Source organism: Desulfonispora thiosulfatigenes DSM 11270, from assembly GCF_900176035.1.
In the GTDB taxonomy this organism is placed as follows: Bacteria; Bacillota; Peptococcia; order Peptococcales; family Desulfonisporaceae; genus Desulfonispora; species Desulfonispora thiosulfatigenes.
In genome coordinates this window covers 1-57,671 of sequence record NZ_FWWT01000021.1, presented here as the reverse complement: position 1 = coordinate 57,671, position 57,671 = coordinate 1, and the positions used below count along the sequence as shown (strand labels likewise).

Sequence of the window (57,671 nt, the reverse complement as noted above, 5' to 3'; positions counted from 1 at the left end):
TTTTAAAAGAGAAATTTCTCTTTTATTTTTACAATATAATAGGGCAACCTTTTGTAGGGCTATCGGATTTACAGAATAAAAATCACCTTTAATTTTTTTACTTTGCTCTGCTAGTCCACCATCTGGAAAATGAAATCTATGATAATCCGTAGGAGCTAATCTTATTACTATACAAATTCCATTATCATACTTTCGCGCTAATTTTTCGTCATCTAGTAGTTCTACTAATGAATATGTTATTCCTTTTATTTGCAGTATCTTTTGGATATCAATATTTTTATAGGCTAATAGTTTTCCATCTGCTGGTGAAATCAGCCTATTTATATCCTTTTCAACTGGTCTAGCTCCCTCATTTATTTCTCTAATAAAAAAATCATTAAAAGTTCTATAATCTCCTGAGTTTAATTTATAATCTTTCATATCTATATCAAAGTTTTTTATAAAGTTATTAATTTTTCTTTTACTATATTTTGTATCCTGTACTTTTCCATAGATAAAACTAAAAAATTTCTTCTTAAAAAACATTTCTAATAGACCCATACCCATAGGATGTTCATATAGCCATCTAAGAGATTTGTCTCCTAATACTTTTTCTTCTTCAATCTTTTTGCTATTTCTATCTATATATTTAATTTTCATAAAAAACTCCTCCTATTATGTACCTTTACTCTCCAAATATAATATGCTAATAATATATGTTATATATGAGGTGATATTTTGAGAAAAGAGATTATGGCACAAAAGTTTGATTTTTCTAATGTTGAAGGGATTTCACAAAAGCAATTGTTGGAACATTATAAATTATATCAAGGTTATGTAAATAAGATAAATGAAATTTGGTCTATCTTAAACCAAAAAATAGATTTTGAAAACCCTAATTCGACATATAGCTCTATTAGGTCTTTAAAGTTAGGCGAAACATACGCTTTAGATGGAGTAAAACTCCATCAACTATATTTTGAAAACTTAGGGGGAAATGAAGGCAATTGCAGTGGCAAAATTCTCAAATTAATCCAAAGGGATTATTTTTCTTGTGAATATTTTTATGAACGTCTAAGAGATATAGGTTTATCCATGCGTGGCTGGGCAGTTTTAGCTATTGATCCTATAGATGATAGACTGCATATTTATGGATTAGATGCTCATGATGTTGGACCTGTCTGGAATGCCTATCCTTTATTAGTACTAGATGTCTATGAACATGCTTATTTTCTCGACTTTGCTACAAACCGCAAAGCATATATTAACACATTTATTAGAAATATAAATTGGAGAATAGTAAATAGACGACTAAATGAATATTTTGCCTTTAAAAACAATCTTAATGAATAATATAATAAAAAGCTAGGTTATTAACCTAGCTTTTTTATTATTTATGCATATTTTGTTCTGCATATTGGATCATTTTTCTAACCATGTAGCCACCTACATAGCCATTTTCTCTTGCGGTTAATGATCCTTTATCCATATTTTGATAATTACCCATTCCTAATTCATTAGCAACTTCATATTTAAATTGGTTTAAGAAAGGACTAGCACCTTGGTTAGCTGGTTTATTTGTACTTCTTGACATAATAACAACCTCCTAAAGTTTTGTTTGTATTTAATTTCAATAATATTGTGTGCTTTTTAGAAAATAATATACAAGTGAACAGGTTGTAAATTTTGTCAATCTATTGATTATTAATAACTTCTCTTTCTTGTTCTTGCTCAGTTTTTACCGTTTCTTTATATTCTGTTTTCTGAAGGAGCGCTTTGATAATATAATATTCATCCACAAAAGTACGTTGCTTGATTAAAGCTAAATCACTTTTCGCAACTTTAAAACAATGCTGAATAATACTACCCATAAATAGTACAGTTATTAATGTACCAATCCCGACTAAACCACCTAATAAATAACCAATTAAAAGAACTAATCCTTCCATACTCATTCTGATAATCCATACAGGTTTATTTGTTTTTTTAACCAGCCCAACCATTAAAGCATCTCTTGGCCCAGATCCTAAACCTATACTCAAGTAAAAGTAAACTCCCCATCCCATAATATACATACCCGAAAACAACATCAGATATTGGATTAAAGGATTTGTAGCTATAGGAATAAGGTTATATTCAATTATTTTATCTATGTAAAAACCGATTAAATACATATTTACAATAGTACCTACACCTGGAATCTCACCGATAAAAAAACCAACAAGGATAACAGTTAAGCTAACTACCTGTGAAACTTGCCCTAACGTTAAACCGGTGTGCTTAACTAAGCCTAAATGAAAAACATCCCAAGGTGAAGCGCCTAAATGTGAATGAATAGTTAAAACAATTGCAATTGAGATTATAAAAAATATGACGGTAAGTTTTAGTAGCCTTTTTAGATATATCATGATAAATCTCCTCTTTAAGACCGAATAATAATATATTATCACATATTAAAAAAACAGTCAGAAAAAATCCCTCCATTTAGGAGGGAGCAAATTATTACATACTTGCTTAAGTTTTATCTACTTTAAATTGACCTTACTAGATTTGCCATTTCAATTGCTGACATAGCTGCTTCAAATCCTTTATTTCCTGATTTTGTTCCTGCTCTTTCAATAGCTTGTTCTATTGTATCTGTTGTAAGTACTCCAAAGATTATTGGTTTACCTGATTGTAATCCTACTTGAGCAATTCCTTTTGATACTTCTGCGCATACATAGTCATAATGACTAGTAGCTCCTCTAATTACTGCACCTAAACAAACTATTGCATCAAAATCCTTAGCCGCCATTTTTTGAGCAATTAAAGGTATTTCATAAGCACCTGGTACCCAGGCAACTGTAATATTTTCTTCCTCTACTCCATGTCTTTTAAAACCATCAACAGCTCCACTTAATAGTTTACTTGAAATAAACTCATTAAAACGTGCTACTACTATACCAACTTTTAATCCTTCTGCTAATAAATTTCCTTCAACAATTTTAAACATTATTTTTCCCCCTAAATTTTATTTGCAAATTAAATGACCAAGTTTATCTTTTTTTGTATTTAGATATCTTTTATTATATATAACAGGTTTAATTTCAATTGGTACCCTTTTTACAATTTTTAAGCCATGACCTTCTAGTCCTCTAATTTTTCTAGGATTATTAGTCATTAGTTTTATATTCTTTATTCCTAAATCGACTAGAATTTGCGCACCTGTTCCATAGTCTCTTAAATCAGCCGGGAAACCTAACATCTCATTAGCTTCAACAGTATCAATACCTTGATCTTGTAATATATAGGCTCTTATTTTATTAGCAAGGCCTATACCTCTACCTTCTTGACTCATATATAAAAATACGCCTCTATTTTCACTTATAATGTTTTTTAAAGCTTGTTCTAATTGATTACCACAATCACATCTTAAAGATCCTAGCACATCACCCGTTAGGCACTGAGAATGTACTCTGACTAATACTGGATCCTCCGTATTAACATCTCCTCTAACTAAGGCTACATGAGTAACTCCAGTTAATGTTTCTTCGTATGCATGTAATTCAAAATCACCATATTTGGTTGGCATATTTGTTTTTCCAACCTTTTTAATTAATTTTTCCGTATTTCTTCTGTACTTTATTAAATCTGCAATGGTAATAATTTTGATTCCGTGCTTTTTAGAAAATTCCATTAATTCTGGAACTCTTGCCATAGTTCCATCCTCTGACATGATTTCACAAATAACACCCGCAGGATAGCAATCTGCTAAACGAGCTAAATCTACGGCTGCTTCAGTGTGTCCCGTCCTTTTTAATACTCCTCCTTCTTGATATCTTAAAGGGAATATATGACCAGGACGTTTAAAGTCCTCAGGCTTAACCCCTTCTTCTAAAACTTTTTGAATCGTTAAAGACCTTTCAAAAGCAGAAATTCCTGTCGTAGTTTCCTTGGCATCTATAGACACAGTAAAAGCTGTTCCTAAATTATCTGTATTTTTATTTACCATAGGCGAAATTTCTAATTCGTCTAATCTTTCTCCTATGATTGGTAAACAAACTAATCCTTTTCCATAACTTGCCATGAAATTTATAGCTTCTGGTGTTACTTTATCTGCTGCAATTACTAAATCTCCTTCATTTTCACGATCTTCATCATCCACTACAATTAACATTTTTCCTTGACGTATATCCTCAATTGCCTCTTCTATTAAATCAAATTTCATATCATAGCCTTCTTTCTATTAAATTTAAATAAAGCCGTTTTCACTTAAAAAATTTAAAGAAATATCTTTTGTGTTTTTTTTCATATTATTAATAAATTTTTCTACATATTTACCCATCATATCTACTTCTAAATTAACTTGGCTTCCTTTTCTTTTACTTCCTAAAATAGTAACATCTACAGTATGGGGGATTAATGATACGGTAAAATAATTATCCTTTACATCCACAATGGTTAAACTCGTACCATCAATTGCTATTGATGCTTTAGGAATTAAATACTTACCAATTTCTTCTTTGACCTCTATGCTAAAAATTTTAGCGATTTCACTTGTTTTAATATCTATAACTTTTCCCAGACCATCAACATGTCCACTTACCATGTGACCACCTAGTCTCCCCCCAACTTTTAAAGCTCTTTCTAAATTTACCTTTTCGCCAATTTTAAGCTCTTTTAAGTTAGTTTTATGAAAAGTTTCTGGCATAACCTGAGCTACAAATTCACTATTGGTAAAGCTAATAACGGTTAGACAAACTCCATTTACAGCGATACTATCTCCTAACTTTGTGTCTATTAAAATCTCACTAGCAGTGATAGCTACTTTTAGGGATTCATTCCCAGCTGTAATAGATTTTAAAACACCTATTTCTTCAATTAATCCTGTAAACAAGTTTTTCACCCTTTCACATAGGCGCTTATTAATAAATCATTTCCAAAAGGTTCAACTTTTAAATCTTTTAACTTAATTGCCTTATCTAAATGCTTAAACCCTTCTCCACCTATTAATCCTTTGGCCTTATCTCCCCCTATAATTAAAGGAGCTTTATAAAAATACACCTTATCTACTAAGTTACTACTAAATAAACTACCGGTTAAAGTAGCTCCACCTTCAACTAAAATACTAGTAATCCCTTTAGATGCTAAAATTTCTAATAACTTTTTTAAATTTACTTGATCTCCTTCATTTACCACTATTACTTCAGCTTTTATGGCTAATTCCTTTTGTTTTGTAATCTCAGAACTAGTTGTGGTTGCAATAATTGTTTTAGCCTCTGAATTTAAATTTAAAATATTAGCATCGCTTGAAATGGAAAGTTTACTATCAACCACTATTCTTACAGGATCTCTACCACCTGAAATGCGACAATTTAAGCTTGGATTATCACTTAAAACTGTATTTTTACCGACCATAATAGCGTCATAAATATTTCTTAATGAATGACCATGATTTCTTGCCTTTTCCCCTGTTATCCATTTTGATTCCCCTAAAGAAGTAGCTATTTTTCCATCTAATGAGCTTGCTCCTTTAATAGCTACAAAAGGTAGACCTGTCTGTATATATTTAAAGAAAAATTCATTAAGTCTTTTTGCTTCTTCTTCTTTTAATCCCACTTCTACATTAATCCCATTTTCTTTTAATTTTTCTATGCCCTTACCACTTACCTTTGGATTAGGGTCTAAAGTTGAAACATAAACATTTTTTATTCCTGCTTCAATTATGGCTTGGGTACATGGGGGAGTTTTACCATAATGATTACAAGGCTCTAAGGTAACATATAAATCTGCTCCCTTAGCTTTATCTTTAGCATCATTTAAGGCGATTCTTTCAGCATGAAAGGAACCTGCTTTTTGATGATAACCTATTCCCACTATTTCTCCTTTATTGACAACCACAGCACCTACTACAGGATTAGGTGCTGTTCTACCTAAGGCTTTTTCGGCAAGATGTAAAGCTTTTTCCATATAAGTGTTTTTCATTGTAACCTCCTAATATAAAAAGCCCTCGAAATTTCTTCGAGGGCTTTACATACATAGCAAAAAATAGGCAATACTAAATAAACATGAAATAGCATTAGACCTTTTTTCTTCTCTCATCCAGACTTTACTGTCGGCACTGGAATTTCACCAGTTCCTGCCATAAGGCTCGCGGGCTATAACCGCCGGTTAGGAATTGAAAGTTTAAACTTTCTCACCTTACCCCGAAGAAATTAAATTATTTAGTTAAATAGAATTATAGCACTTATATTTAAAAAATCAAATGATAATTATTTATACTTAAGTTACTACATTGGCTTCCTACCAAAATAGGATATATAGTAACAAAATTGTCCAATAAATTGCTCAATATATATAATTACCGTATAATCTATAATGAAATATAGTTTTGTACTGTTTTAAACTGAAAGGAGTTTTATAAATGTCTGATTTACCAAGAGGTGCAGTGTTACAAAAGGATGGTGAAACTTATGCTATAATTCTTAAAATACCAAGTGGAATAATCACACCGGAAATACTTGAGAGAATTTCTATGGTTGTGAAAAAATATAATATCCCTATTATGAAAATTAGTTCAGCGCAAAGAATAGTTTTAGTAGGAGTCAAAGGTGAAGATGTTGAAAGTATTTGGCAAGAAGTTGGTTTAGATAATGGAAGACCCGAAGGTCCCTGCCTGCATTATATTCAATCCTGTCCAGGTTCTACAGTGTGTAGATTAGGACAACTTGATTCTTTAGGTCTTGCTAATAAAATAGATAGTTTGTTTTCAAAGGTTGTTATTCCAGCTAAAACTAAAGTAGGAGTTTCAGGATGTCCTTTATCTTGTGGAGAAAATTATGTACGAGATATCGGTTTTTTTGGTATCAAGGATAAAGGCTGGACTATTTTAATAGGTGGTAACTCTGGCATAAATACTCGTAAGGGGGATATTTTAGCGAAAAACCTTACTGAAGAAGATACTTTAAAAGTTTTAGAAAAGTTTTTTAACTATTATATTGAAAATGCTAAAAAGAAAGAACGTCTTTATCGTTTTGTTCCACGTGTTGGAATTGAAAAAATTCAAGAAGATTTAGGTCTTTAATAAAGCCTGACTCCAGTAAGATTTCTGAGATAATTTAGTTTTTCAGAAATCCATAGAGTCAGGTTTTTCATTTAGATTATTCAGTAAACTCATAATATTTATAATTATATTTATATTTAAAAAAACCAATGATAATTATTTGTTTATTTTCTATTCTTTGCAATTAAATAATAAAATTTTTTAAACTGTTCTAAAGGATTAATTGTTTCCTTGATAGATGGCTTTAAAGTAACAAGATCTTCACATTTACATTTAGGACAAGAATTAAAATTATTTAAAAACATTGAAATCATGCCCCCATTTCTTCTTAAAATTACATACCACGAACAGTTTTGACACACTAATTTAAAAGAACGTTGATACATAGACTTCCCACCTAAAATAGTATAGTAATTAAATTGTACAATAAAATTCTGCAAAAATATATCTTTATTGGAAATTCTATTATAATATAAGTTATGTAACTATGAAAACCGAAAGGAGTTTTAAATATGTCTGATTTACCTAAAGGTGCAATTTTACAAAAAGACGGAGAAACTTATGCTATTGTTCCAAAAATTCCAAGTGGAATTATCACCCCAGAAATACTAGAAACATTTTCTAGGGTTGTGAAAAAATATAATATTCCAATTATGAAAATAAGTTCGGCACAAAGAATAGTTTTAGTAGGAATAAAGAAAGATGACGTAGATAAGGTATGGGAAGAAATTGGTTTAGATGATGGCAGACCTGTAGGTCCTTGCCTTCATTACATACAATCATGTCCCGGTAGCGCTGTTTGCAAATTAGGTCAAAAAGATTCTTTAGGACTTGCTAGTAAAATAGATGAATTATTTTCTCATATTGATATTCCAGCTAAAACTAAAATTGGGGTTTCAGGATGTCCTTTATCTTGTGGAGAAAACTATGTGCGAGACATCGGTTTATTTGGTAAAAAGGATAAAGGCTGGACTATTTTAATAGGTGGTAACTCTGGCATGAATACACGCAAAGGTGATGTTTTAGTACAAGATCTTTCTGATGAAGATACTTTAAATGTTTTGGAAAAGTTTTTCAACTATTATATCGAAAATGCTAAAACACGCGAAAGACTTTATCGTTTTGTGCCAAGGGTTGGAATAGAAAAAATTAAAGCCGATTTAATTATTTAAAAAGTCTCTATAATATTTGGTATCGGTGGATAAAACGAGCACTATTTTTTTAACAAAAATATAATAAAAAGCAATTCTGTGAAAAATTTCTTTATTTCAAATAATGCTAACTGTCCATTGATCCTAATGTTAAAGATAAAATTTCTAAAAAATGTATTTCTAAAAACTATAATGTTTCTCACTCAATAATAAATAAATTAAAAATGGCTTAGGGGAATCCCCTAAGCCCATACATTGTATTTTAGTGGTTAAATTTGCCCCCAGGTTCTAGGGTTACTTTATCTTTTAATTTCGCAATCCCAATACCTGTAAATCCATAAATAATTGCTATAAATATACATAAATAACAAGAAACTGCCCATATCCCATATTGACCCACATTGACTCCAAGCACCTCTATATAAAAGATACCTGATGCTCCCCAAGGTACAAATGGCAATAACATTGTTCCTGAGTCTTCAAGTGTTCTTGAAAGATTTTCGGTCTTAAGGCCCATTTTAGTATAAGTATCTTTTAATAAAGCACCAACCATAATAATAGATACAGAAGCAACTCCAGCAGTAAATACTAACACTGCACTAGCTAAAATTGTAGCTGCAATTAATAGCCATACTTTAGTTATTTTATGCCTGAATTTTTCCATAATTACATCTAAACATCCTATTTTCTCAATAATTCCTGCAAAAGCATAACCACAGAAAATCGTCACAACTATCATCATCATTGACATAATTCCACCACGATTAGCAAGTTTGGATACAGGTTCAATAATTGTAGCTACATCAATTCCTTTTACTGCAACCATTTCAACATTAAAACCTGTTACCATTGCCTTGATTCCATCTGTAAAATCAAGCCCATGAATAAAGGAACCTAATATTACAGCAACAACAGAAGAAAGTAACATTAATGGTACAGTTGGTTTCTTCATCATAGAACCAACAAGTATAATTAGAATTGGTAATAATACTAATATGTTCCAATTAAATATGGTATCTAAATTTCCTAAGAGTAAATTGATACTTTCTATATTGCCTACTTCTATTCCAGAAAATTGGTTACCAACTATAAAATAGACAATTAAACCTATTAATGCTGCCGGTATTGTTGTAAAAAGCATATGCTTAATGTGTGTAAATAAGTCTACATTAGCAACCAATGCTGCTAAATTAGTTGTATCTGATAATGGTGACAACTTATCTCCAAATACGCCTCCTGCAATTATTGCTCCAGCTGCCATACCTAAAGGAATTCCCATTTCACCTGCTACTCCAATCAATGCAACTCCAGCCGTTGCAACTGAACCCCAAGCGGTACCAGTAGCTGTTGAAACAATAGCAGTTATTATAAATGCTGTAACTAAAAACATAGATGGATTAATAAGTTTTAATCCTCCATAAATCATTAATGGAACAGTACCAGAAAACATCCATGTTCCAACTACTATACCAACTGTCATAATAATGTACATAGTAGGCATACTTTCTTTTAGCTTTTCAGATATACCTTCTTCCATTTCTCGAAAACTATAACCTAATGTCATTCCTACAATACCAGCATATACCGCAGATAAAATAAGCAATTGTTGAACACCAATTTTAAAAATTCCATTACCCACTAATATTGCAATAAACATAAATAATATACATGACAAAGCTAGACTAAACGAGGGTTTTTTCTTCATTGCTATCACCTCTCTGTACATAAGATTTATAAGTTTATTAATATATTTCTGATGTGCATTATGTTAATTATTGTTAATATAGTAATTTTATTTTACTAAATTAACCAGTTCGTTTAAACCTTTCCCACCTAATCCTATTGTTTCTAGAGTTTCACCTTCTTCCCAGAAGTTATGTTGTAATAAGGTTGAACCAATAGTAATTATGGCATCGATTACTGGAGTTTTTACACCAATAGCTCTACCTATACTTGACCAAATAGTGAGTCCATTTGAAATATCTTCTACAAAATAACGTCCTGTTACACTTGTTGGTCCTTTTATATTGCAATATATTGGACTACTATTATATTGTCTTTGAAGATCTCCTCTGTATTCTGGGGCATAACCCAAATCTGCAATTCTATCTTCTTTTGTTTTAGCTTCAAAACCAAATGCTTCACATAAAGCTCTACACTCACTATTAACCGCCTTTATCATATGAACAGTAGATTTAGTAATACCTTCTTTATATAAATAAAATTCTCCTTTGGAATATTCTATTCTTCCCGCATTACATATACCAGGTCCGGTATGAGATTCTGGGTTACCATTATTTAATGTTGTTTCAAAAATATTTTTAGCAGCTACACTAGTTGGGTATATTTGTTTCCAAGCATCATAAACCTTATCTATATCAGAAGAGGGTAAAGCAGATACTAAAACGCCTTTTGCTCTTAAACCTAATTCTACTTCAGCTTTATCGGCAAAGAATCTAGTTCCATATTGCAAAGTATTTGTTTCACCTAGCTTAAATTGTGTTGTAATCCCCATTTCTTTAGCTAAATTCATAAATCTATAACTTCCCAATGAAGCCGCACTATGAATTACAACTACTTGATCTTTTTCTAATAATGGAATACACTCTTTTGCAATTATTTTTATAACAGTTGTAGGTACAGTAATCATAACAACTTGAGCACCTGAAATAGCTTCCTTAAGATTAGTAGTAACTAATGCTGGTTTAACGAATTGTTCACCATTATCATCCTTTAATAAAATTCCACCTTTTCTTTTAGTTTCTTCTAAATTTTCAGAAAACTCTGGAGACTCATAAAGACGCACTTCAAAACCTCTACTTGTAAGATCAGCTGCAGCTGTACCTCCACCATTACCAGCACCCAAAATTGCTACACTTTTAACTTTCATATAAATTCCTCCTCTTTTTTATAATCTTATTAAAATTACCTAATACGTTATTCAATTCCTAACTCATACATTAGATCATGTATTTATTAATAAGCTAACCCCCTCCCATTTGTTATACTTTACCATTTTGTTTTCTTGATTACATTGGTATATATGCACATTACTGATATCGATTTTCGTTCAATTTATACATGCTATTAATTGTCATGCATATGTTTTATAAAATAAATTGATGAATACAAAAAAGCAATCCAAGTATTGGATTGCCACAATAATTCTAATGTATAGATTATATTATTCTTTATCTTCATTCATGACTTCTTCGATTAAAACAGCTAGATAAAGAACATGAGCATTTCTAATGTTTTTTAAGTCTCTTTCTGTTAATTCAGATATTTTATTTAACCTATGAATAAAAGTGTTTCTATGTATATATAGAATTTTTGCTGCCTCGCTCTGTGAAAAGCCTGATTCAAACCATGCAAGTATAGTTTTAGATAGTTCAAAATAATCATTTTGTTTTTTTAATTCTTTTAATAGTTTAGAAGTAAAATATTTACATTCTTCCTTATTCATATCAGATATTAAATGTTCTAAATAAAACTCTTCTATATTATAAATATTAACATTATTCTTAACCTTCTCCCCTAATCCCATTGATTTCCAAGCCCATTTATATGAACTCTTTATATCAGTTAAATTTTCTGCTACGGATCCTATTCCAATTTTTGACACAGTACCCTTTAATTTAAAAGAATTTATAACTTGCATACTTTTATCTTCAATTTCTTGAAAAAAATTTTTTTCTTTATATTTATAATTTAAAGAATAAAGAACAACATACTTTTCCCTACTTAAAGGGATTATAACATCATTAATATTAGAAAATATATTTTTAATTATTTTTAGTTCCTTTTGTTTTACTGATTGTAAACATAATTCATTTGATTTATCTAAATTTATTTCACTATCTTTTTTTAATAACTTAATTGCAATTACAATATAAGGATTATTAAAATTATAGCCAAGTTGAATCGCACGAGCTTTTAGTATAATATTATTACTTTTGTTATGATCGAAAATTAAAACATCTTGTATGAATTGGGTTAAGGCTTGTTCTCTTAATAAAGAGGTTTCTAGATAAATACTTTCCTTTAGCATTAATTCAGATTGCCTTTTTACCAACACAGCAATTTTTTCAACCTCACTTCTTTCACCCGTTATCCCAACTGAGCCAATTGTTTTTCCACTGAATTCCAAAGGTAGGGTTATTCCAGGTTTACTTCCTTTATGATTAAGAAAATAATAACTTTCATTTGGTTTACCTGTTTCAATCACTCTCAGGGAAGCTTCGTGCATTGTTCCTATTCTAGAAATATCACTAGCACCAATTATAAGTGCCTTTTCATCTGTAAATATTACATCATGACTAATTACATCACTAACTGATTCGGCAATCTTTTGTGCTAAATCATTTAACATTTATATCCCCCCTTTTAAGTTATGCTAATATAATAATTAAATGAATTAAATTCATAAATTGAACTCTATTAGCCTTAAATATTATGAGAGATAAAAAAGGAGTACCTCGAATAGTCTTAAAGTTAGTTACCATAACAACCTCTAAGACTACAGAAATCCTCCCTATGACTATTCTATGACAAGCTGCATAAAATCAAACAAATTAAAGAATCTTAATTCTATAAATTTGTATTTTCTAATGTAATTATGAAATTGATTTGAACCTTAAATTAATTAATTTTTTTAATTAATTTAACAACATTACTAGCAAATTTCTTTACAGTTTCAATTCCTTCTTCATCTTTTAATGCATCTCCAGGAGCTTTACCAAAAACTATATTCCAGTAGTTTGAACCTGGTACTATCATCTCGTTAATAAAGTAAAACATTAACATTTCCTGATAACTTGCAGATACTCCTCCTCTACGAGCAACTGCAATAGGACCTCCTACTTTCCAAGATAAAAAGTTATCTAATCCTCTTGACATCATACCTATTCTTTGTAATGCATTCATAACATCACCACGAGCTGTTCCAAAATAAACTGGTGCACCTACGATAAAACCTTCTGCATCACGTATACTGTCTGCAATTTCAGTTAAATCATCATCAATAGCACATTTACCTGTACCCTTACACTTATAACAGGCTACACAACCCTTTATATCTTTTCCACTTAAAGATATAATCTCTGCCTCTAATCCTTCTTGTTCTATAACCATTTTACACTGATCTAAAACCTGTTTAGTATTACCCTCTGCTTTAGGGCTTCCTGATAATAAAACTACCTTTGCCATAATACTCACTCCCCTTTTAAACACTTCTTTCTAATTTTATTAAATAATATAAATTAAAACAATAAAACTATTTACTTTTAAGTTTATAGAAATTAGAAACTAAAACTATTACTTCTGCCCTCTGAGGTTTTTTAGATTCTTCTGCAAAATAAGAACTGATATCATCAGTAATGATATCCTTTTCTTTTAATATATTTTTCATCTCCTCAAAATTAGAACCTTTTTCTTTAGTTAAAGCAAAATAAACAGCTTCTATTATATCTTTAGTGGTTGGTTCTAAGGGTATTTCAATAGTTCCGTGCTCTTTTAATTCTACCTTTTTCATCATATTATTAAGTAAGTTTTCTATAAACCACTTATCAACTGAACCCTCTAAGTTATACTCATTTAAATATCCACCATCTAACAAACCTAAACTTCTAAGTGTTTTTACTCCTTCATAAGCCCAGTGTTTTGTTAGAGGATTTTCGATAGAAAAAGGTTCTAAATATGCACCTTGTTCTTTTAACTTATTTTGAATTTCAGTAATAGCATTTTGTGACTTAGTCATTTTTCTAAATGAAAGATCATGCTTTATTGAATAAGCTGATGCTACTCCTGCTGCTTGACCCTCACACATTCCTACTGGTATTACTCTTGCACTTCCAGCAGCTAATGAAGAATAGGAAGCACTTCTACCTACTACTAACAAATTTTCCACATTTAAAGGCACAAGTGACCTAAAGGGGATACTATATTGCTCTGGATTACCTACAACTGTTCCCCATCTTTGATTTACAGTAGGTTGTACATCAACTGGATAACTCCCTAGGGTGATTCTATCTTCTTTATCTCTATTTTCAAGTACATCATCTATGTTTAGTACATATTCCCCAATAATATGTCTACTTTCTCTAACATAAAGTTCCTCTGCAGTACCCACTAATTTTGCCTTTTTAAAACCGACAAAATTTTCTTGAACATAAGGTAATATGTATTTTAATTCTTCTTTTGCTCTCTCTATTCCATTTTCTTTACTCTTCTCGTCAAGTACATCTACACCAAAAATAACAAGTGCATTTATTAAAACGTTTCCATTTTCTTGCTTCGCTATATTAAATCCTCTTAAACGCATTAAAGGATCCCTAGGTTCATAACTATAACCTTCTTCTGTATAACCCCAAGCCGAGTTTAATTTCGCCCCTACATGTTGTCTTTCATCTTTATATATTTTACCCATAACCCTACTATAGTTTAAATAACTAAATACTTTAGACCAGCTTACATCTTCTAATTCAAAAACAAGAGTTACTCCCATCATACGGTCCTTTTCTCCTATATCCTCACCAGCAAAGGTATATGGTACTCCTGAAGAAGCAGCTAAATCAGCATCTGTAGTAGCATCAATAAATCTTTTTGCAAAATACTCGTTAATATCTTCATTTTCTTTTACTTTAATTCCAACTAATTTATTTTCTTGCTTAATTGGTTCTACTAACGAAGTGTTTAATTTAACTACTATGCTTTTTTCATGAGAAATCATTTCATTAAATACACTTTTAGCTTTTTCTATGTCAAATGCATTACCACCCACTTTATCATAAAACTCCTCGAATATTCCCTGGGTAAGTAAGGTACCATCTTTAGCATGATTCATATCCAGAAAATTAAGTTTACCTAAAGTCATAAGCCCCCCTAAGGCCTCATCATCTTCGATTAATAATACACTTAATCCATTTCTAGCAGCAGAGACAGCTGCAGCAATCCCTTCTGGTTCACCACCTAAAACAATTAAATCATACTTATTAGTTGTACTTTTTTGGGGCAGGTTTACAATTTCCTTTTCTGGTACGGATGAACAACCTATTAAATTAATCATTAAAACAATCATTACAAGCAAAATCACTTTTTTACTTTTCATTTATTCCTCCTGAAATTATAAAAATTATTATTTTTAGTTAAAAAATTCTGGTCTATATAGACCAGAATTAGTTCTTAATATAGTATACTCTAATTTTTAAATTAATAAAGACGGATTAAAAATTCTGGACAGGCAGCATAACAATATCCACATAAAATACACAAATCGTGATTTACTTCTGCCCCCTTTTCGCTCATACTAAGTGCCTTATTAGGACAAGTATTTATACAAATCCCACACTTTTTACATCCTGCTTGCCAGATAAATAACTTTTTGCTATTTGCAGCTTTAGGTATCATTTCTTCGGTAATTTTCTCATTATTAAAAATTTTAATATTTAAATCTAATTCTTTCTTTTTAACCATACCTATGGCAATTGAGCTTATGCCATCTATATTACGACCAAATTTAATTGAATCAAGTAAATCATCAATTAAATTTCCTCCTGCTAATACTTTCATAGCATAAAGACCCTTACCTGCATCTTGACATTTTTTTATAGCTGCTAGCATCTCTTCCCTAGTTCCACCTACAATACCCCTAGCTATTTTATTCACAAGTGGAAAAACTATATCCAATTCAGGAATTTCACTAGCCCTATCTACTACAGCAACATTATGAGTAGCTATCCCAACCGCTCTAATATATCCTTTTTCTTTATAATCAAGAAGACATCTAAATGCTCCTTCTCTTTGTTCAAAAACATCTCTTTCAGCTCTTGCAGCATGTAAATGAAAAATATCAATATAATCTCTATTTAGACTTTTTAAAGCTTCTTGAATGTCCTTTTCTACACTTTCATAATCTGGGTGAACTGATTTTGAAGCAATTATTGCTTCTCCTTGATAATCTTTCAAAGCATATGCTATTTGAGGATAATTTCCATAAAGAGCAGCTGTATCTACAAAATTAATACCAGATTCTAGAGCTTGCCTTAATAAAGTACCACCTTCTTCTGGAGATAAATTTGCTTGAAGTGGACCCATTGGGAGGGCTCCAAAGCACATTTCTGATACCTTTAAATCCGTACTACCTAATTTTCTATATTCCATATTTACACCTCCTGATCAATATTATTTTTCTAAATAATATTATTCTTCTCTTAATATTATTTAATCTTCTTTTAATTTTAGATAATAACTCACAAAAAAACAACTAAACAATTAATTTAGTTAAAAATCATTAGTTGTAATTAAATTTCACCACTTAAAAAGCAAGTAAAGACTAAATAAAAGAAACCTATAAAGTTAGACGTTTTTAGCGTCTATCTCATAGGTTTCATTTTAAAAGCCCTAGCTCACTTTTTATAAGGAAGATTTAAAAGTTTATCTACGGTTACAAATTCATATCCTTGCTTTTTAAGGGTAGTAATAATTTCAGATAATGCTGTTACCGTTCCAGATAAATCTTCGCCTTTTCCACCTGCTGAATGCTGCAAAACTATAGATCCTTCTATGGTATTTGATAATATATTATTTTTTACTTCGCTAGCTGACAAACCTTGCCAGTCCAAAGAATCTACATTCCAAGCAATTATCTTATATCCTTGGCTTGCAACTAATTTTAATTTGTCCGCATCCAAAGACCCGTAAGGAGATCTAAAAAAGGCGGGTTTATAACCTGCTAAATTATTGATTTTTTCATCTGTACCATTTAATTCTTTAATAATCTTTTCTGGTGTTAATTTTAAAAAATTTGGGTGGCTAAAACTATGATTACCAAGTATATGTCCTTCATCATGGATTCTTTTTACTACTTCAGGATTATCATTACATCTTTGACCGATCACAAAAAAGGTGGCAGGGATATTTTCTCTTTTTAGGACATCTAATATTTGTACTGTGTAATAATTATCAGGACCGTCATCAAAAGTAAGAGCTATCTTTTTTTCTTTAGTAGCCATTTGCCTAAAAAATGTGTCTGGAAAAAGAGATACTAAGTCGACAATTTGTCTTTGTGGAAACTCTCTATTTACCTGCTCAGAACCACCTGCTAAGTCAAAATTATTTAATTTAGAAAAACTTTTACCATAGACAAAGGACGTAATTAAAAGTAATCCTAAAGCGATTATTAAGTATTTTTTTCTCACGTAAACTCACCTCTTTAATATCTTGTCCTAAAAAACTCTTTTTATTTATAAAACATAGTATAAGAGAATATTTAAGCTGCACAAGAATTAGAAAATACTGTATAATTAGTTTAAATGATGATAAATGGAGGATAAATATGAAATTTTTATTTTTTATTTTAATTTTAGTAATTAGTTATTATATTTGGCGATACTATAATCGTAACTGGATACAATTATTAACCACTCAAGATGTAGATAAATATATGAAAATTGTTGGTTTATTACAAAATAGCCATTTAAAATATAAAACAACTTCTGGTGGCGAAGAATTTAATTTTCATAAAGGAGCAATTGATTCTAAAACTCCACCAATCTCTTATACCATTTGGGTAGATAAAGCTAATCTTTATAATGCAGAACAGATAATAAATCAAAAATAAACGTCCTTAATGGCCGTTTATTTTTTTACTTGCAAAGTATTTTTTTATCTCATCTAAAGACCAGCTATTAAATACATCTTTCTTTTCTAGCCATCCTTTGCGCGCAACCTTCACACCTAAATATGTTTGATCTAGATCTTCTTTGCGATGAGCATCAGGATTTATACTAATTAAAACATTTTTACTTTTAGCATTTTTTAAATGTCTCCAATCTAAATCTAAACGATGTGGATTTGCATTTAATTCGATAATTATTTTCTTTTCTTTTGCCTTTTGAAATATCTTTTCTAGATCTAATTCATATCCTGGCCGTCCTAAAAGAATTCTTCCAGTAGGATGACCTAACATAGTAAAATAAGGATTGTCCATAGCCTTTAGAATACGCTCCGTGGCTTTTTCTTGTGTCATATTTAAACCTGAATGAATAGATCCAATCACAAAATCGAATATCCTTAAAATCTCATCTGGATAATCTAAACTACCATCTGGTAATATATCAGATTCTATTCCATGAAAGATAAAAAAGTCCGTAAACTTTTCATTTAGCTTTTGAATTTCCTCATGCTGCTTGTATATTTCATCTACTTTTAAACCATTCGCATAAACTGCAGTTTGGCTATGATCAGAAATACCTAAATATTTATATCCACTGTTTTTAGCAGCCTCTGCTAAATCGTAAAGAGAATCATTACCATCGCTATATTTACTATGTACATGAAAGATTCCTTGAATATCTGTATTCGTAACCAATTTAGGAAGGTTATCTTCCCTGGCCTTTTCTATCTCACCAGTATTTTCTCTGAGTTCAGGAGGGATATATTCAAGACCCAAATAAGAAAAAAACTCTTCTTCTGTTTTTATTTCTACCTTAGTTTCAGCTGTAAAAAATCCATATTCATTAATTTTTATGTCAGATTTCTTAGCAAGATGTCTAAGAGCAGTATTATGTTCCTTACTTCCTGTAAAATGATGTAAAGCAAAAATATATTCTTCATCTTTTACTACTCGTAAATCAACGTTTATTCCTGATTTTAAGGTTATTGAGGTTTTTGTTACACCTTTAGCAATTATATTATCTACTTGAGGTAGAGATGTAAAATAATCCATCACACTAGTTGGATTATCAGAAGAAGCTACTATATCAATGTCTTTTATAATTTCTTTACCTCTTCTAAGACTTCCAGCTATACTTATTTGTTTAATATCTGGGGCAATTTTTAATTCATCTACTATTTTCTGGGCTTCTACTATTGCTTCAATATAGTGAAACTTTCCACGATGTTTTTTTAACTGCTCTATTCCTTGTAAAATATTCTTTTGTGATTTTTCGCCAAAACCTTTCACCACAGTCAATCTATTTTCTAAGCAAGCATATTCTAATTCTGCTAAATTTTCAATTCCTAAACTTTGATGTAATCGATAAGCTTTTTTAGGCCCAAGTCCAGGTATTTTAATTATTTCTAATAAACCACTTGGAATATCCTTTTTGATTTCATGATATTCGGCTAAATCTCCGGTTGTTATTAATTCTATTATATTTCCAGTCAATGTTTTGCCTATACCCGGTATCTTAGTTATTTCTCCAGACTCAACCAATTTCCTTAAGTCTTTTTCTAAATTGTCGATAATTCTAGCACCATTTTGATATGCTCTAACTTTAAATTGATTTTCACCTTTTAATTCTAAATAAGTAGCCATTTCCGTGAAAATTGTTATAATCATCCTCTTATCCATTTAACCACCTCTTAATCTGTTAACTCTTTATATATTTCTGGTCTTCTAGATTTAAGATAAAAACTATTACGCATTGTTTTTCTTTCATTTTGTCGTAAAATATTAATTTTCTCTTTAGGTAAGTCTACTATTAACATTGCTTCTTCTCCATTAAAATCTTCACCAATTATATTTCCTTTCGGGTCAATTACTAATGTTCCCCCGATAAAGTCAGAGCCATCACCATTTTGTCCAATTAAATTACAAGCTGCTACATAAACACCATTATCGTAAGCCCTCGCTCTTAGGTATTTTAGCCAAATTTCTTTACGGTCTTTCACCATAGTTGGAGAAGCATGGGGAGCAAATATTATTTCTGCTCCTTTTATGGCCTGTACTGTCGACACCTCAGGAAAATGACAATCAAAACAAATCTGTACTCCAATTGTAGCAAGAGTTGAAGCAAAAACTGGCAATTCATTTCCTGGGGTAAAATATAATTCTTCACTTTCTCCAATATGTGTTTTACGATATTTATTTATCTTTCCCTGATCAATAATTAACTGAGTTATATATGGTTTATCATTTTCTGATTTTTCAATCAAACCTGCAATTATTTGAATATCATATTCTTTGGATAAATTACTTAAATATGTGCCACAATATCCTGTACTTATCTCTGCAAGTTCTTTAGCTCTTTTTCTAGTATATCCTTGAGCTGCAAGTTCAGGAAAACAAATTATTTGAACACCTTTTTTTTTGGCTTCTTGCACGTGTTTTTTGATTTTTGCTAGATTTTCATGCGTTTTTCCAACAAATGACTGCATTTGTACTAAAGCAATTCTCACTGATTCCACCACTATCACTCCTTGATTACTAAATTTGCTATGTATAATTAAACATTTAGGATATTTTTAAGATACTTTTAAGAAATATTTGCTTATATTTTTTGCAATATTAACCAATAAATATTAATATAGTTATTAATGAATATTTGGAGGTGTCTATATGAATGATAAATATACTTGGGATCTAACTGCAATGTATAAAGATCTTCAAGCTTTTGAAGAAGATAAAAAAATAATAGGAAAGCTATCAACTAATCTTACACAAAAAAAAGGAACTCTAACTACTTCTGCTAATAATCTTTTAGAGGCATTACAGATGAAAGATGAATTAAGCATTAAACTAATGAAAGTTTACGTATATGCTAAAATGTCCTTTGACCAAAACATGGCAAATGCTAAAAGCAAACAATTATTTGAAGTAGCTCATAATCTCCATAGTAAGGTTCAAAATCAACTTTCTTTTTTAGAACCAGAATTACTTGTATTAGATGAAACAACATATGCTAAGTATGTAGAAAACACTCCCGAGCTTTCTATATATAACCATATGTTTGAAAAATTATTTAAAATGAAAGAGCATGTTTTAAGTAAAGAGCAAGAAGAAATTTTATCACATATGAATTCAATTGGTTCTTCATTTGAAAAAATATATGATGATTTAACCGTTAATGATATTAAATATCCTATAGTAAAAGACTCTACTGGTGAAGAAATAATTGCTAACAACAATAATTATTATAAAGCGTTAATATCACCTGATCGAACTTTAAGAGAAAACTTTTTTAAAAGCATTTTAGGTACTTATGGTACTTATATTAACTCTTTTACTTCTAGCTATTATGGAGCTGTAAAGCATGATGTCTCTTTAGCCGAAATTAAAAATTATAAATCATCTAGGCATATGGCTCTTTCACAAAATTTCATTCCAGAAGAAGTCTACGATAATTTAATTAAAACAGTTACAGCAAATGTCGCTCCATTACAAGAATACATTGAATATCGTCGTAGTAAGCTAGGTTTGGATGAAGTTCATTTTTATGACCTATTTGTACCTATTGTTAATGATATTGATAAAACTTATACATTTGAAGAAGCAAGAGATTTAGTTTTAAAGGCAACTAGCATACTGGGTGAAGATTATACTGATATCTTAAAAAGGGCTTTTGATGAACGTTGGATAGATGTTTATCCAAATAAAAATAAGGTTTCAGGTGCATATGCTATCTCAGCTTATGGATATCATCCTTACTCTTTATTAAACTTTAACGGAACTTTAAATGATGTATTTACCCTGGCTCATGAATTAGGCCATGTGATGCATAGTTATTACAGTGAAAAAAATCAGCCTTTTGTAAATTCTGATTATACGATTTTTACAGCTGAAGTTGCTTCTACGGTAAATGAACAACTATTACATCATTATTTACTAAATAATACTACTAATAACAATGAAAAGGCTCTTTTACTAAGCATGCACCTTGATAATATTCGTTCTACCCTTTATAGACAAACCTTATTTGCAGATTTTGAAAATCAAGCACATAAAATGGTTGATAATGGTGATCCGTTACTACCTAATACACTCTGTGATTTACATGAAAGTTTATATCAAAAGTATCATGGAAAGAAATTCAGTATAGACTCAGAGCTTAAATATGAGTGGGCTCGTATCCCCCACTTTTACCGGTCTTTCTATGTTTTTCAATACTCTACAGGTATTTCTGCTGCAATCAGCATAGCAAAAAAGCTTCTTAATGAAAAAGAAGCAGCAGTTAAAAATTACCGTGACTTTTTAACAAAAGGTGGATCAGATTATTCCCTTAAATTATTAAAAACAGCTGGCGTTGATATGACTTCCAAAGAACCAATCTTAGCTGCAATTAAAGATTTTCAAGAAACTTTGAAATCTTTGCAGGAGATTTAACCCTTAACCTAGAAAACATAACCTTTGGTTTTCTAGGTTTATTAATTTTCCAAAATTTAAAAATTCAGTAACGAGGAGCATTCACATGAAGTTATTTTATATAATTTTAATCTTCATAATTGTAAAACTAATTTATAATTATTTCAAATTTAGAGGTATTTCACAAATAGATTATGAAAGTTTTAAAAAAATCGAAAAAGAAAAAGAATTACTTATTTTAGATGTCAGAACACCGCAAGAATTTAAGACAGGACATTTAATAAAGGCGAAGAATATCCCTTTAAGTAGGTTAAAAACAGCAATTGTTAAAAATAAGGTTTCTAAAGAATCTAAAATTATCGTAGTATGTCGAAGTGGAATGCGCAGTAACAAAGCTGCTTTAATTTTACATAAATCAGGATATAAAAATATTTATAATTTGCAAGGTGGTATACAAAAAATAAAAGATTAAAACACAAGAGTTTGGAGGAACAAGTGACTAAAAAATCAAGAAATAATTTCGTATTAATATTTGTTATTTTTCTTATCATTACATCTAGCACCCTGCTCCTTAAAAGTAATGAACAACTAAAAAAATATTTTTTTTCAGAGAATCTAAGACATACAGAAGAAATTCAAAGAAATATAAATAACTATTTAAATACTAAAATCAACATGTTGGCATTTTTAGCAAGTTTAGATCAATTTAAAAATTTTAATGTACAAGAAATTGAAGAAACTTTAACCAAAACAATTTATTCAGATACAGATAATAGAACTATATTTGTTTATGATAAAAATGGAAAAATTGTTTCCCTACAATTATCATCTACAAATAGTGAGGATATCTTAAATTCAATTTCCTTTAAGACAAATACTTATAAACCTTTAGAGCAGCAAAATTTTAAAACCACTTTGGAAGGAAAAATTTGCATTTCAAATATTTTATATAATTTAGATACTAAGATTCCTTATATTGCTATATCAGTACCGTGCTTTAATCAAAAAGGTGAAATTATTGGGGGGCTTGGTTTAACCTTTGATCCTGATAACTTATTAAAGTTTTTTTCAAAATCAGACTACTTTCAAATTTCTAGTTTAATAATCGATGACAATGGCAAGATAATAACTAATACCCCTAGTATATATCCAGAATTATTAGATTATGATTTTAAGGCTTTGTTTGATTTAAAGGAAAAATTGGCAGTACAATCATCCCCTTTTAATAATAAGAAAGAGTTAATCTCCTATGTACCTATCACAAATACTGATTGGTATATAGTTTCAACACAACCATATTCTTTAATAAAAGCTGAGCTATATCAAGCATCAATCGAACGAAGTACTTTGATACTTTTACTTCTTATTCCACTTTTAATTTTTGCTTACCTATATATAAAGGAACAGGAAAAAAGAAATATTATCAGCATTATTAGTAAAGAACGTAGTAATTCGTTAATTGAAATTTCTGCAAGCCTAGCCCACAGGATTCGTAACCCATTAGTTGCTGTTAAAGGCTTTATCAGTTATGAAAAAAATAAAACTAATTCAACTTTGGGACAAGAAAATATAGATATTATGTTAAGTGAAATCAATCAAATTGAACATATACTTTCAGAATTACTTAAACTTTCTCATAATAATCATGCTAATCTTTATAATTTATGTTTAAATGATGTTTTATTAAATGCCTATAATTTAATGAAACCACAAGCTGAAATCAAAAATATTGTCTTTAAGCTTCATCTTCCAGAAGAGAATCTATATATTCAAGGAAATGAAAATTTAATAATTGATTTATTCATCAATATAGTTAGAAACTCTTTTGCTGCTACTCAGAAAAAGGGTATTGTAACTATAAAGTTGTTAAAATTAAGAGATAGTGTGCAAATAATATTTACGGATAATGGACCTGGAATACCTGATGAATTTATTAAACATATTGGTAACCCCTTTAGTACTAAAAGTGAAAGCTTAGGTCTTGGTCTTGCTATCTGTGACAAAATAATCAAACTCCATGACGGTATATATTCTATAAAAGGTGACCCAACTCTAGGCACAATTTTCACAATAAGTTTTCCTACTAAAAAATAACTCTATAAAGAGAGTTATTTTTTTAATATTTTTGCATCTTTAAGAAAATATAATAAAGGTAAGCCTAGTCCATAACAAGAACCAATTTGACCTATAGCAACATAGCTCGATGTTAAATAAAACGGCATATCCCCAAAAAGACTCCACATATAACCAATAATAATGGCATTTACAATAATTGGTGGTAGTGGTGCTAACCATTTTTTCGGCATTTTACTAGTTAAATATGCTGCAATTAATGAAGCTAAACTTCCAAAAACTATATCATACAGTCCTAATCCACTATAAATATTAGCTATAGCACAGCCAATAAATAGACCTAGGATACTTTCAGGCATTATAAAAGGCAAAATAGTTAATGCTTCAGAAACACGAAACTGAACAAAATTATAAGATATAGGACTAAGAGCAATAGTTAAAGCAGCGTAAATAGCAGCAATTAAACTTACCTTGGTAATCATTTTTGTATTCATCTTTATAACCTCCTTTACTTAAAATTGCAAATAAAAAAAGGCCGGAAAAAATCCAGCCTTATACACAAATAAGCAGTTTTGATAACGCAGGTGGCTGTTACTGCGAATAAATTTTTTAATTTCTTTTATTATACATTAAAACAGAATAAAATTAAATAGCTTCATTGTAAAATTTAATAATTAATTATTAAATTCCCTTGCAATCAGTAAAAACTTATGTTATACTTAATTTTGTTGACGCGGGATGGAGCAGTTGGTAGCTCGTCGGGCTCATAACCCGAAGGCCGAAGGTTCAAGTCCTTCTCCCGCAACCACAAGCTAGAGTTTTATGACTCTAGCTTTTTTAATGCTTAATTTTATATTACCTAATTTTTATTGCTTTCTATTTTTAATATTTGTATTTTATCTTTAATGAAAAAAATTCTTATAAATTATAAAATCCCCTCATAAATAGACTGTTAAGATTCAACTATCTAATATGAAGGGATTTTTAGTGTTAACAAATACGTGGTAAAGGATCTCCTTCTAACATATTTAACATACGTAATGTTCCAAGCTCTGTTTCCATAACAAGCTTAGTAGGATGTGATTCTGTTACCTCTCCAATGATACTTGCCTTTTTACCGATCTCAGATTTTTGTACTTCTTTTAAAACCTTCTCCGCATCTTTGCTACTTACAATAATTAAAACCTTACCTTCATTTGCTAAATATAATGGATCTAACCCCAACATAGAGCTAGTTCCTTTAACCTGTGAGTCAATCGGTAATTGTTCTTCCCATAATTTCATGCCTAAATTAGCTTGGTAAGCCAATTCATTTAATGTTGTTGCAACCCCACCTCTTGTAGGATCTCTCATGCATTTAACATTAACGCTAGCAGCTAATACGCTTTCAGTTAAATAATTTAAATTAGCACAATCACTTTCAAGTGGAGGTGAAAAATCTAATCCTTCACGAGCAGCTAAAATAGCCATACCATGATTACCAATTGAACCACTTACAATGATTTTATCTCCAGGTGATATTTTTTGGGGTCTTAAATCTACATTAAGTGGAACTGCCCCTATTCCAGTTGTATTAATATAAATTTTATCACATGCTCCATGTTCTACTACTTTAGTATCTCCTGCTACAATGAGTACACCCGCTTCACGAGCAGTTTCTCCTATGGATGCAATTATTTGTTCTAAGATAGTAATTGGTAACCCTTCTTCTATTATTAACCCTAATGTTAAATATAAGGGCTTTGCTCCCATAACTGCTAAATCATTTACTGTTCCACATACAGCCATTTTTCCAATATTTCCACCTGGAAAAAAAATCGGATGTACTACAAATGAATCTGTAGAAACTGCCATTTTATGCGATGAAAACTTAATGACAGCTGCATCTAATTCTTGTTGCAAATAAGCATTACCAATGTGCTTTTGAAAAATTTGTCTTATTAATCTTTGAGTTTTAAGACCTCCAGCACCATGATTTAATAAAATCTTGTCATACATCAACTAAATCACCCCCGCGTAATAATAACTTGCAGCACAAGAACCTTCTGAAGATACCATACAAGGTCCTATTGGAAAGTTAGGTGTGCATTTTTTCCCAAATAAAGGACAATCCGTAGGGGATTTTTGACCTTTTAATATTTGTCCACAGATACAACCTGTGGGCGCAAGTTTTACTTCTATATTAGATAAATCAAATTTTTTAAATGCATCATATTTTTTATATTTATCTTTTAAATGTAAGCCACTATTTTTAATTTCACCAAGGCCTCTCCACATAGCTGAACCTTTATCAAAATATTCTTTTAATAAATTAAGAGCTACTAAATTTCCTCCAGAATTTACACCTCTGTGATACTGATTTTCTACTTTAAAATTTTTATTTTTAATTTGATTGATAGTCATATTTATTCCTTCTAAAATATCACTTGCTTCAAATCCAGTTACTATTGCTGCTTTTTTATAATCCTTAGCAATAAACTCATAGGGATGAGTCCCGATAATAGTGCTTACATGTCCAGGGCATAAAAATCCATCAACATCAGTATCAAAGCCTGTTAATAAAGCATCTATTGCAGATATTGCTAATTTATGCAGACAAACAATACTAAAATTATTTAATTTTAATTTTTCAGCTTCGGAAAGAGCAAAAGCAACTAAGGGAGCTGTAGTTTCAAAACCTACTCCTAAAAAAACTACTTCCTTATCTGGATTTTCTTTAGCTAAATTCACGGCATCTAAAGGAGAATACACCATTTTTATATTTGCACCTTGTGCTTTCATTTCTTGCAAACTTCCTGTGGAACCAGGTACTCTGATCATATCCCCAAAAGTAGTTATTAAAACTTTAGGATTTTTAGCTAATATTAAAAATTTTTCAATATCTTCTTGCGAGGTAACACAAACTGGGCAACCTGGACCAGATATTAAGGTAATATTTTTAGGTATTAGTTGTTTTATTCCGGATTTAGCAATAGAAACAGTATGAGTTCCACAAACCTCCATAATTTTAACAGGATTATCGATTTGCATTTCGCTAATTAATTGCTTTACTATTTCTTTATTCGTCTTGGGCGTGTGCATAAAACTCCTCCCATAACTTTAATGTATCTTCAGCTTCTTTAGGGTCTAAATGTTGAATAGAAAAACCTGCATGAACAATAACATAATCGCCTACTTCAATATCTGGAGTTAATGACATATTTATCTTATAAGAAGCACCTTCTAGATCTACCTGTGCCCATGGTTCTTCAATACTAATTACTTTTGATGGTACTGCTACACACATTTATATTCCCTCCTATCAATGCTTGGCCTAAACTTATTCCTCCATCATTAGCAGGAACATTTTTATGAACAATTGGTTCATATTCATTTTCTTTTAAAAGATTAATTAAAATTTCACTTAATAACTTATTTTGCATTACTCCTCCACTAAGTGCAACCTTTTTCGAGGGTAATTTATCTTCTAAACTTTTAACTACCTCCAAAATCATCATAGCAATTGTTTTATGAAACTTGGCTGCTATAATTTCCCTAGATACCTCTTCGCTTAAATCCTTAATTATTTCTTGCCACATAATTTTAGTAGAGATAATAAGTTTTTCTTCTTTTAAAATTTCAAAATTATAGCCTTTTCCCCTATAGTCTTTAGCTACAATTGCCTCTAATTCCATGGCTGCTTGCCCTTCATAGCTAACTCTAGTACATACACCTATAAAAGCGCTTACAGCGTCAAATAAGCGACCACAGCTAGAAGATAATGGAGTATTGATCTTTGAATCAATCTGTTTTTGTATAATTTTTAATTCTGCTAAACTATATTTTTTTAATAATACTTTATTTTCTAAAAATTCCTTTTCCCCTAAATACTTATAAAGATAACTAGCCACAATTCTTAGTGGTTCTTTAGAAGCTAAATCACCTGATGGTAAAGGTATATACTCTAAATGAGCTAATCTTTCAAAACTTGTAAAATCACCTAATAAAAATTCCATACCCCATATATGACCATCCGTTCCATATCCAGTTCCATCACATACCACCCCTAAAACCTTTTCATCTAAATTATTATCTGCTAAACAACTTGCTAGATGCGCATGATGATGTTGGACCTCTACTACAGGAATATTTTGTTCATAAGCCCAGTTTCTAGCTACAAAATTCGGATGACTATCAATAACAATTAGACTAGGATTAATATTAAAATAATTTTGCATTTTTTCTATTGTTTCTATATATTCATTAAAATTTGCAAAATTTTCAAGATCCCCAAGATGTTGACTTAAAAAAGCTTTATTTCCCTTAGTTAAGCAAAATGTATTTTTTAATTCTCCCCCACAGGCTAGTAGAGCTTCTGACTTTGGGATTTCTACTGGTAAGGGTACATAACCCCTTGCCCTGCGAAATATTTGTATATTATTATTAATTACTTTAACTACAGAATCATCACAACGATTATAAATTTCTCTATCATGCACTAAAAAGTAATCTGCTAACTCTACTAAAGATTTAAAAGCACTATCATCTTTATATATAAGAGGATTGCTACTAACGTTCCCACTAGTCATGACTAATAATTCTAAATTATCTTTAAATAATAATAGATGAAGCGGGGTATATGGAAGCATTGCCCCTAAAGTATTTAGTCCCATTGTTAAGCTTGTTGGTAGTTTTTCTGAGGTTCTCTCTAAAATTACAATAGGTGCATTTGCTGCTGTTAACGCCTGTTCTTCAGGGCTAGAAATTTTACAATACTTTTTTAATATCTCTTGATTTTTAGCCATTACTGCAAAAGGTTTAAAGTCTCTTTTTTTTCCATTACGCAAACTCTTTACAGCATCATTATTTAGACCATCACAGACTAAGTGATATCCCCCTAATCCTTTTACGGCTAAAATCTTACCTTGTGCTAATAACTCTCTTGCCTTTTGTAGTCCACCCTCTAATATATTTTGATTCCTATCATAAAGATTAAGACTCGGACCACATTTAGGGCAAGCATTAGGCTGAGCATGAAACCTTCGTTGGCTAGGATTAGTAAATTCTTGCTCACACTCCTTGCACATAGGGAAATCTTTCATAGTAGTTTTTATACGATCATAAGGTACTTCTTTGATAATTGTAAACCTAGGTCCACAATTCGTACAATTTGTAAATGGATATTCATATCTGCTATTTTTTTCATCTAAAATATCTTTTAAACAATCAGCACACATAGCTAAATCTGGTGGTATTAAGGTATCCTGACTGCCTCCATTTTGACTAGCTAAAATATTAAAATCATTATATTCTTTAGCTTTTATATCCTTATATTTAAGATCTTTAATTAAAGCTTGCTGGGGTAATTTATTATATATATTCTTTATAAAATTCTTAATATTCTCCTTCGTACCTTCAGCATGAATAGATACTCCTTTGGAATCATTAATCACCCAGCCTTTTATGTTGTTTTCCTTTGCCATCCGGTAAATAAAAGGACGAAAGCCTACTCCTTGAACTATTCCACTAACTTCAATTAATTGTGCCTCCATCTATAATCAGTCCTTCCAACCAATCCACCCATTTATCTATGCCTATATCTTTAGTTGCTGCAATTTCAAAAGATTCTATTTTAGGATTTACTTTTTTTACATCAGCGTAAAAATCGTCAATACTAAAATTGCTATATGGTAATAAATCAATCTTATTAAGTACACAAACCTTTGCTTTTGTAAAAATTGAAGGATATTTAGCTGGTTTGTCAGCTCCTTCTGCGATACTTAAAACTACTACTTTAGCATCCTCACCTAAATCAAATGATGCAGGACACACTAAATTTCCTACATTTTCAATAATTATTAAATCTAATTCTTCCAATTTTAATTGTTCTAAAGCTTTATTAATCATTCTAGCATCTAAATGACAAGCGCCCTTAGTCTCTATTTGGACAACTGGTACATTTAATTTTTCAATTCGCTCTGCATCCCTTGAAGTTAAAATATCCCCTTCAATTACTCCTACTTTATATTTACTAGCTATCTTTTCTAAGCTATGTTCTAAAAGGGTCGTTTTTCCTGCTCCTGGAGAGCTAATCATATTAATAACCTTTACACCATTTTCTTGATATTTTTTTCTTAACTCCTGGGCTATATCATCATTTGCTTTTAAAAGATTTTGTTCTACTTTAATTTGACTCATTATTATCCTCCTCATCGCCTTCAATATAATCTATATAGAGTTCATTTCCTTGAATCATTTCACCTTGTTCATGGAAACATTTTGGGCATGAATAGCCATTTTCTTTCCATGGAAATGTTTCCTCACATTTTTTACATTTAATTACTGCTGGTAGTTCTGTATATACTATTTTAGCCTTTTCGGCTATCGAACCTTCAGCTGATACTAGAAAACCAAATTCTAAAGCATCAGGGACAATAGAGTTAACCTCTCCTGCAATAATAGAAATTTTATTTACTTTTACTAGAGAATTATCCTCTGCAGCTTTGCATACTATATCTAATAAATTTTGAGCTATTGCTAGTTCATGCATAATTTACCTCCCTAAAATTAATTTTTTAACAGATCTAACTCTTTAATAACCATTTCAACAACCTCAGGTACAATCTTTTCTACTTCAGGAGTTAAACTTTCCCCAAATGTTAAAACATCTTGAACCTCAATAGCAAAAATGGATATCTTTTCTGGTAACTTAATTCCTGTTTGTTTTCCAAATTCTAAAGCTGTATATAAATTAATATCATGTACTGAGGCTAGTCTATATGAAAATTCTAAGGAATCTTTATCAAGTCTATAAACATCCCCCACCTTACCATTTTTAGTTTGAACAGCATCAATTAAAATTGCATTATCATAACCTGTCATAATATCCATTAAATTAAATCCACCTAAGCTTGCTTCTACAACATCTATATCTGGGCTTACCTTATCTTTTAAAATCATAGCAATTTTATTTCCGACCCCATCATCACTAACAATAGGATTTCCTAAACCTACAACAATAGTTTTCTCCATGTTTTTTCCCCCTAAAATCTTTTCTTCTTTAATTATAATATAAATTTGCTTTTTTTAAATGATTTCCAGAAAATCACTAGTGAACTAGTTAAAAAATCTGCTATAATAAAGTTAACAAATCAATATTCCTGCCGTATCTAGTTAATTCAGAGCGTTTTTAACCAACACTTATTATACGGGGTCTAATCCTTTTTATTGCTGTCATGCCACTTATCTTTAAGAGGACAACAAATAAATAAAAAGCAGGACACCCACCTGCTAAAGCAGGTTAAAAACTTATGGTTAACTTATATAGCGGGACTACATATTATATCTCCTTTTCAAATCTTTTTTAACCATACCTACATTATACCAATTATAGTTCTGAATATTTCAACTTTTAAATAAATTTTCAATTAAATAAAATTTTCTTTATAACTAAAAACATATTTCCCCCTACTAGCATATCATATTCTAGAAAGTCCTATGTAAAGGGGGGAGAAAATGGCTACTATTTTTCGGGACTATGTTGCAGAAGCCCAGTTTATTTTGAAAAGTTATCCAATCAAACCTAATATTATTAAACAAACTCAATATGATAGCAAAAAAGCAGTTTGGTTTGTGAAAACAAATGAAAACTCTTATGCTTTAAAGAGATATACCCTTACAAAAGAAAAATGGTCCAATATTATATCAGCCTATTATTTTTTATTCCAAAAGGGCTTTAATATTGCACCCTTAATAGTTACTAATAGTTTTAAGCCGTGGATTGTTTCTGATAATAACTTTTATATATTAACTAATTGGGTAAAGGGGGATTTACCTAATTTTGAAAATATTGATGATATTCTTAAAATAACTAAGAGTATTGCTAATCTACATTTGTATTCAAAAGAGTATACTCCCCAAACAAGGGAATATAAAGATAATAATATTGAGTTAAAACGAAAACAAGGGTTATTACTAGAATATAAATACGAAGCGGAAAATCAAAAGAACGATGAATTTTCACTTCTTTATTTGAAACATTTTGAATATTTCTTTGAATCCTGGGAAAATACTTCTCAAAACTTTAATAAATCAGCTTATAAAAAACTAATCAAAAATTTAGATACAATGCCTTGCTTATGTTTAAATAGCTTTGCACCCCTAAACTTTTCCTTAGACACCAGCGAAAATATATGGATACTACATCTAGACAAAATCCATATAGATTTACCAGTTTTAGATCTGCGCCAATTCATTTTTAAAATTATGTATACAAATGATTGTTGGGATAAAAAAGTTTTATCCCAAATCATGAAAAAATATTTAGAAATATATCCTTTAACTGAAGAAGAACTTAATTTATTATTAATAGACTTGCAAATACCACATCTATTTTTTAATATTTCGACTCGTTATTTTTTATTTCCAGCTAGTAAAACCACACAAGCCACTCTCACAAAGATCCTGCACAAAGCAATTAAGTTAGAAAAAGAAAAGAAACTTGTCTTAAAAGATTTCTGGGAACTTATTAAAACCTCTGATTAAACTCAGAGGTTTTTTCTATACAAATTATTTTGATTACAATAATACTTACTATACATGCATATACATTAAGTATTATATTGTGGACTAAGTAGTTGTAAGGTGGTGTTTGTATGACAAAGGATATGTATAATCTCCTTAGAGTACCTAGAAATAAAGGTATCTTAGGTCAAGAAATCTTTTTTATAAAAAACAAAAATATTATCTGGTCGTTAAAAGTAGAAAAAAATTTATTACTCGGAAAATACTCACTTGATGAAGGTCAAAATTGGAGTCCCTGGCTTAATTTGGTATTTGATTATGATGGATATTTTTCCTTTACAATCCATGGGGATAATACTTTACACCTTGTTTGTAAAAACTTAAAAGGTAATTTAATTTATATCTTCTGGAGGGAAGAGGAAGTAACAGCAGAAATTTTAGGTGAAAATTTTCTTTTAAACGAACGAATTATTTATCAAACAATAGTATTGGATACAAATGAAAATTTACATCTAATTTATTTTACAGAAAATCCTTTTGAACAAATTTGGCGCATTAAGTATTCCTATAAAGGAGAAAGTTGGAATATGCCAATTGTAATTGATGAAGGTATTGGTACTGGTCACAATCAAGGAGCCGCATCACTTGCACCAGATGGCACTATACATTTGATTTATCAAGTTTTTGATAACCAAAAATATCAACTAATACATATCGAAAATAATAATTATCAGTGGGGTAATAAGAAAACAATTACTTCTTCTAATCGAAATAATTTATCTCCCTCTATCATTTTTGATCATAATAATACACTTCATTTAACCTGGATTAAATCAGATGGTCAAAATTATCGAATTATGTATCGAAATAAATTAAAGGGTGGCTGGATGGTAGGAGGCTGGAAAAATGATAAAATTTTATCTTCTAAAGGCGTAAATGCTTATTCTCCAACCATAGGAATTATTGATCATAAGGTCTTAATAATTTGGCAGCAAATTGATGGAATTTATGAATGTTATTCCTTAAATGATGGAGAAAGTTTTTCAAATCCTGCTTTTAAAAATAATTATGATAAACTTGTGCAAAGAAATTTTGTCTCCTTAGATTTATATCGAAAATATAATTTAAATTCCATTACAAGTTTCGATACGGGTAGTACTTCGGTAGCACTTTTAGCTACCTTATTTCAAAATGATGATAAAGAAATTACATTAAATCTTCCTGAACAAAAAAACAAAAGAGAACTTGTCCTACCTAATATGGAACATTTAAGTATTGATTATGGTCAAAAAGATTTAGAGGAATATCTAAATAAAATTAATGGAAACTTTCATCATTTATTTTTCGAAACCGAAGATGTGCGTCTGACTAATATTCAGATGAGAGAAACTATTGAGGAAAAATCTCAATTAATAACAGTATTAAATACCAAGCTTTTAGAAAAAGAAGCAGAAAAAGTAGTATTAAAGGATAATGAAAAAAAACTAATCGCTCTTGTTGATAATTTAAAAAAGGATTTAAATAATAAAAAATTTGAATATGAAGAGAATAAAACAATCCTTAATCAAACTATTCTTGGCTTTGAAGAAAATAAAAAATTTTTAGAAAATACTCTAAAAGAAATCAAAGAAGATAATAATTCTTTACAAAAGTTACATCATCAAGATCAGCACTCAAATAAAGAATTAATAAAACAAATTACGATGAAAAATTTAATAATTTCTGAATTAGAAGAAAGAGAAGAAAATTTAAAAGGTGAAATAGAGTTGTTAAAAAATACACCACTTTGGAAAAAATTAATTAGGGGAAGTTAAATAAAAATAAGGCTGAGTAAACTCAGCCTTATTTTTATTTATAGCAACCCAAATTTCCATTGTCATTATCATTGTCGTTATCCTGATTAAATGCGCCAGTTTGCACTGGATATGGTGGCCATGTTGGTACATATTCAGTTGGACATTCACCTATTATTTGATCACATTCTGGTGGCTGTGGAGGGAAACCATAGCAAGGAACCATTAACTGAACTTCTGCTTCTAGTTTAATTAAAATTAAAACACCTATACAGCAAGTTATTTTTGTAATATTTTGAGTACAAGGATCTCTCTCAGCAATAAAACAATCTAAACATTCAGGGAAAATATGACAGAATGCATCTAAATCTCTTTCATCAGCTCTTGATACCCTAAAAGTTTTACTTATAGTATCAGTTAAATAATTCACTACTTGCGCGTCACCATTATCATCACGATAACGAGCTCTTACCCTTAATTTAAAGCTCACTCTTACTCTTTTTCCTCCTACCTTTTCACAATCTACATCGACTATTCTAGATCTTTGGCACTTAATCTCTGATACGTCGGCAGTATTAGGTAGTGGAGCTGCACTATTGTCATACACATCAACAATTTCAACCTGAGTATGCATACACTCCTGAAAAACTTTTGTCACCCTTATAATATCAATTTCTGAAGGGGGTGGACAAATAGGTACACCATCACAATCTACTGGACATAAACCAGGCTTAATTTTATCTTTCACTATTTTACCTCCTCAAATTAAATTTAATTTAAATCACATTTCCCTATATATTATGGAGTTTAGTCAATAGTGTGATAGTTTTGAACTGTCTATTTTAATTTTTCATAAAAAAGAATGGTTATTAATAACCATTCTTTTCTAGTTCTTTATTATATTATTGTTGGATTGATTTGTTGTGTATTTGCTTCAGCAAATGCATGTTTAACTTCATCTAGCTGATTTATAACTTGATCTATCTCAGCTTGATTTAAATTATTATGAATTTGACTCATAGACTGTACTGCTTGATTTAAAAGCATTGAAGCATCACTAAAGTTAGATTGCTGTGTTGGACTAGCTTGTGGACTGATTCCATCTACAGCAGCTTGCCAATCTTGATGTGATTGTCTTAAACATTCTTGTGCATCATTTATTAAACTTGGATTATTAGTACTTAAAGCTTCTCTTAAATTTTTATCTGCATGCTGTAGATTTCTTTCAGACATTTGCATGTTTTTAAAATGTTTTCTTTGTTTTTCTAGATATTCCTCATTCGGAAGATTTTCAGTATTTGGCATGGTATACCTCCCTAAATTATGATTTAAATCATCCTTATTTTGTGTAAATAGTAGAGTAAATATACACAAAATTAAAAAATTATTTAGAGTGGTCTTTTGACTAAGCTAGAACTATTTTAATAGTTTCTTTAATTAATTCCCCTAATGGTTTACTTTCATATCCTACTAATTCTACATGAGCTTGATTAACAGGAATTAGTATTTTTCTACATTTACTAGAGGCGATGGTTTCAGAAATAAAAGGAGTTATTTCTCCCATCATACTATTAGGCATAATTATTCCTAATGGACCAATAATAATATCGACTTCCTTTATACTTACTTTAATTGCATTTTCACCAGTTGCACCTTTATTTGCTCCTGCTTTTATCATACTAGATGTTGCCATAGCATTTGTACCAAGTGCCCATATTTCCGCCTTTTCTCCTATTCCTTTGACCAAACCTTGTACAATTTGAGCTCCCATTCCTCCGCCCATTCCATCTACTACTGCTATTTTCACTTAAAACACTCCTTATAACGCTTGCTACCTTTAATATTAAATTATAACATATTTTTTGTACATAAAATAAAATGATCTAAAACAAAAAACAACCTCTATAACAGATTGTAATAGTAGTTGGTACTAACATTTGTTTTTAATAATTTAAGGGTAAAAAAACAAGAGAAAGAAAATAGTATTTTTACCGTTTTCTTTCTCTTGTTTTTAGCCTATTTTATTTATCAACATTATCTTTATTAATATTATTTTTATCGACATTATTTTCATTTGCGTTGTCTTTATCAGAACCATTATTATCTTTATAATTTGACGGGTTTATAGATTCATCTTTTTTATTAGGTTTTAAACTTGGTCTAACGAGTAATTTACCTAAAGTATTTCTTAACATTAATGTATCTAAGATGAATTTCTTATAATTAAACCGGTTTTTTTCCTCTTTCTTATCCTTTTTTTGATTTTTCGTTTGATCTTCTGAACTTACCTTTGGATCAGTAAAGAAAAACACTACAATAGCAGCCAATATCGCTAATCCTCCAGCAAACCCAAAAGTTATAGTATTACTCTTTTCCATAAGTATGCCAAAGATAGGTGGTCCTACAGCGACACCCGTGAATCTTACCGCTCCATATAAAGCTGTAATCATACCTCTTTCTTCAGTAGATACACTACTTGTAATTAAGGTATTAATACAAGTTAAAACTAAACCTGCACCAACGCCGCCAATTGCTAAAGCAGTAACAAATAGATATAAATTTTTGATAAAGAAAATTATCATTAGATTTGAGAGACTTAATAGTATCAGTCCACCTATTACTAAGTATTTATATTTATTCTTTTTTCTTTGCGTTAAAATTCCTGTAAGAAATGAAGTAATAGAACTACCTAACACTGGTATTGCCAAAACCAATCCTTTTTTTACGCCTTCGAGACCATATTTTTTTTCTAAATAATCTGACAGATAAAATAAGGTACCAAATAGAACAAATAAAGCAACCGATCCTGAAAAAAAGGTGCTCATTAAATGTAATCCTTTATTTTTAAATATTTTAGTCAAAGAGCTTGTATATTCTTTTAGTGACTGACTTTTTTGGTTTGTTGTTGGATCTTTAACTAAAAACCAGACCGCTAAAGCTGTAGGGATACATAAAATAGGAAATAGATAAAAAAGAGCATACCAAGATATAATTCCAAGAAGTGAACCTAAAATAGGGCTTATAACCTTACCAAGTCCATTAGCAGCTTCTAAAATACCTAAAGCTTTACTTCTATTATCAGAAGTGAAGATATCACTTGCTAAAGCCATTGCTATAGGTGCAGTACCTGCTGCTCCTATTCCCTGTACTACCCTACCAGCCATTATTGCATAATAAGGCTTTTTCATAAATAACACAGCTAATAATGCGATTACTCCACCAACTCCATAAATAATCAGACTTGGAACAATTATTTTCTTTCGACTATATCTGTCAGATAAAAATCCCGCAAAAGGAATAGCTAGACCTGCAGGTATCGAAAATAAAGTAATTACCAAACTTACTTGAAATTGTGTTATACCTAGAGAAGATTTCATTTGTGGTAAAACAGGTATTAACATTGAATTTCCTAGCACCATTAGTAGAGGAACTGCACCTAATGATGCTAATACAATATTACTTTTAGCTTTCACGAAATACACTCCTTAGAATTTATGTCCATCGCAATTAGTCTGCCCCGTAAAAGCTTAAAAATTACATTTATTTTAAATTTTAAGCTTTATTTTAGTTTGGATCTATTCAACCTTTAATAAAATTAAATATTTGCATAAAAAATGCAGCTAATCCAGCAGACATTAATGGCCCAACAGGGACTCCTTTAAATACAACTATCCCTACAATTGCACCTACAACTAAACCAGTCATTAACTCTGGCTGAACTTTTAGCATACTAAGTCCTGCTCCATTCATGTAAGTAGCGATGGCGCCACCTACTGCGCAAAAAAATCCTGGCCAACTAAAAATACCTCTTAGCATATCCTTAAAATTCATTTCATCACTTGCAAAAGGCACTAAAACGGACAACATTAAGAATAACAGTCCTACTTCAAGTCCTCGTCTACTAATTAAATCAAAATAATGAGATAGATTACTCAATTTCATCACTAACAAAACACAAGCCGAAGCTGCTAATATATTAGAATGTCCCAATACTCCAATTAGAATTAATATTAATAATATTCCTTCTCCTAACAAATAAAATACCCCCAATAATCACAAGTATACCTAACTTATATTTATGCAGACAAAAATCAGATATTCTGTTAATAAATTACTAATTCTCTGAATACTCTATTTATTAAAAAGCTAATAAGGGTGATTTTATGAATAAAATTGTTTTAGGTATGGCTCTTTTAAGACTATTATCAGGTTTGATTGAAATATCTGCTGCATCATTAATGCTTTATTTTAATAGAATAGAAACTGCTTTTAAAATAAATGCTATTCTAGCTATTATTGGTCCACTTGTACTTATTACTGTGACATCACTAGGTTTAGTAGGTTTAGCGGGGAAGGTTTCTATTAAGCAACTCGTAATGATATTTTCTGGAGTAAGTATGATTTTTATAGCTTTGAATAAATTATAAAAGAAGCATTTTGAAATGCTTCTTTTATATTATTTTATCTTCCCACTTATAATCTATATTCTCTTTTTTAATTCCTACCCAAAAACTAATTGCACCAAAACTAAACAATAAAAAGCTAGCTACATAGTATAATAAATTGATTTTACCTTCCATGAAAATTCCAAAAATCAGTAAAAAAAATCCTCCTAATATATAATTACTTAGATTTGATTTAGCAAAAATTTTTTCTTGTGTATGTTTCCATGCTCTTTCTTTGTATTCAATTCTTTTTAAAATTGCATCATCTATTTCTGAATTTAGGGGTAATTTGTCGGCATCCCGTGCCATTTCTAATAAATCATGACGTGCTAATAACAATATTTTTCTTTTCTCTTTAATAATTTCACAAAATGTTTTAGTACTTTCCCTAAAATCAGTACTAGAAATGATAATTCCCTTATCAAAATTGTTTTTACTCATAAAACGGGACAATTCTCTAGCTGAATAGGCTTCTACTGCATTTTCCCCATCTAATAAATGACAAGTAATTACAATATTCTCATCATTGAATTTCGCTTCTAAATCGATCTCCTGCCCGGATTTTGTTACTTCAGTAAACTGTGGCAATCCCTCTAAAACAGATTGAATAAATACAACAAAATCATCTTTATCCATTCCTTTTATTCTTTTCCAAAATATTTCTTGGGAAATATTATTCCTTAATCCCTTAATAAATTTGTTCATTTTCTTTTTTTCGATTTTTTTATTAGAATAATAAAAAAAATGAAAACCACCCAGACTTAATAAAGTAACTATTAAAATGTTATCGACATAATAAACTAGTACGCTTACCAAAATAATAAAGATAAATAGATGTTTAAAGAATGTCTTAATTGTTTTAGCATAGGGTGCTTCCTTTTTCTTCAAACTATTGTAATAATAGTTTTCTAATTTTTTTTTCATGCCAATTACCTCCTTGTTTTATTATTCCCATAAAATTTAACATATAATAAACTACATAATATTTTATTTTCTGCAAATATTAATATCAGGAGGTGATTATAATGAAATGTGATAACATTAGATGTAAGGTTGGAGAATGTGCTTATAATAAATCAGGTATGTGTAATGCTGAAAGTATTGAGGTAGTATCAGCTTCTCAAAATATGTCTGTCTCTACAAGTGATGATACAGTTTGTCAAACTTTTAAACCCAAAAATTCTTTAAGCTAACTAAGTAGAATAGAAAGTATCACACTTTGTTAAAATAATATTTTTCTGAATTTAATGAAAAGAGGCAGTAAATTTTATAAAATTTACTGCCTCTTTTACTTCCACATACATTTTTACGTCATTTTATTTTTTGTACTATTTTTTGCTTCTATCTACATCTTTTCACCTCTTTTGACCTAGGTAAACTGTAAAAAGCCCACCAATTAAACTAAAACTCTTTACTTCTACTAAACCTGCATTTATGTACATATTTTTAATTTCTGTTTGGCTTGGGAACTCTTTAAAAGACTTAATAAGCCATAAATAATCAAAATATTTGTCATTATCTTTGACCTTATTAATTATTTTTGCAAAGAATGGGATGATCTTAAAGAAAATCAGATTAAAACCTTGTAATAAGATTTTATTTGTCGGAATTGCTGCTTCTAAGCAGACAACCTGACCTCCGCTTTTTACTACCCTAGACATTTCTTCAATAGACTTTTTGATATTTAAAACATTTCTTAAAGCAAAACTATTAATTGCTATTTCAAAGTTATTATTTGAAAAAGGGAGATCTAGTGCATTTCCTTCAATAAACTCTACATTTTTTATACTTTTATTTTTCATCATCAATCTACCAACATCTAACATTTTACTTGAAAAGTCAATTCCTACTACTTTACCCCCATCGCCCACTCTTTTGGCTATTTTCAAACTAAGCTTACCTGTACCACAACATATATCTATAACATTATCACCAGTTTTTAAATTTGATTTTCGTAACATATAATTTTGGATTAATGGAAATATCCCAAGGGTTAACACAATCGTTGTAAAATTATAATGGCTGGCCATTTTATTAAATAGTTTTTTTATATATACTTCTTCCTTTTCTTTGTTCATAGTTAAATCTCCTTTAACTTACATTTTATAAAAAAAATCCTGTAATATACAGGATTAAAATTTTAGTTCAATTTATTAGTTCGTTTTTTCCAAAATATTTTATTTAAAATTACCCCTAATAAGAAAAGTATTAAAATCTGAGGTGAACCTAGGATTATCCTTAAAGGATAATTATTCAAGATATATTGTACTTCTAATCCAAAAAAATTAATACTTATTTCAACAACAATTAATTCTAGAATCATCAAAATAATACTTACTATAGAGGCACTTAATATACAAATTGTAAAAGATTTTTTAGTTATAAAATAAATCCATAACGCGAGAGAAAAAATTGCTATAATAGTATGTACACCAAAAGATATTGAAATTGTCTTTAAAAAAAATATAAATAATCCTTCAAGCACTCCAAAAATAAAAAGTATATATTTTTTTTCTGCTATCCAGTTATTCAAGATAGAAGTTGCTAAAAAAATCATTGCTATACTTTCGGGAATTATTTGAAAAATCAATACAACTAATGGTAGATTATTCATGCATTAATCCTTCCTTTAAAAAACTAACTGTTATTTCTGTACCTAATCCTTGACCTGAGTTAATTGTCAGTTTTGCGTTATTTCTTTCTGCTATTTGATAACAAATTGTCATGCCAAGCCCTGTTCCATTTTCTTTTGTCGTTAAAAATGGCGTACCTAATTTTTCTAAGACCTCTTCAGGGATTCCTTTTCCATTATCCTTTATCTTTAGATAAACGTGGTCTTTGTCTTCGTTTAAACTTATAATTAATTTACCTCCCTGCTCCATTGCCTCAATTGAATTTCGAGTAAGATTAAGTAATAATTGTTTTATTTCATTTTCATATATTAAAAGATTAGAAACCTCGTCAAGCTTTAAATCTAATTTCACTTGATTAAATAAGGCATCCTTTTCCAGTAATAAGGAATGATTTCGTATTATTTTTTCTAAATTTAAAATCTTTTTAGCCTGATTAGACTTTTTTGTACACGCTAAAAAATCACTTGCAATAGTGATACATCTGTCAACCTCTGAAGTAAGTAAGGTTAACTGGCTTTTATCTAAATCAATATTAGATTTAAGACTTAAATCTAAAAATCCTTTAATCGTGGTTAAAGGGTTTTTAATTTCATGGGCAACACTTGCTACGGTTTGATTAATTGCTTCTAATCGCTCAAAAGAAGCTACCTTTTCTCTAATCTTTTCTTCATTAGTAATATCTGAAAATGTTAATATAGCATATTTTAGGATATTCTTTTCATAAACAGGCTGGCAAACTAGCTCTAATAGTTTATTATTATATATTGTAGTATCGTGTAGTTTTTCTTGCTTTTCATGTAAAACTTTATAAACTAGTGAGTCAGTATAGGGATACTTAAGATTGATGTCCATTAAAAATTTTTTATAATGGACACTGATTAAATCTTCATAACTAGTATATATACCTAGTATTTTTATTGCTTGTTTGTTCACATGGACAAATTTACCTTGTCCATCTATGACAAATACCCCCATAGAAATTTCATTAATTAAGGTTTCTAATAATACTTTATTCTTATATAAGGTAACCTTAGTTTCCATTAATTTCATTCTTAAATTTTTTTCGACCTCAAATTCTGTACTAATTAACCAAGCTAAGAGGATTAAAATTCCGGTAAAGATAATATCTGTTTCATACGTATAGTTAAAAGGATACAAGATTTTAGTAAGACTTTGGATTATAGTTATATTTATAATTCCAATAAAAATTGATAAAAAAATACTCACCCAGACACAAAAGGTTGTTGCACAAATTATAACAGGGATTAAATATAAAAACCTTATTTCATAAATATTCGTATACATAATTGTAATATTTATGATAATTAAATTAATTATTATTAAAAAGGTATATATTTTGTTATATGTAATGGAACTATTTTGATAGCTTAAGCTAACTAGAGAAATACCGATCAAAAAACTAATCATAAAAATTATGGTTAAATAACTTTTCAATATCAAACCATCGTATTCTAACTGTTGCGACTTTAATAAAATTACAGTGGATATCGCAAAAAATACAATTTGTGCCTTCATTATGTAATTATTGATGATTCTTTTTCGTTCTAGGTCATGGGTCATCTGTTTCACCTTTAAGATAATTTTATTCTTTATTTATATAATACAACAAGTAAAAATAAAATGCACTCCTCAAAGTGCACTTTGATAAAACATTAGTTTTGAATTTTACAGATTATCGTCTACTACCTGGCTTTATTGCTTCAGTCCCATCAGCACATAAAGGACATTTTTCTTTAGTATAAGTTTTAATATCAAGCTTTAATAAAGATTTAAATGGCACCGTTAATTTAACTTCGCCTTTACTTCGATCTATAATTGAACCTGCTGCTATAACATTTGCCCCCATACTCTCTAAAAGTTCAACTACTTCCTGAGAAGATCCACCTGTTGTAATTACATCTTCAATAACTAAAACATTTTTACCTTTTTCTACACTAAATCCACGTCTTAAAGTCATTTGACCATTTTCTCTTTCGGCAAAAATATTAGGAACCCCTAGTTGTCTTGCAACCTCATAGGCAACTATAACACCACCTAAAGCAGGACCTACTACTAAATCTATTTTCTCATTTCTAAATTTATCTGCTAAATCGGTACAAATTTTTTCGGCTATTTTAGGATCTTTTAATAATAAAGCACATTGTACATACGATTCACTATGTAATCCTGAGCTTAATAAAAAATGTCCGTCTATAAGTGCATTTGTTTCTCTTAATAATGTAATAATTTCTTTTTCATTTAACATTATATTTGCTCCATTTCATTTATTATTTTCATTGCTGCTTCATAAGGGTCATTACTTTTAGTAATTGGTCGACCAACTACTAAAAAATCAGCACCAATTTCTATGGCATCTTTAGGAGTCATGATTCTTTTTTGGTCTCCACTAACAGACCACTTAGGTCTTACCCCAGGACATACCGTAATAAATTCTCGTCCACATACTTTTTTAATATTTTCTACTTCTTTAGGTGAACATACCACACCATCTAAACCACCTTCTTTAGTAAGCTTAGCTAAATTAGTAGCTAAATTTTCTATCGAACCGTTATAACCTACTTCTGTGATTCCTTCTTCATTAAAACTTGTTAAAATAGTCACTGCAATAACTAATGGTTTATCTATTTTTTGAGCTTTCGCTGTTTCTGATACTACTTCACTTACTTTTTGTAACATTTCTCGTCCACCTGAAGCGTGCACATTAAACATATCTACACCTAAAGTAGTAGCCCATTTAGCTGCCTGAGCTACTGTATTTGGAATGTCATGAAACTTTAGGTCTAAAAATATTTTCTTCTTTTGATCTTTTAAAAACTCTAATACTTTGCCCCCAGTATTTAAGAAAAGTTCTAATCCTACTTTATAATAATTAACTGAATCACCTAATACTGTAACTAAATTTTTGGCTTCATTTAAATCATTAACATCTAAAGCTACTATTAATTTACTGCTCATTTTATTCTCCCTTCTGGGCAAGTCCAATTAAATCACTCACTGAACTAAGATTATTTTTTTCACAATATTTTTCTATTCCCTCGATTATTTCTAAAGGTGCTAAAGGATTACTAAAATTACTTGTTCCCACCATAACAAGTGAAGCACCTGCTAACATAAATTCAACTGCATCTTCCCATTTGCTAATTCCACCCAGCCCAATTATCGGTATATTAACCTTTTGAAAAACCTGCCATACCATTCTTAAAGCAACTGGTTTAATAGCTGGACCTGACAAACCTCCAAAAACATTTCCAAGGCTTGGTTTTTGTCTATTTATATCAACTGACATTCCTAATAAAGTATTAATTAAAGCTAAGCCATCAGCTCCCCCACTTTCAGCAGCTAGAGCCATTTCAGTTATATCTGTGACATTAGGACTAAGTTTAACTATTACTGGTAAACTAGTTGCTGATTTTACTGTATTTGTAACTTTTTCAACCATTTTCGCATCTGTGCCAAAGGCCATACCCCCAGCCTTTACATTAGGACAAGAAATATTTACTTCAAGAGCATTTATTTCATTTAAATCTAACTTTTCAGCAATTAATTTATAATCATCTAGGGTATTTCCGGAAATATTTGCAATAATTTTCGTATTTAATTTTATCATTTTAGGTAAGTAATCTGTAATAAATTTTTCTACACCAGGGTTTTCTAGTCCGATGCAATTTAATAAACCAGAGGGAGTTTCCTTTAGCCTGACGCCGGGATTGCCTTTACGTGATTCTAAGGTTAATCCTTTAGAAACAATACCACCTAATTTACTTACATCGATAATCTCATTATATTCAGTTCCAAATCCATAGGTACCAGAGGCAGTTAAAACAGGATTTTCAAAATTAATTCCCATCATGGTCTGACTAAGATTAACCTTACTCATCTATATCTACCCCCTCCGCCCAAAATACAGGCCCATCTATACAAACCTTAGGGTATTTTTCATCATTTTTACTCTTACAGGTACATCCTAAGCAAACTCCTATTCCACAAGCCATGGTTTTTTCTAAAGAAATTTGACATAAGATTTGACTTTTAGTTGCAATTTCCTTGATTGCCTTAAGCATTGGAATTGGACCACAAGTATAAATAATATCGGGTTTAAATTCTTTAATAATATCTGGTAAAACTTCTGTTACAAAGCCTTTTACTCCCTTACTACCATCTTCTGTTGCGCAGTGAATATTACCTGTCTGATCCATAAAACACTCTAAATTCTTCAAACCTTCTTCATGTCTAGCTCCTAGTAGGACTTCTACCTCAGTGTTTAATAACTTTAATTCCGTAGCTAAAAATCTTAAAGGAGCTTGTCCTAGTCCCCCACCTATTAATAAAGCTTTACTATTTTCTTTTAAAGTAAATCCATTTCCTAGTGGACCAAGGAGTGAAACATCAGCATCTTCACTTAAATTACTTAAATCTTTTGTCGTCCTTCCCACTACTTGATAAAATATTTCTAAATAACCTTTTTCTTTATCTATATAATGAATACTAAATGGTCTTCTTAATAAAGGTTGTTCATGTATTTTTAAGGTAATAAATTGACCAGGCTTTGCAGCTAAGACTATATCAGGGCAATATAGTCTTAGTACAAATTGATCCTTTGCTATTTTCACTTGATTAATAACCTTAGCAGTTATTAACTTCATTTAGTCCACCTTCTTTGAATAATCTTGCAGCGCTTTAACTCTTATCATCGACTCTAAAACTTCTACAATTGCCTTAGTTAAATCAAGAGATGTTAGACATGGTACATTAAATTCAACCGCTGCTCTTCTTATTCTAAAACCATCACGTGCTGGTGTCTTTCCTTTAGTTAAGGTATTAATAACTAAATCTACTTGACCCTTTTTAATTACATCTTCTACATGAGGAGTTCCTTCTGTAATTTTATTTACAACAGTTACATCTAAACCTTTTTGTTTTAAAAACTCAGCTGTTCCAGCGGTAGCCATGATTTTAAAACCTAAGTGAGATAATCTTTCTAACAGAACCCAAGCTTCTTCTTTATCTTTATCTGCTACTGTTGCTAAAAGGGTTCCTTGTCTTGGAATAACATATCCTGCTGCTATTAAAGCTTTATATAAGGCTTTAGTAAAGGTTTTATCAATTCCTAAAACTTCACCAGTTGACTTCATCTCAGGTCCTAAAGATGTCTCGACATCTACTAACTTATTAAATGAAAATACGGGCACTTTTACTGCTACAATATCTCTATTCGAAGCTAGTCCATATTTATATCCTAAATCAGGTAAAGTTTTTCCAAGCATAATCTTTGTTGCTAAAGTAACCATTGGTATACCCGTTACTTTACTTAAATAAGGAACTGTTCTACTTGAACGTGGATTTACTTCAATAACATATACCTCTTCTTTATGCACAACATATTGGATATTTACAAGCCCTTTAATATTTAATTCTAATGCTAGTTTTCTCGTATAATCTTCTAGTTTCTTCATTTCTTCAGATGTTAAAGACCAAGATGGATATACAGCCGTGCTATCTCCAGAGTGAACTCCTGCTCTTTCTATATGTTCCATAATTCCTGGTATTAAAACATCTACTCCATCACAGATCGCATCTACTTCTATTTCTTTACCTATTAAATATCTATCTACTAAAACTGGATGCTTAGAGGATACTTTTACAGCTGTAGCTAAATAGTTTTCAAGTTCTTCTAAAGAATATACAATTTCCATAGCCCTGCCACCTAAAACATAAGACGGACGAACTAATACTGGAAAACCTAAAGTTTCAGCAATATTTTTTGCTTCTTCTACTGTTCTAGCAGTTTTTCCAAGTGGACGAGGTATCGCTAATTTTTCTAAAATATCATCAAATTTTTCACGGTCTTCAGCCATATCTATATCATCAACAGATGTACCTAAGATTTTTACTCCTTTTGAGACTAAAGGACGAGCTAAATTGATTGCTGTTTGTCCTCCAAATTGCACAATAACTCCTGCTGGTTTTTCTTTATCGATAATATTCATTACATCTTCTGGGGTTAAAGGTTCAAAATATAATTTATCTGAGGTATCAAAATCTGTACTTACAGTTTCAGGATTATTATTAATTACAATTGATTTTATTCCTGCTTCCTTTAAAGCCCAAGCTGAATGTACTGAACAATAGTCAAATTCAATACCTTGACCTATTCTAATTGGACCACTTCCTAAAACAATTACTTTTTCTTCATCTACATATTCAAATTCATCTTCTTCATCAAAACTTGAGTAATAATATGGAGTAACAGCCTCAAATTCACCAGCACAAGTATCTACTATTTTAAATACACTCTCGATACTGTTATCTTTACGAACTTTTAAAATTTCCTCTTCTTCTACTTTCCATACAGAAGCTAATTGATTATCACTAAATCCTAACTTTTTAGCTTCTAAAACATTCTCTGCATTTAATTCTTTAGCAGCCAAATTTAATTCAAAATTAACTAGCTTTTCAAACTTTCTTAAGAAAAATAAATCTATTTTAGTCAAATCATGAATTTCTTGGATAGTATATTTTCTTTTGAAAGCTTCCCCAAGTAAAAATAGTCTTTCATCATCTGCATTAACTATTCTTTCTTCTAACTCTTTTTTATCAATATCTGCAAATTGTGGATTTAAAAGCCCTATTACATCAAGCTCTAAAGATCTAATTCCTTTTTGAAGAGCTAACTCAAAATTCCTACCAATTGCCATTATTTCACCGGTTGCCTTCATTTGCGATCCTAAAGTCCGATTTGCAGGTTGAAATTTATCAAAAGGCCAGCGTGGTATTTTAATTACAATATAGTCAATACTTGGTTCAAAACATGCTAAAGTTTTCCCAGTAACACTATTTTTAATTTCATCTAAGTTATAACCTAAGGCAATTTTTGCCGTTATCTTTGCAATTGGATAACCTGTTGCTTTAGAAGCAAGAGCACTAGAACGACTAACTCTTGGATTAACTTCAATAACTATATATTCAAGGCTTTCTGGATTAAGTGCAAACTGAATATTACATCCACCTTTTATTTCTAAAGCTCTAATAATTTTTAAAGACGCACTTCTTAAAGTTTGATGCTCTACATCTGATAAAGTTTGAGTAGGGGCAACTACTATACTATCTCCTGTATGAATTCCTACAGGATCAATATTTTCCATATTACAAACAATGATACAAGTATCATTTCCATCACGAATTACCTCATACTCTATTTCCTTCCAACCCTTAACACTTTTTTCAATTAATACTTGATTGATTGGGCTATATTTAAGTCCTCTACTAACAATATCCTTTAACTCATCAATATTATTTGCAAATCCTCCACCTAATCCACCTAAAGTATAAGCAGGACGAACAATAATTGGATAACCAATTCTTTCTGCTAAGGAAATTGCATCATCAATAGTACTTACGATATCACTCTCTGGTACTGGCTCATTTATTTCAGCTAACATATTTTTAAATAAATCTCTATCTTCAGCTTTTTTAATAGCTTCTAGAGATGTACCTAAAAGCTCTACTCCAGCTCGTTCCAAAATCCCTTTTTCTGCTAATTCCTTAGCTAAATTAAGTCCAACCTGACCTCCTAAAGTTGGTAATAAACCTTGAGGTCTTTCGTTGTAAATAATTTCTTCTAAGAATTCAATTGTAAGGGGTTCTATATAAATTCTATCAGCAATATTTTCATCGGTCATTATTGTAGCAGGATTACTATTTACTAAGACAACTTCAATTCCTTCTTCTTTTAAAGTTCTGCACGCCTGAGTACCCGCATAGTCAAACTCAGCTGCCTGTCCAATAACAATAGGGCCAGATCCGATAACTAATACCTTCTTTATATCTGTACGTTTTGGCATATTAGTTTCCTCCTTTTTCTAAATCACTTAGGAAATCCTGGAATATAAATTCTGTATCTTTTGGGCCTGGGGATGCTTCAGGATGAAATTGAACACTCATAATAGGTAGTTTTTTATGCCTAATTCCTGCCACTGTATTGTCATTTAAGTTCAGATATGTAACTTCAATGTCTTCACTTAAACTATTAGCATCAACTACAAAACCATTATTTTGAGAAGTCATATAGACTTTATTAGTTATTACTTCTTTTACTGGTCCACTACCACAGTGTCCAAATTTTAATTTATATGTTGTTGCTCCTAGTGCCTTTGCTAGTAACTGATGTCCTACACCTATTCCAAAAATCGGTACTCCTGCTTCAATTATTATTTTTAGTTCATTAATTATTGATTCTTCATTTAGATTATTTTCTGGTCCATTAGATAAAATAACTCCTTGTGGCTTAGATTTTAAAATTTCAGAGCCACTTGTATCAGCTGAAACCAAGTTTATTGTACAATTATTTTTTTGTAAAATTCTCAGTACATTACTTTTAATACCAAAGTCCATAACCACAAGTCTTACTACTCCACCTGGTAATGAATAGGAACTCTTAGTGGTAGTGTCTTTAATATTTTCTTGACCAGGAGTTAACTGATTTGATTTTACGATTTCTTTTAATTCTTCGACACTTGTCCCGTCATTTGCAACAATTGCTCTCATTGAACCAAATGATCTAATATATTTTGTAATTGCTCTAGTGTCAACGCCTTCAACTCCCACAATATTGTGTTCTTTTAAAAGCTCGGGTAAACTTTGTTCTGATCTCCAGTTACTCGGAATTTCTGCAGCTTCTTTAACAACTACACCGTGAGCAAATATTCTACTACTTTCCCAATCTCCAAAATTAACTCCATAATTTCCTATTAAAGGATAGGTAAAGTTTATTATTTTACCAGCACTAGCAGGATCAGTTAATGATTCTTGATACCCCATCATACTAGTATTAAAAACTATTTCTCCTATACTTTTGCCCGTTGCACCAAATCCTGTTCCAGTAAAAACCTTGCCATCTTGTAGTACTATATATCCTTTACTCATTCGACAACCACCCCTTGATTCATAATAATGTTACCGTCTTTAATCGTATAAACAGGCCATCCTGTTAGTTCCAGGTTATTAAAAGGAGTATTTTTGCCTAAAGTGTAGAATTTATTTACATCTACCTTTTGAGTAAGATTTGGATCAATTATTGTTATATCAGCTTCTGTTCCTTCTCTTAAACTTCCTTTATCAAGACCTAATATTTTAGCAGGACTTGTACTTAAAACTTTTACTATTTGTAAATAATCTAACTTATTTGTTTTAACTAATTTTTCAAATGCTATTGGTACAGCTGTTTCTAAACCTACCATTCCAAAAGGAGCATAATCATATTCCACTTCTTTTTCTTCTATAGAATGGGGAGCATGATCTGTTGCAATACAATCTATTGTTCCATCAATTAATCCTTCTATTAAGGCATCAATATCTTCTTTAGTTCTAAGAGGTGGATTTACCTTTGTATTTGGATCATAATCTTTAACTGCTTCATCAGTTAGAGAAATATGATGAGGAGTTACTTCTGCTGTAACCCTTACCCCTCTATTTTTGGCATTTCTAATAATTTCTACACCCTTTGCAGTGCTAACATGACATATATGAATTTTACCTTTAGTAAATTCGGCTAATGCTATATCTCTTTCTAACATAATTTCTTCAGCTATACTTGGAATTCCCGCAAGGCCAAGCTTTGTGCTCATTACTCCTTCATGCATTACCCCATCACCAGCTAGACTTTCATCTTCACAATGACACATAATTAAGGCATCAAATGCTTTTGCATAATCTAAAGCTCTGCGCATAACTCCTGAACTACTAACTCCGACTCCATCATCTGAAAATGCTATTGCTCCAGTTTCTTTTAAAATTCCGTACTCAGTTAGTTCTTTTCCTTCTTGTCCTTTTGTTATCGAGGCAATAGGATAAACATCTACTAAATTATATTTATTTGCACGTGCTTTTATTAGTTCAACCACTGACTCATTATCTATTACCGGACTTGTATTAGGCATACAAGCAATACCTGTAAATCCACCCTTAGCTGCAGCCTGACATCCTGTTAATATTGTTTCCTTATATTCTTTCCCTGGCTCCCTTAAATGAACGTGGAGGTCAATAAACCCTGGTGCCACAATCATTCCGTTTGCATTTATTACTTCCATGTCTTTATTAGCTTTGATATTTTTTTCTATTTTAAGTATCTTTTTATTTTCGATTAATATATCAAGGGTTTCATTAATATTTTGACTTGGGTCGATTACTAAACCATTTTTAATTAGTAGCATTAACCTTTCCCCCTCCCATACTGTAAAGTAGTGCCATTCTAATAGCTACGCCATTTGTAACTTGCTCTGTAATAACAGCTTGGCTACTATCTGCTACTTCTGCTGTCATTTCTAATCCTCTATTTAATGGACCAGGATGAAGAACCAAAGCATCTTTTTTAGCAAGAGCTAACTTTTTGCTATTTAGTCCGTAAAACTTTGAATATTCTCTAGCTGATGGGAATAAGCCTTTCTTTTGTCTTTCAAGCTGTATTCTTAACATCATCACTACATCAGCATCTTTTACAGCTTCCTCCATATTGTAAGTTACCTTTGCTCCCAAATTTTCCGCTCCTGGAGGTATTAATGTAGGTGGACCGCAAAAATATACTTCTGCTCCTAATTTGTTTAAGATCCAAGCATTTGAACGAGCTACCCTACTATGAAGAATATCTCCTATTATTGCTACCTTTTTTCCTTTTAAATTTTTTTATAATCTACCATAGTGAATAAATCTAATAACGCTTGTGTAGGATGTTGATGAGTACCATCTCCTGCATTTATAACTCTAGCATTTACATTTTTAGCTAATAAATGATGAGCTCCACTAGCCGGATGACGCATGACTATTACATCTGCACCCATTCTATCAATAGTTTGCGCTGTATCTTTTAAAGATTCCCCTTTAGCTACGCTACTAGTTGCTACATTTACATTGATTACATCAGCCCCCATATATTTCCCTGCAATTTCAAAAGAAGTACGGGTTCTTGTACTATTTTCATAAAACAAATTAATAACTGCTCGTCCTCTTAAAGTAGGTACTTTTTTAATATCACGATTAATTATTTCTTTCATTGATTTTGCATTATTTAAAATTTCTTCTATTTCTTCAACAGTCAAGTCATCTAAGGAAATTAAATCCTTTTTACTTATTCCCACTGCCCTACCCCCTAAGAAATTGTATTTATATAGTATATGTTTTTTCTCTAAAAATAAATGCCAGGTCAATGACCTGGCATAATAGATGTTAGTAAAAAGCCCATTAGCTAAAGCTAATGACTTCATCCTTGCCAGTATCACGGTACCGTATTTAAAGGATATCTGATATTTAGTTATAAAAAAGCCGGGTAAACCCCGGCTAGTATTATCATTAAAGATAAGTAGATACAACAATTCAATATGTATACTACCTATACCTTACCAGTCTCACGGGACCGATTTAAAGGAACTATTTTAAGTTCTGGGTAATTATATCCCAAAAACTTTAATTATGCAATAGATTTTACAATTAAAATCTTAATGTTATAATAACTATAAATAAGCTAGAGGTGATTAAATGATTAAAGGTATTCTTTTTGATTTAGATGGAACCTTATTATATACAAATGATTTAGTTATTAAATCTTTTCAATACACTTTTAAAAAAATTTTAAATATGGATTTAACACGAGCAGAACTCGTCCCTTATTTTGGTGAACCACTTGTCGATACATTTGCAAGATACTCTGAGGACAAAGTAGATACTTTATTAACTACTTATCGAAAATATAATCATGAATATCATGATTATCTCACAACTATTTTTCCTGGTGTAAAACAAGGATTACATGAATTAAAAGATCAAGGTTATCTTTTAGGAGTTGTTACTTCAAAAATTAATACAGTTGCGCAAAGAGGTCTTGATTTATTTGATATTTCACCTTACTTTGATACTTTTATTGGTGCAAATGATACCACTAAGCACAAACCTAATCCAGACCCTATTTTTAAAGCTTTAGATAACCTTAATTTAAATCCAGAAGAGGCTCTGATGGTAGGAGATACATCCTTTGATATCCTGTGTGGAAAAAATGCAGGCGTTAAAACTGCAGTTATGAAATATAGTGAGCACCCTTTAGATAAGTTAAGTCAATATAATCCAGATTTATTTTTAGATTCGATTTTAGATTTAGCAAATATCTTTAAAGAAAATAAGAAACGTGCATGAAAATTACCTAAATAGGTAATTTTTTTTTGTGTTTAAGTATTTTAAGCATTATAAATTAAATATTATTCATTTTTTATGTTTAATCACACATTTTTATCTCTTATCCATAAGATATTATTAAGACAAAAACAAAGGAGTGATTAATTTGAATAACTATCTACCTGCAAATTTAAGATTAGCCAGAGCCTATATTGTTAACCAACCATATGTAAACTTGTTTTCACCAAGTGAGGGTTTAAGAAAAGGAACAATTTTTTCTGACCTTTATGGACTTTAAAATTTTGATAGGAGGAAAGTGTAATGAAGAAAATGGGACGCAAAGAGTTATTAAGAAAACTTCAAGAACTCGAATTTGCTGCAGTAGATATAAACCTTTATTTAGACACTCATCCTGAAAATCAACAAGCATTGATGGACTATAATAGCATAAGTCAACAATTATTGGAGCATAAACAAATTTTCGAAATGAATTACGGACCACTTATAAATTTTGGTTTTTCACCAAGTAAATATCCTTGGGCTTGGGTTAATGAACCTTGGCCTTGGCAGGAATAATAGGAGGTATCAGTATGTGGATTTATGAAAAAAAATTGCAATATCCAGTACGTGTTGAAACTAAAGACTTAAAAATGGCTAAATTTTTAATAGCACAATATGGAGGTCCAGATGGTGAATTAAGTGCAGCACTACGCTATTTATCTCAAAGATATACTATGCCTACTGGTAAGTCTAAAGCTTTACTAACTGATATAGGTACAGAAGAATTAGCCCATGTGGAAATGATTGCTACAATGGTCTATAAATTAACGAGGGATGCTACTCCTGCTGAGCTGAAAGCAGCTGGTTTAGGTGCTGATTATACCTTACATGGTAATGCTATTTATCCTTCTGATCCTAATGGAGTACCATGGACAGCGGCTTATATACAGTCTACTGGAGATCCTATAACAAATTTATATGAAAATATGGCTGCAGAGCAAAAAGCTAGAACAGTGTATGAAAATTTGATTAAATTGACAGATGACAATGGAATTAAAGATACTCTAAGATTTTTACGAGAAAGAGAAGTAGTTCACTTTCAGCGTTTTGGGGAAGCTCTAAATGACACTTACGAATGGAAAGAGACAAAGAAATATCATTAATCTTAAATGTGCCCATTTTAGGGCACATTTTTTAATTCCTAAATTATAGATAATATTTATAAACCTTTACCAGAATCTGTTACTTCAATCAACTCACTTGGAAAGGGTTCAAAAATAGTTTGATTTGCTAAATATTCATTATTAAATCTCATCACCCAGGAATTTATAATTGCTACAGGGACTGACAGAGGTACTTGTTTTGCGCTGTATTTTTCTAACTTATCTAGGAAAAAGGCCTTTTCATTACTTGATAGTTCTTTAGAAAAGTAACCAAATAAATGCAAAAGCATATTAACATTACGCATCGGTTTTAGGACCATAGATAATGCCTTATTTAAATAAAATTCATATTCTCTTAAAATTTGACCTATTTCATTTTTGTCATTATTAGCAACTAACTTACCTAGAGTTTTTAAATTACCTGGACTATATGCCATTAATAAGTATTTATTATTACTATGAAAATCAATCAAATCTTTCATGCTTTTTTTCTTTTTAATCTCTCTAAACATAGCTTGCGTAAATATTCTTGTTAAAAAATGTTCTCGTATATTATAATTTGTTAGTCTTCCTTCATTTTCCACTAATATATTCGGGTATTTATCTAAGGCTATATTAGCAAATATTCCACTTGATTTTTTAGGTAAAGCTGGCCCTTTTTCTGTACTTGTATATACTTTGACATCCTTTATTCCGCAAGATGGAGATTTTCCTTTTAAAATAAATCCATCTATTTCATCATTATTTAGATTATTTATAAAATCATCCGAAAACTGTTTCATTTTTTCAGTAACATCTTCACCTGTTTTGGAAATAACTATTTTTTCAATATCATCTATATTGACAACCCTTAAAGTGTCTCTGGGAATTGGTAACCCTATACCTACCTCTGGACAAACTGTACTGAAATTAACATGAGATTTTAATTTTTCAATAAAAGAGTTTTTAATCATGGATCCATCATATCTACAAGCCTCATGTTCTATACAATTGCTGATAACAATATTTGGCTTATGAAAATTTTGCATATCATAACCTCCACTTATATTTAAAAGTATTATGCCACCTAAATTCAATAATTAGACTTATGTAATTTCGATTAGTATTTATAAGTATACCAAAGATCTTTAATAAAAAGAAATATATTGGGGATTATAAATATATTATGAGCTTTGGTGATTACACATTATAGCGGTCTCTATGGCACTAGGGTATTAAGATTATCAGCATATTAAATATTTCGGGGTGAATTTATGGAATTGGCTTGGATATGGAAATCTATTTTAATTGTTGTTGTAGGTACAGTTCTTTTACGACTAGCAGGCAGAAAATCAATTGCACAGATGACAGTGGCTCAAACTATTATTATGATAGCGATTGGTTCATTACTTATTCAACCTGTAAGTGGAAAAAGTATCTGGACGACCTTTGCAGTAGCAGCACTTTTAATAGCTACTTTATTATTAATGGAGTATTCACAGCTTAAATTTAATCTACTAGAAAAATTCTTTACAGGTAAATCAAAGATTATTATTGATAATGGGGTTTTACAAGAGGAGACTTTAAAAAAATTAAGATTAACTGTTGATCAACTTGAAATGCAATTAAGACAAAATAATGTAACTAAAATTGAAAATGTCAAAATGGCTACTTTAGAACCAAATGGAAAGATAGGGTTTGTTTTAAAAGAAGATGCTCAACCAGCAACAAAAGAAGATATTCAAAAGCTATATAATTTAATTAATACAACAATGAATGCAAACAGTATGCAATTAAATCATAATGCTCAGGTAAAACAAGATACCATTTTTACAGAATTAAAACAAGAAAACCATCATCTTCCTGAAAAACTCCAATAATACTTAAAACAGAAAAATTTCTAAAATTTCTAAAATTTTATCCTAAATCATATCCTAATTAGCAAAATGCACAAAAAAGGAGTAAACTTAATTGTTTACTCCTTTTTATGTGGCAGGGGCGGCAGGACTTGAACCCGCAACCAATGGATTTGGAGTCCACTACTCTACCAATTGAGCCACACCCCTATAATATTTTAAATGGCTCCTCGAGCTGGGCTCGAACCAGCAACCCCCTGGTTAACAGCCAGGTGCTCTACCATTGAGCTATCGAGGAACAATAAGAAAAATCCCGGCGACGACCTACTCTCCCAGGACCTCTGGTCCAAGTACCATCAGCGCTGGAGGACTTAACTACCGTGTTCGAAATGGTAACGGGTGTGACCCCTCCGCTATTATCACCGAGAAAATATGTAATTGTTGAGCAAACAATATATCCTTTATCTATTTAAGTATTTTTCCTACTTAAACTTTAAATGATACTTTGCTCTCTCAAAACTACACAGTGAAGATTTTCGTCTTTATTTAGGTCAAGCCCTCGACCTATTAGTACTAGTCCGCTAAATACCTCACGGCACTTACACTTCTAGCCTATCTACCAGATATTCTCTCTGGAGTCTTACCAGCTTACGCTGTGGGAAATCTCATCTTGAGGTAGGCTTCGCGCTTAGATGCTTTCAGCGCTTATCACTTCCAAACGTAGCTACCCAGCTATGCCTCTGGCGAGACAACTGGTACACCAGCGGTTTGTCCAACCCGGTCCTCTCGTACTAG

58 protein-coding genes, 3 tRNA genes, 2 rRNA genes, 1 other RNA gene, 1 pseudogene and 1 riboswitch (1 of these 66 running past the window's edge) are annotated in these 57,671 nt (G+C 30.6%); of the genes and pseudogenes, 18 read left to right on the top strand and 47 right to left on the bottom strand.

Annotated elements, in window-relative coordinates; genetic code table 11:
- Positions 1-639 carry the 5' portion of a phosphatidylserine decarboxylase gene (locus B8965_RS08765; RefSeq protein WP_084053747.1) on the bottom strand. Its footprint begins 255 nt before the window's first position, so only the first 639 of its 894 coding nucleotides appear in the window; it begins with the start codon at positions 637-639; its stop codon lies off the left edge, out of view.
- A 93-nt stretch (positions 640-732) separates the two neighbouring features.
- Between B8965_RS08765 and B8965_RS08760 the strand changes: the two genes are divergently transcribed.
- Complete coding sequence (locus B8965_RS08760) at positions 733-1,332, top strand: superoxide dismutase (RefSeq protein ID WP_084053773.1); 600 nt, start codon at positions 733-735, stop codon at positions 1,330-1,332.
- A 37-nt stretch (positions 1,333-1,369) separates the two neighbouring features.
- Here B8965_RS08760 and B8965_RS08755 read toward each other — a convergent pair whose 3' ends face one another.
- The 6 genes from B8965_RS08755 to ribD all read right to left on the bottom strand — a co-directional run bounded on the left by B8965_RS08755 (position 1,370) and on the right by ribD (position 5,943).
- Positions 1,370-1,573 (bottom strand): alpha/beta-type small acid-soluble spore protein, encoded by a 204-nt coding sequence (locus B8965_RS08755; protein WP_084053745.1) that lies wholly within the window; start codon positions 1,571-1,573, stop codon positions 1,370-1,372.
- A 100-nt stretch (positions 1,574-1,673) separates the two neighbouring features.
- Positions 1,674-2,387: a YczE/YyaS/YitT family protein gene (locus B8965_RS08750; protein WP_084053743.1), complete on the bottom strand. Its 714-nt coding sequence runs from the start codon at positions 2,385-2,387 to the stop codon at positions 1,674-1,676.
- A 122-nt stretch (positions 2,388-2,509) separates the two neighbouring features.
- Positions 2,510-2,971 carry a 6,7-dimethyl-8-ribityllumazine synthase gene (ribH, locus tag B8965_RS08745; protein WP_084053740.1) on the bottom strand — a complete coding sequence of 154 codons (462 nt, stop codon included), beginning with the start codon at positions 2,969-2,971 and terminating at the stop codon, positions 2,510-2,512.
- An 18-nt stretch (positions 2,972-2,989) separates the two neighbouring features.
- Positions 2,990-4,186 carry a bifunctional 3,4-dihydroxy-2-butanone-4-phosphate synthase/GTP cyclohydrolase II gene (locus B8965_RS08740; RefSeq protein WP_084053738.1) on the bottom strand — a complete coding sequence of 399 codons (1,197 nt, stop codon included), beginning with the start codon at positions 4,184-4,186 and terminating at the stop codon, positions 2,990-2,992.
- Between the two features lie 24 nt (positions 4,187-4,210).
- Complete coding sequence (locus B8965_RS08735) at positions 4,211-4,864, bottom strand: riboflavin synthase (RefSeq protein WP_423237170.1); 654 nt, start codon at positions 4,862-4,864, stop codon at positions 4,211-4,213.
- Positions 4,861-5,943, bottom strand: coding sequence for a bifunctional diaminohydroxyphosphoribosylaminopyrimidine deaminase/5-amino-6-(5-phosphoribosylamino)uracil reductase RibD (gene ribD / locus B8965_RS08730; protein WP_084053734.1), 1,083 nt, complete (start codon positions 5,941-5,943; stop codon positions 4,861-4,863). Before ribD ends, B8965_RS08735 begins: the two co-directional genes overlap by 4 nt.
- 101 nt (positions 5,944-6,044) lie before the next feature.
- A riboswitch (FMN riboswitch) is annotated at positions 6,045-6,176 on the bottom strand.
- Between the two features lie 206 nt (positions 6,177-6,382).
- On the opposite strand from ribD, the gene B8965_RS08725 reads away from it, so the two are divergent.
- Entirely contained in the window at positions 6,383-7,042 is a 660-nt protein-coding gene (locus B8965_RS08725; RefSeq protein WP_084053732.1) for a nitrite/sulfite reductase domain-containing protein, read from the top strand.
- A 143-nt stretch (positions 7,043-7,185) separates the two neighbouring features.
- Here the strand turns inward: B8965_RS08725 and B8965_RS08720 are convergent, their stop codons facing one another.
- Positions 7,186-7,407, bottom strand: coding sequence for a hypothetical protein (locus tag B8965_RS08720; RefSeq protein WP_084053730.1), 222 nt, complete (start codon positions 7,405-7,407; stop codon positions 7,186-7,188).
- A gap of 126 nt (positions 7,408-7,533) precedes the next feature.
- Between B8965_RS08720 and B8965_RS08715 the strand changes: the two genes are divergently transcribed.
- Positions 7,534-8,193, top strand: coding sequence for a nitrite/sulfite reductase domain-containing protein (locus B8965_RS08715; RefSeq protein WP_084053728.1), 660 nt, complete (start codon positions 7,534-7,536; stop codon positions 8,191-8,193).
- A 241-nt stretch (positions 8,194-8,434) separates the two neighbouring features.
- Here B8965_RS08715 and nhaC read toward each other — a convergent pair whose 3' ends face one another.
- The 7 genes from nhaC to B8965_RS08680 all read right to left on the bottom strand — a co-directional run bounded on the left by nhaC (position 8,435) and on the right by B8965_RS08680 (position 17,369).
- Positions 8,435-9,877 carry a Na+/H+ antiporter NhaC gene (nhaC, locus tag B8965_RS08710; RefSeq protein WP_084053726.1) on the bottom strand — a complete coding sequence of 481 codons (1,443 nt, stop codon included), beginning with the start codon at positions 9,875-9,877 and terminating at the stop codon, positions 8,435-8,437.
- Positions 9,878-9,964: 87 nt separating this feature from the next.
- Entirely contained in the window at positions 9,965-11,062 is a 1,098-nt protein-coding gene (locus B8965_RS08705; RefSeq protein ID WP_084053724.1) for an NAD/NADP octopine/nopaline dehydrogenase family protein, read from the bottom strand.
- Positions 11,063-11,356: 294 nt separating this feature from the next.
- The gene (locus tag B8965_RS08700; RefSeq protein WP_084053722.1) at positions 11,357-12,544 is read right to left on the bottom strand and encodes a CdaR family transcriptional regulator; all 1,188 of its coding nucleotides are present in this window, start codon (positions 12,542-12,544) and stop codon (positions 11,357-11,359) included.
- Positions 12,545-12,813: 269 nt separating this feature from the next.
- Positions 12,814-13,380 carry a flavodoxin family protein gene (locus B8965_RS08695; protein ID WP_084053720.1) on the bottom strand — a complete coding sequence of 189 codons (567 nt, stop codon included), beginning with the start codon at positions 13,378-13,380 and terminating at the stop codon, positions 12,814-12,816.
- 67 nt (positions 13,381-13,447) lie between these two features.
- A complete protein-coding gene (locus B8965_RS08690) occupies positions 13,448-15,280 on the bottom strand; it encodes an FAD-dependent oxidoreductase (protein ID WP_084053718.1) in 1,833 nt (610 codons plus the stop codon).
- 101 nt (positions 15,281-15,381) lie between these two features.
- Positions 15,382-16,332, bottom strand: coding sequence for an aldo/keto reductase (locus B8965_RS08685; protein ID WP_084053716.1), 951 nt, complete (start codon positions 16,330-16,332; stop codon positions 15,382-15,384).
- 245 nt (positions 16,333-16,577) lie between these two features.
- On the bottom strand, positions 16,578-17,369 hold the full coding sequence (locus B8965_RS08680; RefSeq protein WP_084053714.1) for a polysaccharide deacetylase family protein: 792 nt from the start codon (positions 17,367-17,369) through the stop codon (positions 16,578-16,580).
- 137 nt (positions 17,370-17,506) lie between these two features.
- Here B8965_RS08680 and B8965_RS08675 point away from each other — a divergent pair, with 137 nt between their 5' ends.
- On the top strand, positions 17,507-17,791 hold the full coding sequence (locus tag B8965_RS08675; RefSeq protein ID WP_084053712.1) for a hypothetical protein: 285 nt from the start codon (positions 17,507-17,509) through the stop codon (positions 17,789-17,791).
- Positions 17,792-17,797: 6 nt separating this feature from the next.
- On the opposite strand, the gene polX is transcribed toward B8965_RS08675, so the two are convergent.
- Together polX and B8965_RS08665 are read right to left on the bottom strand one after the other, a co-directional pair.
- Positions 17,798-19,525, bottom strand: coding sequence for a DNA polymerase/3'-5' exonuclease PolX (polX, locus tag B8965_RS08670; RefSeq protein WP_084053709.1), 1,728 nt, complete (start codon positions 19,523-19,525; stop codon positions 17,798-17,800).
- Positions 19,526-19,536: 11 nt separating this feature from the next.
- Positions 19,537-20,361 (bottom strand): nitrilase-related carbon-nitrogen hydrolase, encoded by an 825-nt coding sequence (locus B8965_RS08665; protein ID WP_084053707.1) that lies wholly within the window; start codon positions 20,359-20,361, stop codon positions 19,537-19,539.
- A 151-nt stretch (positions 20,362-20,512) separates the two neighbouring features.
- Between B8965_RS08665 and pepF the strand changes: the two genes are divergently transcribed.
- From pepF to B8965_RS08650, 3 genes are all read left to right on the top strand, one after another.
- Positions 20,513-22,276, top strand: coding sequence for an oligoendopeptidase F (gene pepF / locus B8965_RS08660; RefSeq protein WP_084053705.1), 1,764 nt, complete (start codon positions 20,513-20,515; stop codon positions 22,274-22,276).
- 85 nt (positions 22,277-22,361) lie between these two features.
- Complete coding sequence (locus tag B8965_RS08655; RefSeq protein ID WP_084053703.1) at positions 22,362-22,727, top strand: rhodanese-like domain-containing protein; 366 nt, start codon at positions 22,362-22,364, stop codon at positions 22,725-22,727.
- A gap of 23 nt (positions 22,728-22,750) precedes the next feature.
- On the top strand, positions 22,751-24,349 hold the full coding sequence (locus B8965_RS08650) for a sensor histidine kinase (RefSeq protein WP_159446315.1): 1,599 nt from the start codon (positions 22,751-22,753) through the stop codon (positions 24,347-24,349).
- Positions 24,350-24,363: 14 nt separating this feature from the next.
- Here the strand turns inward: B8965_RS08650 and B8965_RS08645 are convergent, their stop codons facing one another.
- The gene (locus B8965_RS08645; RefSeq protein WP_084053699.1) at positions 24,364-24,822 is read right to left on the bottom strand and encodes a QueT transporter family protein; all 459 of its coding nucleotides are present in this window, start codon (positions 24,820-24,822) and stop codon (positions 24,364-24,366) included.
- A 238-nt stretch (positions 24,823-25,060) separates the two neighbouring features.
- Between B8965_RS08645 and B8965_RS08640 the strand changes: the two genes are divergently transcribed.
- Positions 25,061-25,136: transfer RNA gene (locus tag B8965_RS08640), tRNA-Met, on the top strand.
- 182 nt (positions 25,137-25,318) lie between these two features.
- On the opposite strand, the gene hypE is transcribed toward B8965_RS08640, so the two are convergent.
- Genes hypE through B8965_RS08605 form a run of 7 tightly spaced genes read right to left on the bottom strand, consistent with a single transcriptional unit; the run spans position 25,319 to position 31,339 of the window.
- Positions 25,319-26,326, bottom strand: a complete 1,008-nt coding sequence (gene hypE / locus B8965_RS08635) for a hydrogenase expression/formation protein HypE (protein ID WP_084053771.1) — start codon at positions 26,324-26,326, stop codon at positions 25,319-25,321.
- Between the two features lie 3 nt (positions 26,327-26,329).
- Complete coding sequence (gene hypD / locus B8965_RS08630; RefSeq protein ID WP_084053697.1) at positions 26,330-27,409, bottom strand: hydrogenase formation protein HypD; 1,080 nt, start codon at positions 27,407-27,409, stop codon at positions 26,330-26,332.
- The gene (locus B8965_RS08625; RefSeq protein WP_084053695.1) at positions 27,387-27,614 is read right to left on the bottom strand and encodes a HypC/HybG/HupF family hydrogenase formation chaperone; all 228 of its coding nucleotides are present in this window, start codon (positions 27,612-27,614) and stop codon (positions 27,387-27,389) included. Before B8965_RS08625 ends, hypD begins: the two co-directional genes overlap by 23 nt.
- Positions 27,583-29,859: a carbamoyltransferase HypF gene (gene hypF / locus B8965_RS08620; RefSeq protein ID WP_084053693.1), complete on the bottom strand. Its 2,277-nt coding sequence runs from the start codon at positions 29,857-29,859 to the stop codon at positions 27,583-27,585. Before hypF ends, B8965_RS08625 begins: the two co-directional genes overlap by 32 nt.
- Entirely contained in the window at positions 29,840-30,505 is a 666-nt protein-coding gene (hypB, locus tag B8965_RS08615) for a hydrogenase nickel incorporation protein HypB (protein WP_084053691.1), read from the bottom strand. Before hypB ends, hypF begins: the two co-directional genes overlap by 20 nt.
- Positions 30,492-30,857 (bottom strand): hydrogenase maturation nickel metallochaperone HypA/HybF, encoded by a 366-nt coding sequence (locus tag B8965_RS08610; protein WP_084053689.1) that lies wholly within the window; start codon positions 30,855-30,857, stop codon positions 30,492-30,494. Before B8965_RS08610 ends, hypB begins: the two co-directional genes overlap by 14 nt.
- A gap of 17 nt (positions 30,858-30,874) precedes the next feature.
- Entirely contained in the window at positions 30,875-31,339 is a 465-nt protein-coding gene (locus tag B8965_RS08605; protein ID WP_084053687.1) for a hydrogenase maturation protease, read from the bottom strand.
- A 122-nt stretch (positions 31,340-31,461) separates the two neighbouring features.
- Here B8965_RS08605 and ssrS point away from each other — a divergent pair.
- The 3 genes from ssrS to B8965_RS08590 all read left to right on the top strand — a co-directional run bounded on the left by ssrS (position 31,462) and on the right by B8965_RS08590 (position 34,644).
- Positions 31,462-31,644: non-coding RNA, 6S RNA (ssrS, locus tag B8965_RS08600), on the top strand.
- 178 nt (positions 31,645-31,822) lie between these two features.
- A complete protein-coding gene (locus B8965_RS08595; RefSeq protein WP_084053685.1) occupies positions 31,823-32,851 on the top strand; it encodes a CotS family spore coat protein in 1,029 nt (342 codons plus the stop codon).
- 110 nt (positions 32,852-32,961) lie between these two features.
- A complete protein-coding gene (locus tag B8965_RS08590; protein ID WP_084053683.1) occupies positions 32,962-34,644 on the top strand; it encodes a synaptonemal complex protein 1 in 1,683 nt (560 codons plus the stop codon).
- A gap of 34 nt (positions 34,645-34,678) precedes the next feature.
- Here the strand turns inward: B8965_RS08590 and B8965_RS08585 are convergent, their stop codons facing one another.
- From B8965_RS08585 to B8965_RS08565, 5 genes are all read right to left on the bottom strand, one after another.
- Complete coding sequence (locus B8965_RS08585; protein ID WP_084053681.1) at positions 34,679-35,371, bottom strand: hypothetical protein; 693 nt, start codon at positions 35,369-35,371, stop codon at positions 34,679-34,681.
- Between the two features lie 149 nt (positions 35,372-35,520).
- Positions 35,521-35,928 (bottom strand): hypothetical protein, encoded by a 408-nt coding sequence (locus B8965_RS08580; RefSeq protein WP_084053679.1) that lies wholly within the window; start codon positions 35,926-35,928, stop codon positions 35,521-35,523.
- A 100-nt stretch (positions 35,929-36,028) separates the two neighbouring features.
- The gene (locus B8965_RS08575; protein ID WP_084053677.1) at positions 36,029-36,430 is read right to left on the bottom strand and encodes a DUF3842 family protein; all 402 of its coding nucleotides are present in this window, start codon (positions 36,428-36,430) and stop codon (positions 36,029-36,031) included.
- A gap of 214 nt (positions 36,431-36,644) precedes the next feature.
- Complete coding sequence (locus tag B8965_RS08570; protein ID WP_242941969.1) at positions 36,645-38,096, bottom strand: MFS transporter; 1,452 nt, start codon at positions 38,094-38,096, stop codon at positions 36,645-36,647.
- A 106-nt stretch (positions 38,097-38,202) separates the two neighbouring features.
- Positions 38,203-38,658: a DUF441 domain-containing protein gene (locus B8965_RS08565; RefSeq protein ID WP_084053675.1), complete on the bottom strand. Its 456-nt coding sequence runs from the start codon at positions 38,656-38,658 to the stop codon at positions 38,203-38,205.
- Between the two features lie 128 nt (positions 38,659-38,786).
- Between B8965_RS08565 and B8965_RS08560 the strand changes: the two genes are divergently transcribed.
- Positions 38,787-39,050: a YqhV family protein gene (locus B8965_RS08560; RefSeq protein ID WP_084053673.1), complete on the top strand. Its 264-nt coding sequence runs from the start codon at positions 38,787-38,789 to the stop codon at positions 39,048-39,050.
- 24 nt (positions 39,051-39,074) lie between these two features.
- Here B8965_RS08560 and B8965_RS08555 read toward each other — a convergent pair whose 3' ends face one another.
- Positions 39,075-39,992, bottom strand: coding sequence for a restriction endonuclease (locus tag B8965_RS08555; protein WP_084053671.1), 918 nt, complete (start codon positions 39,990-39,992; stop codon positions 39,075-39,077).
- A gap of 101 nt (positions 39,993-40,093) precedes the next feature.
- On the opposite strand from B8965_RS08555, the gene B8965_RS08550 reads away from it, so the two are divergent.
- Positions 40,094-40,261, top strand: a complete 168-nt coding sequence (locus tag B8965_RS08550) for a DUF1540 domain-containing protein (RefSeq protein ID WP_084053669.1) — start codon at positions 40,094-40,096, stop codon at positions 40,259-40,261.
- A gap of 162 nt (positions 40,262-40,423) precedes the next feature.
- On the opposite strand, the gene B8965_RS08545 is transcribed toward B8965_RS08550, so the two are convergent.
- The 11 genes and pseudogenes from B8965_RS08545 to B8965_RS08495 all read right to left on the bottom strand — a co-directional run bounded on the left by B8965_RS08545 (position 40,424) and on the right by B8965_RS08495 (position 52,851).
- Complete coding sequence (locus tag B8965_RS08545; RefSeq protein ID WP_084053667.1) at positions 40,424-41,146, bottom strand: ubiquinone/menaquinone biosynthesis methyltransferase; 723 nt, start codon at positions 41,144-41,146, stop codon at positions 40,424-40,426.
- Positions 41,147-41,208: 62 nt separating this feature from the next.
- Complete coding sequence (locus tag B8965_RS08540) at positions 41,209-41,682, bottom strand: hypothetical protein (RefSeq protein WP_084053665.1); 474 nt, start codon at positions 41,680-41,682, stop codon at positions 41,209-41,211.
- Positions 41,675-43,282, bottom strand: coding sequence for an ATP-binding protein (locus tag B8965_RS08535; RefSeq protein WP_084053663.1), 1,608 nt, complete (start codon positions 43,280-43,282; stop codon positions 41,675-41,677). The genes B8965_RS08540 and B8965_RS08535 overlap by 8 nt, the downstream gene beginning before the upstream one ends.
- 112 nt (positions 43,283-43,394) lie before the next feature.
- The gene (gene pyrE / locus B8965_RS08530) at positions 43,395-43,967 is read right to left on the bottom strand and encodes an orotate phosphoribosyltransferase (protein WP_084053662.1); all 573 of its coding nucleotides are present in this window, start codon (positions 43,965-43,967) and stop codon (positions 43,395-43,397) included.
- On the bottom strand, positions 43,967-44,677 hold the full coding sequence (pyrF, locus tag B8965_RS08525; protein WP_084053660.1) for an orotidine-5'-phosphate decarboxylase: 711 nt from the start codon (positions 44,675-44,677) through the stop codon (positions 43,967-43,969). Before pyrF ends, pyrE begins: the two co-directional genes overlap by 1 nt.
- A gap of 1 nt (position 44,678) precedes the next feature.
- Positions 44,679-45,599, bottom strand: coding sequence for a dihydroorotate dehydrogenase (locus B8965_RS08520; protein WP_084053658.1), 921 nt, complete (start codon positions 45,597-45,599; stop codon positions 44,679-44,681).
- Positions 45,592-46,365, bottom strand: coding sequence for a dihydroorotate dehydrogenase electron transfer subunit (locus B8965_RS08515; RefSeq protein ID WP_084053656.1), 774 nt, complete (start codon positions 46,363-46,365; stop codon positions 45,592-45,594). Before B8965_RS08515 ends, B8965_RS08520 begins: the two co-directional genes overlap by 8 nt.
- Entirely contained in the window at positions 46,366-49,563 is a 3,198-nt protein-coding gene (gene carB / locus B8965_RS08510; protein WP_084053654.1) for a carbamoyl-phosphate synthase large subunit, read from the bottom strand.
- Position 49,564: 1 nt separating this feature from the next.
- Entirely contained in the window at positions 49,565-50,644 is a 1,080-nt protein-coding gene (gene carA / locus B8965_RS08505; RefSeq protein ID WP_084053652.1) for a glutamine-hydrolyzing carbamoyl-phosphate synthase small subunit, read from the bottom strand.
- A complete protein-coding gene (locus B8965_RS08500; RefSeq protein WP_084053650.1) occupies positions 50,641-51,930 on the bottom strand; it encodes a dihydroorotase in 1,290 nt (429 codons plus the stop codon). Before B8965_RS08500 ends, carA begins: the two co-directional genes overlap by 4 nt.
- Positions 51,917-52,851, bottom strand: a pseudogene (locus B8965_RS08495) (aspartate carbamoyltransferase catalytic subunit). The gene B8965_RS08500 and the pseudogene B8965_RS08495 overlap by 14 nt, the downstream one beginning before the upstream one ends.
- A 397-nt stretch (positions 52,852-53,248) precedes the next feature.
- On the opposite strand from B8965_RS08495, the gene ppaX reads away from it, so the two are divergent.
- The 4 genes from ppaX to B8965_RS08475 all read left to right on the top strand — a co-directional run bounded on the left by ppaX (position 53,249) and on the right by B8965_RS08475 (position 55,041).
- Positions 53,249-53,899: a pyrophosphatase PpaX gene (gene ppaX, locus B8965_RS08490; protein WP_084053648.1), complete on the top strand. Its 651-nt coding sequence runs from the start codon at positions 53,249-53,251 to the stop codon at positions 53,897-53,899.
- Between the two features lie 145 nt (positions 53,900-54,044).
- Positions 54,045-54,176 carry a spore coat associated protein CotJA gene (locus tag B8965_RS08485; protein WP_144015892.1) on the top strand — a complete coding sequence of 44 codons (132 nt, stop codon included), beginning with the start codon at positions 54,045-54,047 and terminating at the stop codon, positions 54,174-54,176.
- A 23-nt stretch (positions 54,177-54,199) separates the two neighbouring features.
- Positions 54,200-54,454 (top strand): spore coat protein CotJB, encoded by a 255-nt coding sequence (locus B8965_RS08480; protein ID WP_084053644.1) that lies wholly within the window; start codon positions 54,200-54,202, stop codon positions 54,452-54,454.
- A gap of 14 nt (positions 54,455-54,468) precedes the next feature.
- A complete protein-coding gene (locus B8965_RS08475; protein ID WP_084053642.1) occupies positions 54,469-55,041 on the top strand; it encodes a manganese catalase family protein in 573 nt (190 codons plus the stop codon).
- A gap of 56 nt (positions 55,042-55,097) precedes the next feature.
- On the opposite strand, the gene B8965_RS08470 is transcribed toward B8965_RS08475, so the two are convergent.
- Entirely contained in the window at positions 55,098-56,069 is a 972-nt protein-coding gene (locus tag B8965_RS08470) for a YbgA family protein (protein WP_084053640.1), read from the bottom strand.
- Between the two features lie 225 nt (positions 56,070-56,294).
- Between B8965_RS08470 and B8965_RS08465 the strand changes: the two genes are divergently transcribed.
- Positions 56,295-56,900 carry a DUF421 domain-containing protein gene (locus B8965_RS08465; protein ID WP_084053638.1) on the top strand — a complete coding sequence of 202 codons (606 nt, stop codon included), beginning with the start codon at positions 56,295-56,297 and terminating at the stop codon, positions 56,898-56,900.
- 110 nt (positions 56,901-57,010) lie between these two features.
- On the opposite strand, the gene B8965_RS08460 is transcribed toward B8965_RS08465, so the two are convergent.
- The 4 genes from B8965_RS08460 to B8965_RS08445 all read right to left on the bottom strand — a co-directional run.
- Positions 57,011-57,086 (bottom strand) — tRNA-Trp (locus B8965_RS08460).
- A gap of 13 nt (positions 57,087-57,099) precedes the next feature.
- Positions 57,100-57,174: transfer RNA gene (locus tag B8965_RS08455), tRNA-Asn, on the bottom strand.
- Positions 57,175-57,187: 13 nt separating this feature from the next.
- A 5S ribosomal RNA gene (rrf, locus tag B8965_RS08450) occupies positions 57,188-57,303 on the bottom strand.
- A 120-nt stretch (positions 57,304-57,423) separates the two neighbouring features.
- Positions 57,424-57,671 (bottom strand): 23S ribosomal RNA (locus tag B8965_RS08445); the annotation flags it as partial.

Bases quoted from the DNA above. Each gene is read 5' to 3' on its own strand.
- B8965_RS08590 (WP_084053683.1), top strand. From the start codon at position 32,962: ATGACAAAGGATATGTATAATCTCCTTAGAGTACCTAGAAATAAAGGT.
- B8965_RS08715 (WP_084053728.1), top strand. From the start codon at position 7,534: ATGTCTGATTTACCTAAAGGTGCAATTTTACAAAAAGACGGAGAAACT.
- polX (WP_084053709.1), bottom strand. From the start codon at position 19,525: ATGGATAAGAGGATGATTATAACAATTTTCACGGAAATGGCTACTTAT.
- B8965_RS08470 (WP_084053640.1), bottom strand. From the start codon at position 56,069: ATGCAAAATTTTCATAAGCCAAATATTGTTATCAGCAATTGTATAGAA.
- B8965_RS08720 (WP_084053730.1), bottom strand. From the start codon at position 7,407: ATGTATCAACGTTCTTTTAAATTAGTGTGTCAAAACTGTTCGTGGTAT.
- B8965_RS08740 (WP_084053738.1), bottom strand. From the start codon at position 4,186: ATGAAATTTGATTTAATAGAAGAGGCAATTGAGGATATACGTCAAGGA.
- B8965_RS08595 (WP_084053685.1), top strand. From the start codon at position 31,823: ATGGCTACTATTTTTCGGGACTATGTTGCAGAAGCCCAGTTTATTTTG.
- pepF (WP_084053705.1), top strand. From the start codon at position 20,513: ATGAATGATAAATATACTTGGGATCTAACTGCAATGTATAAAGATCTT.
- nhaC (WP_084053726.1), bottom strand. From the start codon at position 9,877: ATGAAGAAAAAACCCTCGTTTAGTCTAGCTTTGTCATGTATATTATTT.
- B8965_RS08500 (WP_084053650.1), bottom strand. From the start codon at position 51,930: ATGCTACTAATTAAAAATGGTTTAGTAATCGACCCAAGTCAAAATATT.
- B8965_RS08685 (WP_084053716.1), bottom strand. From the start codon at position 16,332: ATGGAATATAGAAAATTAGGTAGTACGGATTTAAAGGTATCAGAAATG.
- B8965_RS08705 (WP_084053724.1), bottom strand. From the start codon at position 11,062: ATGAAAGTTAAAAGTGTAGCAATTTTGGGTGCTGGTAATGGTGGAGGT.
- B8965_RS08480 (WP_084053644.1), top strand. From the start codon at position 54,200: ATGAAGAAAATGGGACGCAAAGAGTTATTAAGAAAACTTCAAGAACTC.
- B8965_RS08465 (WP_084053638.1), top strand. From the start codon at position 56,295: ATGGAATTGGCTTGGATATGGAAATCTATTTTAATTGTTGTTGTAGGT.
- B8965_RS08750 (WP_084053743.1), bottom strand. From the start codon at position 2,387: ATGATATATCTAAAAAGGCTACTAAAACTTACCGTCATATTTTTTATA.
- ribD (WP_084053734.1), bottom strand. From the start codon at position 5,943: ATGAAAAACACTTATATGGAAAAAGCTTTACATCTTGCCGAAAAAGCC.
- B8965_RS08700 (WP_084053722.1), bottom strand. From the start codon at position 12,544: ATGTTAAATGATTTAGCACAAAAGATTGCCGAATCAGTTAGTGATGTA.
- B8965_RS08625 (WP_084053695.1), bottom strand. From the start codon at position 27,614: ATGTGTGTAGCAGTACCATCAAAAGTAATTAGTATTGAAGAACCATGG.
- pyrE (WP_084053662.1), bottom strand. From the start codon at position 43,967: ATGTTAAATGAAAAAGAAATTATTACATTATTAAGAGAAACAAATGCA.
- ppaX (WP_084053648.1), top strand. From the start codon at position 53,249: ATGATTAAAGGTATTCTTTTTGATTTAGATGGAACCTTATTATATACA.
- carA (WP_084053652.1), bottom strand. From the start codon at position 50,644: ATGAGTAAAGGATATATAGTACTACAAGATGGCAAGGTTTTTACTGGA.
- B8965_RS08545 (WP_084053667.1), bottom strand. From the start codon at position 41,146: ATGAACAAAGAAAAGGAAGAAGTATATATAAAAAAACTATTTAATAAA.
- hypE (WP_084053771.1), bottom strand. From the start codon at position 26,326: ATGTATGACAAGATTTTATTAAATCATGGTGCTGGAGGTCTTAAAACT.
- hypB (WP_084053691.1), bottom strand. From the start codon at position 30,505: ATGAGTCAAATTAAAGTAGAACAAAATCTTTTAAAAGCAAATGATGAT.
- B8965_RS08610 (WP_084053689.1), bottom strand. From the start codon at position 30,857: ATGCATGAACTAGCAATAGCTCAAAATTTATTAGATATAGTATGCAAA.
- hypF (WP_084053693.1), bottom strand. From the start codon at position 29,859: ATGGAGGCACAATTAATTGAAGTTAGTGGAATAGTTCAAGGAGTAGGC.
- B8965_RS08520 (WP_084053658.1), bottom strand. From the start codon at position 45,599: ATGAGTAAGGTTAATCTTAGTCAGACCATGATGGGAATTAATTTTGAA.
- B8965_RS08475 (WP_084053642.1), top strand. From the start codon at position 54,469: ATGTGGATTTATGAAAAAAAATTGCAATATCCAGTACGTGTTGAAACT.
- pyrF (WP_084053660.1), bottom strand. From the start codon at position 44,677: ATGAGCAGTAAATTAATAGTAGCTTTAGATGTTAATGATTTAAATGAA.
- carB (WP_084053654.1), bottom strand. From the start codon at position 49,563: ATGCCAAAACGTACAGATATAAAGAAGGTATTAGTTATCGGATCTGGC.
- B8965_RS08580 (WP_084053679.1), bottom strand. From the start codon at position 35,928: ATGCCAAATACTGAAAATCTTCCGAATGAGGAATATCTAGAAAAACAA.
- B8965_RS08655 (WP_084053703.1), top strand. From the start codon at position 22,362: ATGAAGTTATTTTATATAATTTTAATCTTCATAATTGTAAAACTAATT.
- B8965_RS08550 (WP_084053669.1), top strand. From the start codon at position 40,094: ATGAAATGTGATAACATTAGATGTAAGGTTGGAGAATGTGCTTATAAT.
- ribH (WP_084053740.1), bottom strand. From the start codon at position 2,971: ATGTTTAAAATTGTTGAAGGAAATTTATTAGCAGAAGGATTAAAAGTT.
- B8965_RS08605 (WP_084053687.1), bottom strand. From the start codon at position 31,339: ATGGAGAAAACTATTGTTGTAGGTTTAGGAAATCCTATTGTTAGTGAT.
- B8965_RS08690 (WP_084053718.1), bottom strand. From the start codon at position 15,280: ATGAAAAGTAAAAAAGTGATTTTGCTTGTAATGATTGTTTTAATGATT.
- B8965_RS08535 (WP_084053663.1), bottom strand. From the start codon at position 43,282: ATGACCCATGACCTAGAACGAAAAAGAATCATCAATAATTACATAATG.
- B8965_RS08760 (WP_084053773.1), top strand. From the start codon at position 733: ATGGCACAAAAGTTTGATTTTTCTAATGTTGAAGGGATTTCACAAAAG.
- hypD (WP_084053697.1), bottom strand. From the start codon at position 27,409: ATGCACACGCCCAAGACGAATAAAGAAATAGTAAAGCAATTAATTAGC.
- B8965_RS08555 (WP_084053671.1), bottom strand. From the start codon at position 39,992: ATGAAAAAAAAATTAGAAAACTATTATTACAATAGTTTGAAGAAAAAG.
- B8965_RS08675 (WP_084053712.1), top strand. From the start codon at position 17,507: ATGAAATTTTTATTTTTTATTTTAATTTTAGTAATTAGTTATTATATT.
- B8965_RS08560 (WP_084053673.1), top strand. From the start codon at position 38,787: ATGAATAAAATTGTTTTAGGTATGGCTCTTTTAAGACTATTATCAGGT.
- B8965_RS08540 (WP_084053665.1), bottom strand. From the start codon at position 41,682: ATGAATAATCTACCATTAGTTGTATTGATTTTTCAAATAATTCCCGAA.
- B8965_RS08645 (WP_084053699.1), bottom strand. From the start codon at position 24,822: ATGAATACAAAAATGATTACCAAGGTAAGTTTAATTGCTGCTATTTAC.
- B8965_RS08515 (WP_084053656.1), bottom strand. From the start codon at position 46,365: ATGAAGTTAATAACTGCTAAGGTTATTAATCAAGTGAAAATAGCAAAG.
- B8965_RS08755 (WP_084053745.1), bottom strand. From the start codon at position 1,573: ATGTCAAGAAGTACAAATAAACCAGCTAACCAAGGTGCTAGTCCTTTC.
- B8965_RS08725 (WP_084053732.1), top strand. From the start codon at position 6,383: ATGTCTGATTTACCAAGAGGTGCAGTGTTACAAAAGGATGGTGAAACT.
- B8965_RS08695 (WP_084053720.1), bottom strand. From the start codon at position 13,380: ATGGCAAAGGTAGTTTTATTATCAGGAAGCCCTAAAGCAGAGGGTAAT.